The 54,469-nt window shown below is 71.7% G+C and carries 60 protein-coding genes and 1 pseudogene (2 of these 61 only partly in view); 42 read left to right on the top strand and 19 right to left on the bottom strand.

All coding sequences use genetic code 11. The annotated features are described in order from the left end of the window. The 10 genes from AWQ70_RS00930 to alc all read left to right on the top strand — a co-directional run. Positions 1 to 818 carry the 3' portion of an FAD binding domain-containing protein gene (locus AWQ70_RS00930; protein WP_067169022.1) on the top strand. 58 nt of this gene lie to the left of the window's left edge, so only the last 818 of its 876 coding nucleotides appear in the window; its start codon lies off the left edge, out of view; the stop codon is at positions 816 to 818. Continuing rightward, complete coding sequence (locus AWQ70_RS00925; RefSeq protein ID WP_067169020.1) at positions 818 to 1,291, top strand: (2Fe-2S)-binding protein; 474 nt, start codon at positions 818 to 820, stop codon at positions 1,289 to 1,291. The genes AWQ70_RS00930 and AWQ70_RS00925 overlap by 1 nt, the downstream gene beginning before the upstream one ends. A gap of 58 nt (positions 1,292 to 1,349) precedes the next feature. After that, entirely contained in the window at positions 1,350 to 2,735 is a 1,386-nt protein-coding gene (locus tag AWQ70_RS00920; RefSeq protein WP_174552353.1) for an 8-oxoguanine deaminase, read from the top strand. Further along, positions 2,732 to 5,050, top strand: coding sequence for a xanthine dehydrogenase subunit D (pucD, locus tag AWQ70_RS00915; protein ID WP_084516397.1), 2,319 nt, complete (start codon positions 2,732 to 2,734; stop codon positions 5,048 to 5,050). Before AWQ70_RS00920 ends, pucD begins: the two co-directional genes overlap by 4 nt. A 146-nt stretch (positions 5,051 to 5,196) precedes the next feature. Then, entirely contained in the window at positions 5,197 to 6,627 is a 1,431-nt protein-coding gene (locus AWQ70_RS00910) for an NCS2 family permease (protein ID WP_067168765.1), read from the top strand. Between the two features lie 120 nt (positions 6,628 to 6,747). Continuing rightward, positions 6,748 to 7,128: an allophanate hydrolase-related protein gene (locus AWQ70_RS00905; RefSeq protein ID WP_067168764.1), complete on the top strand. Its 381-nt coding sequence runs from the start codon at positions 6,748 to 6,750 to the stop codon at positions 7,126 to 7,128. Beyond that, the gene (locus tag AWQ70_RS00900) at positions 7,125 to 7,958 is read left to right on the top strand and encodes a hydroxypyruvate isomerase family protein (protein WP_067168763.1); all 834 of its coding nucleotides are present in this window, start codon (positions 7,125 to 7,127) and stop codon (positions 7,956 to 7,958) included. The genes AWQ70_RS00905 and AWQ70_RS00900 overlap by 4 nt, the downstream gene beginning before the upstream one ends. A 13-nt stretch (positions 7,959 to 7,971) precedes the next feature. Beyond that, a complete protein-coding gene (locus AWQ70_RS00895) occupies positions 7,972 to 8,853 on the top strand; it encodes a 2-hydroxy-3-oxopropionate reductase (RefSeq protein ID WP_084516396.1) in 882 nt (293 codons plus the stop codon). After that, a complete protein-coding gene (gene gcl, locus AWQ70_RS00890; RefSeq protein ID WP_067168762.1) occupies positions 8,853 to 10,571 on the top strand; it encodes a glyoxylate carboligase in 1,719 nt (572 codons plus the stop codon). The genes AWQ70_RS00895 and gcl overlap by 1 nt, the downstream gene beginning before the upstream one ends. Before the next feature lie 71 nt (positions 10,572 to 10,642). Then, complete coding sequence (alc, locus tag AWQ70_RS00885; protein ID WP_067169011.1) at positions 10,643 to 11,596, top strand: allantoicase; 954 nt, start codon at positions 10,643 to 10,645, stop codon at positions 11,594 to 11,596. Between the two features lie 154 nt (positions 11,597 to 11,750). Here the strand turns inward: alc and AWQ70_RS00880 are convergent, their stop codons facing one another. Further along, on the bottom strand, positions 11,751 to 12,539 hold the full coding sequence (locus tag AWQ70_RS00880; protein WP_067168761.1) for a glucose 1-dehydrogenase: 789 nt from the start codon (positions 12,537 to 12,539) through the stop codon (positions 11,751 to 11,753). A gap of 41 nt (positions 12,540 to 12,580) precedes the next feature. Between AWQ70_RS00880 and AWQ70_RS00875 the strand changes: the two genes are divergently transcribed. Beyond that, positions 12,581 to 13,189 (top strand): PadR family transcriptional regulator, encoded by a 609-nt coding sequence (locus AWQ70_RS00875; RefSeq protein ID WP_067168759.1) that lies wholly within the window; start codon positions 12,581 to 12,583, stop codon positions 13,187 to 13,189. Positions 13,190 to 13,359: 170 nt separating this feature from the next. Here AWQ70_RS00875 and AWQ70_RS00870 read toward each other — a convergent pair whose 3' ends face one another. The 4 genes from AWQ70_RS00870 to AWQ70_RS00855 all read right to left on the bottom strand — a co-directional run bounded on the left by AWQ70_RS00870 (position 13,360) and on the right by AWQ70_RS00855 (position 16,455). Then, positions 13,360 to 13,935, bottom strand: coding sequence for a PadR family transcriptional regulator (locus AWQ70_RS00870; RefSeq protein ID WP_067168757.1), 576 nt, complete (start codon positions 13,933 to 13,935; stop codon positions 13,360 to 13,362). Positions 13,936 to 13,961: 26 nt separating this feature from the next. Beyond that, positions 13,962 to 14,330 (bottom strand): nuclear transport factor 2 family protein, encoded by a 369-nt coding sequence (locus AWQ70_RS00865; RefSeq protein ID WP_157529826.1) that lies wholly within the window; start codon positions 14,328 to 14,330, stop codon positions 13,962 to 13,964. A gap of 291 nt (positions 14,331 to 14,621) precedes the next feature. Further along, complete coding sequence (locus tag AWQ70_RS00860; RefSeq protein WP_067168753.1) at positions 14,622 to 15,542, bottom strand: tyrosine-protein phosphatase; 921 nt, start codon at positions 15,540 to 15,542, stop codon at positions 14,622 to 14,624. Between the two features lie 94 nt (positions 15,543 to 15,636). Continuing rightward, complete coding sequence (locus AWQ70_RS00855) at positions 15,637 to 16,455, bottom strand: IclR family transcriptional regulator (protein WP_067168751.1); 819 nt, start codon at positions 16,453 to 16,455, stop codon at positions 15,637 to 15,639. A 176-nt stretch (positions 16,456 to 16,631) separates the two neighbouring features. Between AWQ70_RS00855 and hsaA the strand changes: the two genes are divergently transcribed. The 14 genes and pseudogenes from hsaA to AWQ70_RS00790 all read left to right on the top strand — a co-directional run bounded on the left by hsaA (position 16,632) and on the right by AWQ70_RS00790 (position 28,362). After that, the gene (gene hsaA, locus AWQ70_RS00850; protein WP_067168748.1) at positions 16,632 to 17,801 is read left to right on the top strand and encodes a 3-hydroxy-9,10-secoandrosta-1,3,5(10)-triene-9,17-dione monooxygenase oxygenase subunit; all 1,170 of its coding nucleotides are present in this window, start codon (positions 16,632 to 16,634) and stop codon (positions 17,799 to 17,801) included. 49 nt (positions 17,802 to 17,850) lie between these two features. After that, positions 17,851 to 18,735 (top strand): VOC family protein, encoded by an 885-nt coding sequence (locus tag AWQ70_RS00845; protein ID WP_067168746.1) that lies wholly within the window; start codon positions 17,851 to 17,853, stop codon positions 18,733 to 18,735. Further along, a complete protein-coding gene (locus tag AWQ70_RS00840) occupies positions 18,723 to 19,202 on the top strand; it encodes a flavin reductase family protein (protein ID WP_067168743.1) in 480 nt (159 codons plus the stop codon). Before AWQ70_RS00845 ends, AWQ70_RS00840 begins: the two co-directional genes overlap by 13 nt. An 18-nt stretch (positions 19,203 to 19,220) precedes the next feature. After that, positions 19,221 to 20,894, top strand: a complete 1,674-nt coding sequence (locus AWQ70_RS00835) for an FAD-dependent oxidoreductase (protein WP_067168741.1) — start codon at positions 19,221 to 19,223, stop codon at positions 20,892 to 20,894. Then, complete coding sequence (locus AWQ70_RS00830; protein WP_067168739.1) at positions 20,894 to 22,042, top strand: 3-ketosteroid-9-alpha-monooxygenase, oxygenase component; 1,149 nt, start codon at positions 20,894 to 20,896, stop codon at positions 22,040 to 22,042. The genes AWQ70_RS00835 and AWQ70_RS00830 overlap by 1 nt, the downstream gene beginning before the upstream one ends. A 2-nt stretch (positions 22,043 to 22,044) precedes the next feature. Then, a complete protein-coding gene (locus AWQ70_RS00825) occupies positions 22,045 to 22,299 on the top strand; it encodes a hypothetical protein (RefSeq protein ID WP_218004362.1) in 255 nt (84 codons plus the stop codon). Positions 22,300 to 22,308: 9 nt separating this feature from the next. Beyond that, positions 22,309 to 23,064, top strand: coding sequence for an SDR family NAD(P)-dependent oxidoreductase (locus tag AWQ70_RS00820; RefSeq protein WP_067168737.1), 756 nt, complete (start codon positions 22,309 to 22,311; stop codon positions 23,062 to 23,064). Positions 23,065 to 23,175: 111 nt separating this feature from the next. Next, a complete protein-coding gene (gene lipP1, locus AWQ70_RS00815) occupies positions 23,176 to 24,135 on the top strand; it encodes a LipP1 family hormone-sensitive lipase (protein WP_067168735.1) in 960 nt (319 codons plus the stop codon). Then, positions 24,132 to 25,775: a flavin-containing monooxygenase gene (locus AWQ70_RS00810; protein WP_067168733.1), complete on the top strand. Its 1,644-nt coding sequence runs from the start codon at positions 24,132 to 24,134 to the stop codon at positions 25,773 to 25,775. The genes lipP1 and AWQ70_RS00810 overlap by 4 nt, the downstream gene beginning before the upstream one ends. Next, complete coding sequence (locus AWQ70_RS00805; RefSeq protein WP_067168731.1) at positions 25,772 to 26,518, top strand: SDR family NAD(P)-dependent oxidoreductase; 747 nt, start codon at positions 25,772 to 25,774, stop codon at positions 26,516 to 26,518. The genes AWQ70_RS00810 and AWQ70_RS00805 overlap by 4 nt, the downstream gene beginning before the upstream one ends. Before the next feature lie 112 nt (positions 26,519 to 26,630). Next, a pseudogene (locus AWQ70_RS40915) lies at positions 26,631 to 26,753 on the top strand (ADP-ribosylation/crystallin J1); the annotation flags it as partial. A gap of 239 nt (positions 26,754 to 26,992) precedes the next feature. Beyond that, on the top strand, positions 26,993 to 27,388 hold the full coding sequence (locus tag AWQ70_RS00800) for an ArsR/SmtB family transcription factor (protein WP_067169005.1): 396 nt from the start codon (positions 26,993 to 26,995) through the stop codon (positions 27,386 to 27,388). Continuing rightward, entirely contained in the window at positions 27,321 to 27,803 is a 483-nt protein-coding gene (locus AWQ70_RS00795) for an SRPBCC family protein (RefSeq protein ID WP_067168728.1), read from the top strand. Before AWQ70_RS00800 ends, AWQ70_RS00795 begins: the two co-directional genes overlap by 68 nt. Next, a complete protein-coding gene (locus AWQ70_RS00790; RefSeq protein ID WP_067168727.1) occupies positions 27,790 to 28,362 on the top strand; it encodes a TIGR03086 family metal-binding protein in 573 nt (190 codons plus the stop codon). Before AWQ70_RS00795 ends, AWQ70_RS00790 begins: the two co-directional genes overlap by 14 nt. 7 nt (positions 28,363 to 28,369) lie before the next feature. Here AWQ70_RS00790 and AWQ70_RS00785 read toward each other — a convergent pair whose 3' ends face one another. Next, on the bottom strand, positions 28,370 to 28,900 hold the full coding sequence (locus AWQ70_RS00785) for a MarR family winged helix-turn-helix transcriptional regulator (RefSeq protein WP_067168725.1): 531 nt from the start codon (positions 28,898 to 28,900) through the stop codon (positions 28,370 to 28,372). Positions 28,901 to 29,048: 148 nt separating this feature from the next. Here AWQ70_RS00785 and AWQ70_RS00780 point away from each other — a divergent pair, with 148 nt between their 5' ends. The 3 genes from AWQ70_RS00780 to AWQ70_RS00770 all read left to right on the top strand — a co-directional run bounded on the left by AWQ70_RS00780 (position 29,049) and on the right by AWQ70_RS00770 (position 31,246). Then, a complete protein-coding gene (locus tag AWQ70_RS00780; RefSeq protein ID WP_067168723.1) occupies positions 29,049 to 29,819 on the top strand; it encodes a pirin family protein in 771 nt (256 codons plus the stop codon). 84 nt (positions 29,820 to 29,903) lie between these two features. Continuing rightward, complete coding sequence (locus tag AWQ70_RS00775; RefSeq protein ID WP_067168721.1) at positions 29,904 to 30,251, top strand: GNAT family N-acetyltransferase; 348 nt, start codon at positions 29,904 to 29,906, stop codon at positions 30,249 to 30,251. Beyond that, the gene (locus AWQ70_RS00770) at positions 30,248 to 31,246 is read left to right on the top strand and encodes a pirin family protein (protein WP_067168719.1); all 999 of its coding nucleotides are present in this window, start codon (positions 30,248 to 30,250) and stop codon (positions 31,244 to 31,246) included. The genes AWQ70_RS00775 and AWQ70_RS00770 overlap by 4 nt, the downstream gene beginning before the upstream one ends. Positions 31,247 to 31,312: 66 nt before the next feature. Here the strand turns inward: AWQ70_RS00770 and AWQ70_RS00765 are convergent, their stop codons facing one another. Both AWQ70_RS00765 and AWQ70_RS00760 read right to left on the bottom strand, forming a co-directional pair. Beyond that, positions 31,313 to 31,975 carry a response regulator gene (locus tag AWQ70_RS00765; protein WP_067168716.1) on the bottom strand — a complete coding sequence of 221 codons (663 nt, stop codon included), beginning with the start codon at positions 31,973 to 31,975 and terminating at the stop codon, positions 31,313 to 31,315. Next, positions 31,972 to 33,099: a sensor histidine kinase gene (locus tag AWQ70_RS00760; protein ID WP_067168713.1), complete on the bottom strand. Its 1,128-nt coding sequence runs from the start codon at positions 33,097 to 33,099 to the stop codon at positions 31,972 to 31,974. Before AWQ70_RS00760 ends, AWQ70_RS00765 begins: the two co-directional genes overlap by 4 nt. A 195-nt stretch (positions 33,100 to 33,294) precedes the next feature. On the opposite strand from AWQ70_RS00760, the gene AWQ70_RS00755 reads away from it, so the two are divergent. Next, complete coding sequence (locus AWQ70_RS00755; RefSeq protein WP_245646610.1) at positions 33,295 to 33,708, top strand: DUF6223 family protein; 414 nt, start codon at positions 33,295 to 33,297, stop codon at positions 33,706 to 33,708. 219 nt (positions 33,709 to 33,927) lie between these two features. Next, positions 33,928 to 34,941: a P1 family peptidase gene (locus AWQ70_RS00750; protein ID WP_067168711.1), complete on the top strand. Its 1,014-nt coding sequence runs from the start codon at positions 33,928 to 33,930 to the stop codon at positions 34,939 to 34,941. Positions 34,942 to 35,170: 229 nt separating this feature from the next. Here the strand turns inward: AWQ70_RS00750 and AWQ70_RS00745 are convergent, their stop codons facing one another. The 6 genes from AWQ70_RS00745 to AWQ70_RS00725 all read right to left on the bottom strand — a co-directional run bounded on the left by AWQ70_RS00745 (position 35,171) and on the right by AWQ70_RS00725 (position 41,199). Next, on the bottom strand, positions 35,171 to 36,241 hold the full coding sequence (locus AWQ70_RS00745) for an isocitrate/isopropylmalate family dehydrogenase (protein ID WP_067168709.1): 1,071 nt from the start codon (positions 36,239 to 36,241) through the stop codon (positions 35,171 to 35,173). Positions 36,242 to 36,287: 46 nt separating this feature from the next. Further along, positions 36,288 to 36,452, bottom strand: coding sequence for a hypothetical protein (locus AWQ70_RS38505; RefSeq protein WP_157529825.1), 165 nt, complete (start codon positions 36,450 to 36,452; stop codon positions 36,288 to 36,290). Positions 36,453 to 36,830: 378 nt separating this feature from the next. Continuing rightward, positions 36,831 to 37,496: a hypothetical protein gene (locus AWQ70_RS00740; RefSeq protein ID WP_067168707.1), complete on the bottom strand. Its 666-nt coding sequence runs from the start codon at positions 37,494 to 37,496 to the stop codon at positions 36,831 to 36,833. A gap of 421 nt (positions 37,497 to 37,917) precedes the next feature. Beyond that, positions 37,918 to 38,676, bottom strand: a complete 759-nt coding sequence (locus AWQ70_RS00735; RefSeq protein WP_067168705.1) for an SDR family NAD(P)-dependent oxidoreductase — start codon at positions 38,674 to 38,676, stop codon at positions 37,918 to 37,920. Then, positions 38,673 to 39,944, bottom strand: a complete 1,272-nt coding sequence (locus AWQ70_RS00730; RefSeq protein ID WP_245646608.1) for an MFS transporter — start codon at positions 39,942 to 39,944, stop codon at positions 38,673 to 38,675. The genes AWQ70_RS00735 and AWQ70_RS00730 overlap by 4 nt, the downstream gene beginning before the upstream one ends. A gap of 619 nt (positions 39,945 to 40,563) precedes the next feature. After that, entirely contained in the window at positions 40,564 to 41,199 is a 636-nt protein-coding gene (locus AWQ70_RS00725) for a TetR/AcrR family transcriptional regulator (protein ID WP_067168702.1), read from the bottom strand. A gap of 225 nt (positions 41,200 to 41,424) precedes the next feature. On the opposite strand from AWQ70_RS00725, the gene AWQ70_RS00720 reads away from it, so the two are divergent. From AWQ70_RS00720 to AWQ70_RS00705, 4 genes are all read left to right on the top strand, one after another. Continuing rightward, positions 41,425 to 41,799, top strand: a complete 375-nt coding sequence (locus AWQ70_RS00720; RefSeq protein WP_067168700.1) for a nitroreductase family deazaflavin-dependent oxidoreductase — start codon at positions 41,425 to 41,427, stop codon at positions 41,797 to 41,799. Positions 41,800 to 42,197: 398 nt separating this feature from the next. Then, a complete protein-coding gene (locus AWQ70_RS00715) occupies positions 42,198 to 42,731 on the top strand; it encodes a hypothetical protein (RefSeq protein ID WP_245646607.1) in 534 nt (177 codons plus the stop codon). Between the two features lie 204 nt (positions 42,732 to 42,935). Continuing rightward, positions 42,936 to 43,442: a hypothetical protein gene (locus tag AWQ70_RS40375; protein WP_218004360.1), complete on the top strand. Its 507-nt coding sequence runs from the start codon at positions 42,936 to 42,938 to the stop codon at positions 43,440 to 43,442. 156 nt (positions 43,443 to 43,598) lie between these two features. Next, a complete protein-coding gene (locus AWQ70_RS00705) occupies positions 43,599 to 44,345 on the top strand; it encodes a phosphotransferase family protein (RefSeq protein WP_067168696.1) in 747 nt (248 codons plus the stop codon). Positions 44,346 to 44,612: 267 nt separating this feature from the next. Here the strand turns inward: AWQ70_RS00705 and srmL are convergent, their stop codons facing one another. Further along, on the bottom strand, positions 44,613 to 45,809 hold the full coding sequence (gene srmL, locus AWQ70_RS00700) for a PheS-related mystery ligase SrmL (protein ID WP_084516393.1): 1,197 nt from the start codon (positions 45,807 to 45,809) through the stop codon (positions 44,613 to 44,615). Positions 45,810 to 46,017: 208 nt separating this feature from the next. Further along, entirely contained in the window at positions 46,018 to 46,401 is a 384-nt protein-coding gene (locus AWQ70_RS00695; RefSeq protein ID WP_067168692.1) for a hypothetical protein, read from the bottom strand. Between the two features lie 290 nt (positions 46,402 to 46,691). Between AWQ70_RS00695 and AWQ70_RS00690 the strand changes: the two genes are divergently transcribed. From AWQ70_RS00690 to AWQ70_RS41875, 6 genes are all read left to right on the top strand, one after another. Further along, positions 46,692 to 47,639: an alpha/beta fold hydrolase gene (locus AWQ70_RS00690; protein WP_084516391.1), complete on the top strand. Its 948-nt coding sequence runs from the start codon at positions 46,692 to 46,694 to the stop codon at positions 47,637 to 47,639. Positions 47,640 to 47,813: 174 nt separating this feature from the next. After that, positions 47,814 to 48,641, top strand: coding sequence for a 2OG-Fe(II) oxygenase (locus tag AWQ70_RS00685; protein ID WP_245646606.1), 828 nt, complete (start codon positions 47,814 to 47,816; stop codon positions 48,639 to 48,641). A gap of 105 nt (positions 48,642 to 48,746) precedes the next feature. Continuing rightward, positions 48,747 to 49,277, top strand: coding sequence for a hypothetical protein (locus AWQ70_RS00680; protein ID WP_067168688.1), 531 nt, complete (start codon positions 48,747 to 48,749; stop codon positions 49,275 to 49,277). 71 nt (positions 49,278 to 49,348) lie between these two features. Continuing rightward, positions 49,349 to 49,504 (top strand): hypothetical protein, encoded by a 156-nt coding sequence (locus AWQ70_RS38500; RefSeq protein WP_157529823.1) that lies wholly within the window; start codon positions 49,349 to 49,351, stop codon positions 49,502 to 49,504. A 329-nt stretch (positions 49,505 to 49,833) separates the two neighbouring features. Further along, entirely contained in the window at positions 49,834 to 50,310 is a 477-nt protein-coding gene (locus AWQ70_RS00675; protein ID WP_067168686.1) for a DUF8711 family protein, read from the top strand. A gap of 374 nt (positions 50,311 to 50,684) precedes the next feature. Beyond that, the gene (locus tag AWQ70_RS41875) at positions 50,685 to 50,819 is read left to right on the top strand and encodes a hypothetical protein (protein WP_281196810.1); all 135 of its coding nucleotides are present in this window, start codon (positions 50,685 to 50,687) and stop codon (positions 50,817 to 50,819) included. Between the two features lie 138 nt (positions 50,820 to 50,957). Here the strand turns inward: AWQ70_RS41875 and AWQ70_RS00665 are convergent, their stop codons facing one another. Then, a complete protein-coding gene (locus tag AWQ70_RS00665; RefSeq protein ID WP_067168681.1) occupies positions 50,958 to 51,374 on the bottom strand; it encodes an SRPBCC family protein in 417 nt (138 codons plus the stop codon). Between the two features lie 109 nt (positions 51,375 to 51,483). Between AWQ70_RS00665 and AWQ70_RS00660 the strand changes: the two genes are divergently transcribed. Then, positions 51,484 to 51,957 (top strand): MarR family winged helix-turn-helix transcriptional regulator, encoded by a 474-nt coding sequence (locus tag AWQ70_RS00660; RefSeq protein ID WP_067168679.1) that lies wholly within the window; start codon positions 51,484 to 51,486, stop codon positions 51,955 to 51,957. A 204-nt stretch (positions 51,958 to 52,161) separates the two neighbouring features. Here the strand turns inward: AWQ70_RS00660 and AWQ70_RS00655 are convergent, their stop codons facing one another. After that, a complete protein-coding gene (locus tag AWQ70_RS00655; protein ID WP_067168677.1) occupies positions 52,162 to 53,181 on the bottom strand; it encodes an aldo/keto reductase in 1,020 nt (339 codons plus the stop codon). Positions 53,182 to 53,334: 153 nt separating this feature from the next. On the opposite strand from AWQ70_RS00655, the gene AWQ70_RS00650 reads away from it, so the two are divergent. After that, entirely contained in the window at positions 53,335 to 53,919 is a 585-nt protein-coding gene (locus tag AWQ70_RS00650; protein ID WP_067168675.1) for a TetR/AcrR family transcriptional regulator, read from the top strand. A 95-nt stretch (positions 53,920 to 54,014) separates the two neighbouring features. Here the strand turns inward: AWQ70_RS00650 and AWQ70_RS00645 are convergent, their stop codons facing one another. After that, a protein-coding gene (locus AWQ70_RS00645) for a pyridoxamine 5'-phosphate oxidase family protein (protein WP_067168673.1) crosses the window boundary here: on the bottom strand, positions 54,015 to 54,469 show its 3' portion. The gene runs 34 nt beyond the window's last position; the window shows 455 of its 489 coding nt (coding positions 35-489); its start codon lies beyond the right edge, outside the window; it ends in the stop codon at positions 54,015 to 54,017.

Raw genomic sequence — 54,469 nt, 5'->3', positions numbered from 1 at the left:
CGGAGGCGGCGCCCATCCAGGGCGGCACCGACATGATGGTGGAACTCAACTTCGACGTCCACCGGCCCGCAGCGCTGCTCGACCTGAACCGGGTCGCCGAGCTCACCCGCTGGACCGCCGAGGCGGACGGGCGGCTGCGGATCGGCGCGGGCGTGCCGTACGCGCGGCTGATCGCCGAGCTCGGCGACCGGCTGCCCGGCCTGGCCCAGGCGGCCCGTACGGTCGGCTCGCCGCAGATCCGCAACCGCGGCACCGTGGGAGGCAACCTGGGCGCGGCCTCGCCCGCCGGGGACAGCCACCCGGCGCTGCTGGCCGGGGACGCGGTCATCGAGGTCGAGTCGGCCGCCCGCGGCGTGCGGATGATCCCGGCCGACGAGTTCTACCTCGGGGTCAAGCGGAACACGCTGCTGCCCGACGAGCTGATCCGCGCGTTCTGGATGAGCCCGGCGAGCGGCCCGCAGTACTTCTCCAAGGTCGGCACCCGCAACGCCATGGTGATCGCGGTCTGCTCGTTCGCGATCGCGCTCCATCCCGGCGAGCGGCGGGTCGGCGCCGCGATCGGCTCGGCCGCCCCGACCCCGCGCCGGGCCCGCGCCGCCGAGGAGTTCCTCGCCGCCGAGCTGGACTGGGACGCACCACTCGAACCCGCGGTGCTCAGGCGCTTCGGCGAGCTGGCCACGGAGGCCGCCTCGCCGATCGACGACGTACGCGGCACCGCCGGCTATCGCAGGCACGCCATCGGCGTGATGGCGCGCCGCACCCTGACCTGGGCCTGGAACGACCTCCGGGCCGGACGTACGGAGAGGAGGGCCGGGTGATGCGCGTCGGCTTCACCGTCAACGGCCGCGAGGAGACCGCCGACGACGTCTGGGAGGGCGAGAGCCTGCTCTACGTCCTGCGGGAGCGCATGGGCCTGCCCGGCTCCAAGAACGCCTGCGAGCAGGGCGAGTGCGGATCCTGCACGGTCCTCCTCGACGGGGTGCCCGTCTGCTCCTGCCTGGTCGCGGCCGGCCAGGCGGAGGGGCGGCGGGTCAGGACGGTCGAGGGACTCGCCGAGGGCGACCGGCAGGCCCCGATCCAGGAGGCGTTCGTCGAGTGCGGCGCCGTCCAGTGCGGCTTCTGCACCCCCGGCCTCCTGGTCCAGGCCCACGACCTGATCGAGCGGGTTCCCCGGCCGTCGGACGCCGACATCCGCGAGGCCCTCGCGGGCAACCTGTGCCGGTGCACCGGCTACGAGAAGATCCTGGCCGCCGTACGGCTCGCCGCGAACCGCAGGGCGGAGAACCCGTGAGCGGGCGGGCCGAGGACGCGGGCGCGCGTCGCCGCGACCGGTCGATGGAGGAGACCGCATGAATTCCATGGTGATCGAGAACGTCCACATCGCCCCGGTCGTGGGCGCGGAGATCCCCTCCGGCCACATCCACGTCGAAGGCGACAGGATCGCGGCGCTCGGCCCCGGCCCCGCCCCGGCGGTCCCGGGCGCCACCAGGGTCGACGGCACGGGCTGCCTGGCCACGCCCGGCCTGGTGAACACCCACCACCACCTCTACCAGTGGGCCTCGCAGGGGCTGGCCCAGGACGGCACGCTGTTCGAGTGGCTGGTGGCGCTCTACCCGCTGTGGGCGGCGATGGACGCCGAGGTCGTCAAGGGGGCGGCCGGAGCGGGCCTGGGCTACCTGGCCCTGTCCGGCTGCACCACGTCCAGCGACCACCACTACATCTTCCCGAAGGGCCGCGGCGACCTGCTCGCGGCGGAGGTCGAGGCGGCGCAGGAGCTGGGCATCCGCTTCCACCCCGTCAGGGGATCGATGGACAGGGGCGCCTCCCAGGGCGGCCTGCCGCCGGACGTCCTCGTCGAGAAGCTCGACGAGATCCTCGACGCGACGGCCGACGCGGTCGACACCTACCACGACCCCTCCTTCTCCTCGAAGCTGCGCGTGGCGGTCGGCCCCTGCTCGCCGTTCACGGTCAGCGCCGACCTGATGACCGAGGCGGCCTCGCTGGCCAGGTCCAAGAACGTGCGGCTGCACACCCATCTCGCCGAGTCCCTCGACGAGGAGGAGCACTGCCTGGCCCAGCTCGGGATGCGTCCCCTGGAGTACATGGAGAAGCTCGGCTGGCTCGGCCCGGACGTGTGGTTCGCCCACGCCGTCCACCTCAGCGACTCCGACATCGGGACGTTCGCCCGTACGCGGACCGGCACGGCGCACTGCCCCAGCTCCAACGGCCGCCTCGGCGCCGGCGTCGCCCGCGTGACCGAGCTGCTCCGCCGCGGCGCGAACGTCGGCCTCGGCGTGGACGGCAGCGCCTCCTCGGAGCTGACCTCGCTGTTCGGGGAGATGCGCCAGGCGCTGCTGTTCCAGCGGGCCAGGTACGGCCCGGCCGCCGTCACCGCGCGGCAGGCCCTGGAGATGGCCACCATCGGCGGGGCCGGGAACCTGGGCCGCCAGGAGGAGATCGGCTCGCTGGAGGCGGGCAAGCTCGCCGACATCGCCCTGTGGCGGCTCGACGGCTTCGCCGAGGCGGTCGCCGACCCGGTGTGCGCCCTGGTCTTCGGCGGCCGGCAGCCGCCGCTCGCCCTCCTCCTGGTGGGCGGCGAGACGATCGTCGAGGACGGCGAGCTGCGCACGGTCGCCCAGGACGAGCTGGCCCGCGCGGGCGGCGCGGCCCGTCGCCGTCTCGCCCGGCTCGCGGAGGAACAGGGCTTCGCCGCCGCCAAGGAGGTTCACGCATGAGCGTCGCACCGGCGCGGGCACCGCGCGACATCGCGGCCCCGGGCGGCGGGGGAGTGGGCGACAGCGCGCTCCGCCCCGACGGGGTGCTGAAGGTCAGAGGCGAGTTCGCCTACTCCTCCGACCTGTGGATCGACGGGATGTTGTGGGGCGCCACGCTGCGCAGCCCGCACCCCCGCGCGAAGATCCTGTCCATCGACACCTCCGAGGCGCTCGCCCACCCCGGCGTGTGGACCGTCCTCACCCACGAGGACGTCCCGGGGCGCAAGCACTTCGGCGTGGACCACACGTGGGACCAGCCGGTCCTCGCGTTCGACGAGGTACGCCACCAGGGCGAGCCGATCGCGCTCGTCGCGGCCGACCACCCGGAGACCGCGCGCCGGGCCCTGGAGAAGATCCGGATCGAGTACGAGGTCCTCGAACCGCTCACCGACGCCCGCCGGGCCGCGTTCGACCCGGCGTACCCGCGGGTCCAGCCGCGCGGCAACGTCGCCCGCCACCAGCCCGTACGGGTCGGGGACGTGGACGCGGCCAGGGAGCTGGCCGAGGTGGTGGTCTCCGGCGAGTTCCAGGTGGGGATGCAGGACCAGGCGTTCCTCGGCCCGGAGTCCGGCCTCGCCATCCCGGCCGAGGACGGCGGGGTGGACCTCTACGTCGCCACCCAGTGGATGCACAACGACCTCGAGCAGATCGGCCCCTGCCTCGGCCTGGCCGAGGACAAGATCCGCATGACGCTGTCCGGCGTCGGCGGCGCCTTCGGCGGCCGCGAGGACCTGTCGATGCAGATCCACGCCGCGATGCTCGCGCTCCGCACCGGCAAACCCGTCAAGATCGTCTACAACCGGTACGAGTCGTTCTTCGGCCACGTCCACCGCCACCCCGCCCAGATGCGCTACGAGTACGGCGCGACGAAGGACGGCCGCATCGTCTACGCCGACGTGGAGATCATCCTCGACGGCGGCGCGTACACGTCCTCGACGAAGAACGTGGTCGGCAACGCGGCGTCCCTCGCCGTGGGACCGTACGTGATCCCGAACGTCAGGATCGACGCCTACGGCGTCTACACCAACAACCCGCCCTGCGGCGCGATGCGCGGCTTCGGCGCGGTCCAGGCCTGCTTCGCGTTCGAGTCGATGATGGACAGGCTCGCCGACGCCTGCGGGCTCGACCCGGTCACGGTCCGCCAGGTCAACGCCGCCGCCGAGGGCAGCGCGCTGGCCACCGGCCAGATCATCTGGGCGCCGCTGCCGATGGCCGAGATGCTCCAGACGGCCCGCGAGCTGCCCATGCCCGCCCCGGCGGACACCGGCGACCTCCGCGACCTGCCGGGCGGCGTGTCGCAGACCACCCACGGCGAGGGGGTGCGGCGCGGCGTCGGATACGGCGTGGGCCTGAAGAACATCTGCTTCTCCGAAGGCTACGACGACTACTCCACCGCGCGCGTCCGGCTGGAGGTCATCGGCGGGGAGCCGGTCGCGATGGTCCACACGGCGGCCGCCGAGGTCGGCCAGGGACTGGTGACGCTGGAGGCCCAGATCGCCCGCACCGAACTGGGCGTGCGGCGGGTCGTCATCCAGCCGGCCGACAACCGGGTCGGCGACGCCGGGTCGAGCTCCGCGTCGCGCCAGTCCTACATGACCGGCGGCGCGGTCATGACCGCCTGCCAGGCCGTGCGTGAGGGCATGGCCGCCCTGGCCGCCGCCCGGTTCGGCCACGCCCGCGACGACCTGTCGTTCACCGGCGACAAGGTCGTCTCCGAGAGCGCCGGCGTCCTCGGGACCATCGCGGAGCTCCTCGGGGACGCCGTCATCGAGGAGACCCGCGAGTACCACCACCGGCCGACCACGGGCATGGACCCCGTGACCGGGAGAGGCGACTCGCACGCCCAGCTCGCCCTGTGCGTCCACCGGGCCGTGGTGGACGTCGACGTCGATCTGGGCCTGGTGAAGGTCGTCGAGCTGGCCGCCGTCCAGGACGTGGGAAGGATCCTCAACCGTGTCGCGTTGGAAGGGCAGATCCACGGTGGCAGCGCGCAGGGCCTCGGCCTCGCCGTGATGGAGGAGATCGTGGTGGAGAACGGCAGGGTGCGCAACCCCTCGTTCACCGACTACCTGATCCCCACGATCCTCGACATGCCTCCGATGCGCCTGGAGATCCTCGAGAACGCCGATCCGCGTGCCCCGTACGGGCTGCGCGGAGCGGGTGAGCCGTCCACGCTCTCCTCGACCCCCGCGATCGTCGCGGCCATCCGCGACGCCACGGGTCTCGCACTCACCCGAGTGCCGGTTCGTCCGGAACACATCACCGGAAGCAGTTGACCGACGGGGCATCGCCCCCGCCGCCCCCGCCCCCGCCCGTGGACGGGACGGACCCCACAACCGCACCCCCCTTCGAACCGCGCGGACCGCCGGGATCCGGCATCCGGCCGTCCGCAGGTCGACGACGCCCTTGGGAGGGCCCGACCATGACCCAGTTGCAGACCAGGCCGTCCGGCGAGGCCCCCGGGGCCTCCCGGAACCTGCTCGACCGCCTGTTCGACCTCACCGGCCGGGGAACGACGATCGCCAGGGAGGTCCGCGGCGGCGTCACCACGTTCGTGGCCGTCGCCTACATCGTCCTGCTCATCCCCATCATGCTCAGCGACGCCAAGGACGTGACCGGCGCGTCGCTCACGATCCCGCAGCTCACCACGGCGGTCGCCCTCTCTGCGGCGCTCACCACGATCCTGATGGGCGTGGTGGGGAACGCCCCCTTCGCCCTCGCCTCGGGGCTCGCCGTCGCCCCCGTGGTGGCGTTCCAGGCCGCCCCCTACATGACGTGGAACCAGGCCATGGGCCTGGTCGTGCTCGAAGGCGTGCTGATCGTGATCCTCGCGCTCACCGGCGTCCGGCAGCTCATCATGGACGCCATCCCCACGCCGCTCAAGCACGCCATCGGCGTCGGCATCGGCATGTTCATCGCGCTGATCGGCCTGGCGAAGGCCGGGTTCGTCACCCGCGGCGAGGGGACGCCGCTGACCATGGGGGACGGGGGGCACCTCAGCGGATGGCCCGTCGCCGTGTTCTGCGCCGGCCTCCTGCTGATGTTCGCGCTCTTCTCGCGGCGGATCCCCGGCGCGATCCTGATCAGCATCGTGGCGGCCACCGTGATCGCCGTGGCGATCAACGCGGTGGCGGTGATCGACCCCCAGGCGTGGGGCCTGATCGTCCCGAAGGTGCCCGACCAGATCGTGGCGGCGCCCGACTTCGGCCTGCTGTTCAAGGTGGACCTGTTCGGCGGCTTCGGCGCGGCCGGGGCGCTCACCGCGACCGCCGTGCTCTTCACCCTCGTGCTCTCCGGGTTCTTCGACGCCATGGGCACGATCCTCGGCGTCGGCGAGGAGGCCGGGCTCGCCAAGGACGGCAAGATCCGTGGGCTCGGCAAGATCCTCACGATCGACGGCCTCGGCGCCGTCATCGGAGGCGGCACGGGCGCCTCGGCGAACACGGTGGTGGTGGAGTCGGCGGCCGGCGTCGGGGAGGGCGCGCGCACCGGGCTCGCCTCCGTCGTGACGGGCGTGCTCTTCGCCGCCGCGATGTTCCTCACCCCGCTCGCCGCGGTGGTGCCCGCCCAGGCGGCGTCGGCCGCGCTGGTCCTCGTCGGAGCGCTGATGATGGCCGCCGTACGCAAGATCGCCTGGGACGACATGGACCTGGCGATCCCGGCGTTCCTCACCATCGCCCTGATGCCGTTCACCTACTCCATCACCAACGGCGTCGGCGCCGGCGTCATCGCGTACACGCTGATCAAGGCCGTGCGCGGCAGGTTCAGCGAGATCCACTGGCTGCTCTGGGTGATCAGCCTGGTGTTCGTCGGCTACTTCGGCATCGGCGCCATCGAGCAGCTCCTCGGCTGACCCCACCCCGTCACCCCGGCCGTACGCGCCGGGAACCCACACGAGGTACCGCGCCGCCGCCACGGCGGAACCACGGGCCCACCCGACCGGATCGACCCTGACCCTGGGAGGAGCCTGCCCATGGCCCTGATGTTCCTCAACGGCGGCGCGATGCGGGGCGGCCCGCTGCACCACCTGCTCGACGGCGCCCCGCTGGTGGCCGAGACCGTCACCGCTCCCAAGTACCGCTTCTACTCCGTGGCCGACCGGTGCCCCGGGCTCGCGCCGGTGTCGCACGGAGGCGCCGCCATCGGGGGCGAGCTCTACGACGTCCCGATGGACGTCCTGCGCGACCGGCTGATCCCCGCCGAACCCCCGGAACTGGAACTCGGCGTGATCGAGCTCGCCGACGGCACCTCCTCGTTCGCGATGCTCCTGCGCCGGGCTCCCAGCTCCCACGCCGAGCTGTACGACATCACCGAGTTCGGGAGCTGGAAGACCTACAAGGAGAAGAAGGCATGACGAGATTCGACGTCAACGGCTCGATCCTCTTCACCGGCCTGCCGCTGCTGGAGCGCCCGGCCGCGGTGAAGGCGGCCGGGTTCGACGGGGTCGAGTTCTGGTGGCCGTTCGCCGAGGCGGTGCCGGCGGACACGGAGGTGGACGCCTTCGTCCGCGCGATCAGGGACGCGGGCGTCCACCTCGCCGGCCTCAACTTCGCCGACGACATCGCGGCCGGAGGCCGCGGCCTCCTCTCCCGCCCCGCCGACAGCGCGCGCTTCCGCGACAACGTCGACGTCGCCGTGGGCATCGCCGGGGAGCTCGGCTGCACGGCCCTGAACGCGCTGTACGGCAACCGCGTGTACGGCCTGGACCCGGCGGAGCAGGACGAACTGGCCGCGGAGAACCTCGCGATCGCCGCGCGGGCCGCCGCCCGGATCGGCGCGGTGGTCCTCGTGGAGGCGCTCAACGTCCACGAGTCGCCCTCCTATCCGCTTGTCTCGGCCAAGGCCGCCGCCGAGGTCGCCGACCGGACAGGCGAGCCGAACGTGAAGATCCTGTGCGACCTGTACCACCTCGCCCGGATGGGGGAGGACCTGGACGCCGTGATCGGCGAGTACGCGACCAGGATCGGCCACGTGCAGATCGCCGACGTCCCCGGCCGCGGCCGTCCGGGCACGGGGACGCTCGATTTCGGCCATCTTTTCTCCGTCCTGGACCGGCACGGTTACGACGGCTGGATCGGCCTGGAGTACAAGGACGCCCTGCTGGACTTCGGCTGGATCGGGCGCCTGCCCGATCCGGGCGTACGACCCGGCGGGCCCGACGGCGACCGCACCCGCGAGTCCTAGGAGAGGAGAACGCGTGAGCACGATCGGTTTCATCGGGCTCGGCATCATGGGATCCCCCATGGCCGGGCACCTCGTCGGAGCAGGACACGACGTGACCGGCTTCGACCTCAGCGAGGACGCCCTCGCCCGGCTCCGGGCCGCCGGAGGGAACACCGCGGGCGGCGTCGCCGAGGCCGTCGCGGGCGCCGAGGTCGTCGCCACGATGCTCCCGGCCGACCCGCAGGTCGAGGCGGTCATGTTCGGCGAGGACGGCGTGCTCGCCAATGCCGAGCCGGGCGTTCTCGTGATCGACTTCTCCACGATCACGCCGCAGACCTCGCGGAAGGTCGCCCGCGAGGGGGCGGCCAGGGGCCTGCGCGTGCTGGACGCCCCGGTCTCCGGCGGCGAGAAGGGCGCGGTCGACGCGGTCCTGTCCATCATGGTGGGCGGCTCGCGGGAGGACTTCGACGCCGCCGCCCCGGTCTTCGCGGCCGTCGGCAAGACGTACGAGCTGGTCGGCCCCGCCGGGGCGGGGCAGGTCGTCAAGGCGGCCAACCAGCTCGTCGTCGGCGGCACGTACGCCCTCGTCGCCGAGGCCATCGTGCTGATGGAGGCGGCGGGAGTGGACGCCGCGGCGGGGCTCGACGTGCTCGCCGGGGGCCTGGCGGCCAGCCGCGTCCTCGACATCAAGCGCGCGTCGATGCTGGCCCGCGACTTCCGCCCGGGATTCCGCGTCGACCTGCACCACAAGGACATGGGCATCGTCCTCGACGCCGCCCGCGGCGCCGGCGTGGCCGTCCCCATGGGCGCCCTCGTCGCCCAGCTCATCGCCTCCGCCCGCGCCCAGGGCCACGGCGGCCTCGACCATTCCGCGCTGCTCAAGGTCGCGGAGAACCTCTCCGGGAGGGACCGCTGATGCCCAGGATCCCCGCGATGAACGCGGTCGTCGAAGTGCTGAAGTCCGAGGGCGTCGACGTCGCGTTCGGCTGCCCCGGCGCCGCGATCCTCCCGCTGTACAAGGCGATGGAGGAGGTCGGCGGCATCGAGCACCTGGTCGTCCGCCACGAGGAGGGCGCCACCCACATGGCCGACGGCTGGGCGCGCACCAACGGCAGGGTCGGCGTCGCGATCGGCACCTCCGGCCCGGCCGGCACCAACATGATCACCGGCCTGTACACCGCGCACGCGGACTCGATCCCGATCGTCTGCGTCACCGGCCAGGCGGCCACCGCGCTGCTCGACAAGGAGGGCTTCCAGGCGGTCGACATCGTCGCGATCGCCGAGCCTGTCACCAAGTGGGCGGTGCAGATCAAGGAGGCGGCCACGGCTCCGTGGATCTTCCGCGAGGCGTTCCGCGTCGCGCGCTCCGGGCGACCGGGGCCCGTCCTGATCGACATCCCGGTGGACGTGGCCCAGGAACTCATCGACTACGACCCGGCGCTCGACGCCCCGTTGCCGGTCGCGCCGGTCGAGCCGCACCCGCCGCGTGTGGAGAGGGCCCTGGACCTCCTGCTCGCCGCCGAGAGGCCGCTGATCCTCGCCGGCGGCGGCGTGATCATCGCCGAGGCGGCCGCCGAGCTGCGCGAACTCGCCGAGTATCTGAACATCCCGGTCCAGGTCACCCTCATGGGCAAGGGCGCGATCGACGAAACCCACGAGCTGTTCTGCGGCATCACCGGCGTGCAGACCTCGCAGCGCTACGGCAACGCCTCCTTCCTGGAGTCCGACCTGGTGCTGGCCGTCGGCGCCCGCTTCGGCGACCGGCACACCGGCCGGCTCGACGTCTACCGAGGTGAGCGCGCCTTCATCCACGTGGACGTGGAGCCGACCCAGATCGGCAGGGTCTTCGAGCCCGACCTGGGCGTCGTCTCCGACGCCAGGCTCTTCCTGCGCGCCATGATCGAGATGGCCCGGGAACGCGGCGCGGGCCGCGAGGCGGGCGCGTGGGTCGCCAGGATCCGGGAGCTCAAGGCGAGCCTGGGACGCCGCGAGGACTTCGACACGGTCCCCATCAAGGCCCCGCGCGTCTACAAGGAGATCAACGAGGTCTTCGGCGAGGACACCTACTTCGTCACCGCCATCGGCCTGTACCAGATCTGGGGCGGCCAGCACCAGAAGGCGTACAAGCCGCGGCACTACCAGATCTGCGGCCAGGCCGGCCCGCTGGGCTGGGAGATCCCGGCCGCGATCGGTGTCAGGAAGGCCCTCGAAAGCAGCGAGCCCGACGCCGAGGTCGTGGGCATCGTCGGCGACTACGGCTTCCAGTACATGGTGGAGGAGCTCGCCGTCGGCGCGCAGTACAACGTTCCGCTCATCCTGATCATGATCAACAACGAGTACCTGGGGCTCATCCGCCAGGCGTCGATCCCGTACGAGATGAACTACCAGGTCGACATCCACTACGACGAGTACGGCACCGACAACGTCAAGATCATGGAGGCGTACGGCTGCTCCGGCCGCCGGGTCGTCAGCCCGGGGGACATCCGCGAGGCGCTCGAATGGGCCAGGAAGGAGGCGCGGTCGACCGGCCGCCCGGTCCTCGTCGAGATCATGATCGAGCGGGAGGCGAACACCCCGCACGGCCCGGCCATCGACGCCGTCAAGGAGTTCGAGCCCCTCCCCGACGGGGCGTGACGATGGCCGCCCACGCTCCCCGGCGCCTCCCGGCAGGACCGGACCTCAGCACCCACGAGAAAGGCCGTCCCGTGCGCGAATTCACCGCTCTGCCCGACCTGGCCCTGCGCACCTTCGGCGGTGCGGTCATCGCGGCCAGCGACGAGTCCTTCGCCGAGCGGGAGAACCTGATCCGGCCCGGAGCCCCCGCCTTCCGGGCGCACACCTTCGGCCCCAAGGGGCAGGTCTACGACGGGTGGGAGACCCGGCGGCGGCGCGAGCCCGGCCACGACTGGGCCCTGATCCGGCTGGGCCTGCCCGGTGTGATCCGCGGCGTCGTGATCGACACCGCCTGGTTCACGGGCAACTACCCGCCCCACGCCTCCGTCGAGGCGACCGCCGTCGACGGCCATCCCACGATCGGCGAACTGGAGGCCGCGGACTGGGTGGAGATCGTCCCGAAGCAGGCACTCAAGGGAGACGCCGAGCACTTCTTCGAGGTGGCCGACGAGCGGCGCCGCACCCACGTCCGGCTGAACATGTTCCCCGACGGGGGGATCGCCCGGCTGCGCGTGCACGGCGAGGTCGAACCCGACCTGACCCCGTACGACGGTCTCAGCCTGGACCTGGCCGCGCTGGCGAACGGCGCGCTGGTCGTCGGCTGCTCCGACGAGTTCTACTCCTCGCCCAACAACGCCATCGCCCCCGGCCTCGCCCGGCACCAGGCCGAGGGCTGGGAGACCGCTCGCCGCCGCGACGGCGGGAACGACTGGCTGCTGATCCGCCTGGCGGGCGCCGGAGTCGTCGAGCTCGCCGAGATCGACACGACCAACCTCGTGCACAACGCCCCCGGCGCGGTCTCGATCAGCGGCACGGCGGACGGGGAGACCTGGTTCGAGCTGCTGCCCAGGACCCGGCTGCTGCCCGACACGCCGCACCGTTTCCGCATCGCCGGCGCGCCCGTGGCCACGCACGTCCGGATCGACGTCCATCCCGACGGCGGCCTCGCCCGCGTCCGCCTCCTCGGCCACCTCGCCGCGGACTGACCGCCGGCCCCGGGCCGTGCGTGGACCTCGCCGACGCGGCCCTCATCGGCCCCGGGGCGGCGTTCGCCCACAAGCCGGGGCAGTTCCTCACCGTCCGGATGCCGAGCGCCCACCTCCGCGGGATCGGCGTGCCGAGGCGCCGCCCGCCCTCGCGTCACGGGGCGTCCGAGGCGCCGGCGTCCGGCGTGGCCCGGGGCATCATGACGACCTCGCCGGCCGTCCAACCGCCGTCGACGGCCAGCTCCGCACCCGTCACGTAGGACGAGTCGTCCGAGATGAGGAAGGAGATCGCCTCGGCGATCTCCTCCGGTACGCCGACGCGGCCCAGCGCGGACAGCGGGAACATGCCCTCACCGAGGTGGGCGACGTCGTTCTTGGTGGTCATCGGGGTGTAGGTCATGCCGGGATGGACCGAGTTGACCCGGATGCGGTGGCGGCCGAGCTCGACCGACGCGATCTTCGTGAGCCCGCGCACACCCCACTTGGACGCGCCGTAGCCGGACGTGAAGGGCAGGGCCGTCAGACCGGCCGCCGACGAGATGTTGACGATCGAGCCGCCCCCGGCGGCCCGCATCGGGCCGACGACGGCCTTCAGCCCGAGGAAGACGCCGGTCAGGTTGACCTTGAGCACTCGCTCGAAGTGTTCGAGGCTCTCGTCCTCGATCAGTTGGTTGGAGGAGATCCCCGCGTTGTTGACCAGGCCGTCGATCCTGCCGTACGTCCGGGTCGCGGTGTCGACGACCGACGCCCAGCCGGCCTCGCTCGTCACGTCGTGCGGGACGAACAGCCCGCCGAGGGACTCGGCGGTCCCGCGGCCGTCCTCCTCCAGCACATCGGTGATCACCACCTTCGCGCCGTCCCGCGCCATGCGGGTGGCGGCGGCGGCTCCGATGCCGCGCGCGCCGCCGGTCACGATGACTACCTTGTCCTGCAGACCGGACATGTCTTCTCCTTGTTGTCAGGGGGGCTTATAGGCTGGTCGGCATGCAGCGATCCGACACGGAACCCGACACGGAATCCGGCACGGAACCCGGTGCGGTACGGCTGCCCGCGACCGCGTGGGCCGTGCTCGGTATCCTGTCCTTCGAGGGGGAGCTGACGGGCTACGAGATCCGTAAGTGGACGGGGTATCTGCTGCGGTTCTTCTACTGGAGCCCGGCGATGAGCCAGATCTACCAGGAGCTCAAGCGGCTGGAGCGGGTCGGCTACGCGACGTCCCGGCAGGTCACCGGTGGGGACGGCAGGGACAAGCGCGTGTACGTCATCAGCGAAGCGGGGACGCGGGCGCTCACGGACTGGGCCGAGAACGTTCCGGTCGAGCCCCCGGTGGTCAAGCACGGGACGGCGCTGCGGGTATGGCTCGGGCACCTCGCCACACCGGAACGGCTGCGGGAGGTGGTCGAGGCGCATCGCGACGACGCGGGCCGCATGCTCGACGAGGCCGAGTTCTCCCGCCGGACCGTGGCGGACGTGCCCGGGTGGGCGTACCAGGAGCTGGCCGCCCGCTGGGCCGTCCGCCACTACGCCAGCGAGCGCGATCTGGCCGAGCGGATGCTGGCCGACCTGGAAACGCTGGCCGCGCGGCGCCGCTGAGCGATCACGTCGGCGCGCGCACCGAACACCGCCGCGCCCGGCGCGGCTCCTTATGCTCTTTCATGGTGATCGAATCGGTCTCCTCGTTCACTCGGCGATCCTTCCGCTCGCGTCGCGCGGCGGCGCCTCGATGACGTGCGAGCGCGGGTCCTCCTCGTCCGCGCGGCCGGTCACTTCCCGCGCGTCAGCTCGTCGATGTCGTCGAGCATCTGCTGGGCGAGATCACGCTCGGCCGCGTAGTAACGCTCCGACCAGCGCAGCACCAGCTCGGGGTAGGCCCACAGGGGTTCCGTCGCCGCGCCGCCCGCGTCGGCCTCGGCCTGCGCGCGCATCTTCTCGGCGTAGTCGCGGTGCCGCCGGAGCACGTCGCGCAACCGGTCGGGCGCCACGAGGTGGCCCAGCCAGACCCGCAGCATCACGCCGTGCTTGAGGATCGGCGGCTCGACCGGCGCCTCCTCCACCCAGCGGGCCGCCGCGGCGCGCCCGGCCTCGGTGATCGCGTAGACCCGCTTGCCCCGGGTGGTGCCGGTCGCCTCCACCCGGGAGACCACGTAGCCGGCCTTCTCCAAGCGCTTGAGCTCGCCGTAGATCTGGCTGTAGGAGGGGCTCCAGTAGAAGAACCTGAGGCTCCAGTCGGCCCACTTCTTCAGGTCGTAGCCCGAGAGCTCCTGGTCGAAGGAGAGCATGCCGAGCACCGCCCAGCTCGTCGCCGGCAGGTTCGGCAGCGCCTCCCCGTCTTCGCTCACCGGGTCAGGATAGCCACGCCGCCCGGCTACGGTCGCTCCACGTCATCCGGTCCCCAGAGGGCCTCCATGCGCGCGATCTTGCCGTGCTCGTCGAACGTCATGACGTCGATCACCCGGATCCGCATGGGCCCGGCCTCCGTCGTGAGCTCGACGGTGAACGCCATCGCGGCGCGGTCGCCGTGCGACCCGCGGATCGGGGCGTCCAGCGTGAGCCTGGCCCCGGTCTTGACGCCGTCCTCGTAGAACGCGCGGATCGCCTCCCGGCCCTCGCGCGGGGGCGTGCCGTACGGGTCGGCGACGATCGCGTCGTCGGCGAAGAGCGCGACGATCGCCGCCGCGTCCCCGGCGTTCCAGGCGGTGACGTACTCCTGGAGCGCTTCCTTCGGGGTGGCCATGTCCGGTTCCTCCTCGGTCTTCATGGGGCAGGCCGGTGCCGGCGGCCTCGCGGTGCGAGTACGGCGGCCCGCCGTCGATGTCGGTGACGCCGTACCCCATGGCCGGCTCGGCCATCACGAACGAGTGGCGCCGCGCGCGGGGAGGCCCGGGGAGGCGGGAACCGGGCGAGCCGCCGTTCGAGGCCGTCGAGCGATGCGGTCATGGGGCGAGGCTATGACGGGACAATGTGGGGCGACTTCCGCCTTCCCGGTCATCGGGAGGATTTCGGACGGTCGCGACGATCAGCGAGTTCAACGGGTCAGCAGGTTCTTGCGGAGCTGAGCGAGAGTCCCGCCCTTGACGCCGAGGCCGACCCGCACGTACGCCGTGAGGCTGCCGTAGTCGCGGCGGACCTGGTCGAGCGCGGCGTCCAGGTAGTCGTCGCGCACCTCCTGGATCGGGATCATCAGGTCGGGGTCCTCCATCATGCCGGAGGCCTTGAGGCCCGCCCTGGTCTTCGCGTCGGCCTCGCGGCGGTAGTCGTTCGACAGGAGGAAGTCCCGCCTGGCCGTCCCCTCCGGCACGCCCAGCTCGATCAGCAGCAGGTAGCTCAGCCAGCCGGTGCGGTCCTTGCCGCTGGTGCAGTGGAACAGCAGCGGGGCCGCCGGCCGCTCGGCCAGATCGCGCAGGGTCGCGGCGAACTGCGCGCGCGACTTCGGATCGGTGACGAACGAGCGGTAGACCGTGCGCATCAGCTCCTCGGCGCGCCCGCCGCCGAGGAGCTCCTGCTGGCGCCGCGGGTCCCCGGTGGCGATCGCGCCTCGCGTCGCGGCGTTCAGGCCGGCGTCGTCGACCGGCCGGGACGTGACGGGGAGCCCGGCCGGCAGCCGGTCCGCGCCGTCCGTCTCCACCTCCAGGGGCGTGCGGAAATCGATCACTCGGGAGACGCCGAGCCCGGCGACGGCGGTCAGGTCGGCGTCGGTGAGCTTCTGCAGCGAGTCGGCCCGGTAGACCAGGCCCGGCCGTACCTTCTCGCCCGACCGGGTCCGGTGGCCGCCGAGGTCGCGGACGTTGACGGCGCCCTGGAGCAGGCTGAGCGGCCGCGTGGCCTGCTGTGCGTCCTGCGTGGCGGCGGCCGCCTGGACGGGGGCCGCCGGGGAGACGGGGGTGAGGGGGAGGACGGCGAGGGCGAGCAGGCACGACGCGGTACGCGCCGAAAGACGGCTGTACATGGGCTCTCCCGGATCTGGGGATGGGGGGAGGCCCGACTGTAAGACAGGTCACGTCGCGTCAGGGTCACGCTTCCCGGCTATCGGGAAATCCGGCTCACACGGCCTGGACCGAGGCATGCGCGCTCATGGCGCGGCGCCGCCGGGGCGGAGAGGAGAACAGGGTCTGCCAGACGGCTCGCACCGTCGTGAGCAGCGGCGGAATCAGCCGTTGCGTGTTCATCGCGCCGGGGGCGCCGCTGAGGGAGATCGCCGCGACCGGGCGTCCCGTGGTGTCGCGCAAGGGGGCGGCGACGCAGAAGATGCCGCGGTAGTTCTCCTCGCGGTCGAAGGCCACCCCGCGATCCCTGACACGTGCCAGTTCCTGCCGCAGGAGTTGCGGACGGGTGATGGTGTTCGCCGTACGGGGCGGCATCCCCTCCGCGATCACCTGGGCCACCGTGCCCTCGCAGGAGAAGGCGAGCAGCGCCTTGCCCGCGCCCGTGCAGTAGGCGGGCTGCCGTCCGCCCAGCCGGGACGGGATCCGCCCGTTCGACGCGCCGCCGAGCCGCTCCAGGTAGACGATCTCGTGCCCGTCCAGGATGGCCAGGTGCACCATCGCGCCGGTGCTCTCGTGCAGGGCGTCCAGATGCGGCCGGCAGACCTCGCGCAGCCGGTTCTGGTGCGCGGCGAGCCCGCCGAGCTCGATCAGGCCGAGACCCAGCCGGTAGCGGGACCCCGCCCGCTCCAGCGCGCGGAGCTGTACGAGCTGGTCGAGGATGCGGTGCACGGACGACCGGGGCAGACCCGTACGCCGCACGACGTCGGTCAGCGACAGCTCCGGGTCGAGGCCGCTGAACGAGTAGAGGATGCGGGCCGCTCTGGCCAGCATGGAGGATTCCAGCTCCGGTGAGGTGGCCGAGGCCGGTGCGCCCATGGATCTTCCTCCTGGTGACGGTAGAGGCGGCGGCTGGGGACGTCGCGACGTGGGAGAACGCGCGTGGTTTCCCGTTCATCGGGAAACCACTATTTCGAATTGGAACACCTCGCATAGCGTGCTCGCAACCCCGCCGTATGAGGATGATCACGGGGCGTAGCGACAAGGGAGCGAGAATGACCGAGCTGGAGGTTCTCGAGGCCGTGCGCGGCCTCGTCCCCGCGATCAGGGAGCGGGCCGGCGAGGCGGAGGAGGCCCGCCGGATCCCGGACTCCACGATGAAGGAGCTGGCGGAGACCGGCTTCTTCCGGCTCCTCCAGCCGAAGCGGTACGGCGGCTTCGAAGCCGACCCCGTGACGTTCTACACGGCGGTGATGGAGATCGCCGCCGCCTGCGGATCCACCGGATGGGTCGCGTCGGTCGTCGGCGTGCACCCGTGGCAGCTCGGGCTGTTCCCCGTCCAGGCGCAGGACGACGTCTGGGGCGCGGACCCGCACGCGCGGATCTCCTCCTCCTACGCCCCCACCGGCACGATCACGCCCGTCGAGGGCGGCTTCCGGGTCAGCGGCAGGTGGAGCTTCTCCTCCGGCTGCGACCACGCCGGCTGGGTGTTCCTCGGCGGCCTGATCCCGGGACCGGACGGCGTCCCGGTCGGCATGCGGACCTTCCTGCTGCCCCGGTCCGACTACCGCATCGTGGACGTGTGGAACGTCATCGGCCTGAGCGGCACCGGAAGCAACGACATCGTGGTCGAGGACGCCTTCGTGCCGGAGCACCGCACCCTCAGCTTCGCCGACACATCCGCCTGCCACTGCCCGGGTAACGAGGTCAACACCGCACCGCTGTACCGGCTGCCGTTCGCCGCGGTCTTCAGCACCACCATCAGCGCGCCCGTCGTGGGCATCGCCCAGGGCACGCTGGACGCGTACCTGAAGGTCACCAGGGATCGCGTCCGCGTCTCCTACGGCGGGCAGAAGGTGGCCGAGGACCCGCACGCCCAGGTCCGCATCGCCACCGCGGCGAGCGAGATCGACGCCGCCTGGGCGCTCATGGAGCGCAACATCGGCGAGATGCTCCGGACCGTCGAGAGCGGGCGGGAACTCCCCGTCGACCTGCGGCTGCGCACCCGCCGTGACCAGGTCCTGGCGACCCAGCGGGCGATCAAGGCCGTGGACCTGCTGTTCGAGAACGCCGGCGGGCGCGCCCTCGCGCACGGGAACGTGGTCCAGCGCGGCTGGAGGGACGCCCACGCGGGCCGCGTCCACGCCGTCAACGACCCGGAGCGCGCACTGACCATGTACGGCCAGGGCGCACTCGGCCTCGAGGTCACCGACGTGATGATGTGACGGCCTCCGTCACGTCGAAGGAACTTCACCCCCACCTGGAGCAAATGTCATGATCCACTCCCTTGGTTACCTGCGCTTCGAGACGGCGAAGCTCGACGAGTGGCGGACCTTCGGCACCGAGGTGCTCGGCCTCGTCGCCACCACCGGTCCGCGCGACGACGCACTCTACCTGCGGATGGACGAGCACGCCGCCCGCTTCGCGTTCCTGCCCGGCGAGACCGACCGGCTGCTCGCGGCCGGCTGGGAGCTGCCCAACCGGGCCGCCTTCCGCGAGCTCGTCGCGAGGATCGAGGCCGCGGGCCACGCGGTCAAGCCCGGCACGCCCGAGGAGGCCGCGGACCGCCGGGTCGAGGAGCTGGCCCACGTGGACGACCCGAACGGCAACCACCTGGAGCTCTACTACGGCCCGGCGCTGGACCACAGCCCGGTGGTCACCCCGCACGCGCAGCGGTTCGTCACCGGAAACCTCGGGCTCGGCCACGTCGTGCTGTCCGCCGCCGACATCGAGGCGTCCTACGCCTTCTACACCGAGGTGCTCGGCTTCCGGCACCGCGACTCGCTCCGCTTCCCCGCCGCGACGTTCGGCGGCCCGGAGGGGCAGATGAACTGGGTCCGCTTCCTCGGCTGCAACCCCCGCCACCACAGCGTCGCGCTGTGCGAGGCCCCGATGCCGGCCGCGATCTTCCACTTCATGCTGGAGCTGGAGACCCTCGACGACGTCGGCCGCGGCCTGGACCGGTTCAACGCGCGGCAGATCCCCGTGGCCCAGTCGCTGGGCCGGCACACCAACGACAAGATGGTCTCCTTCTACGCGGCCACCCCCGGCGGGTTCCAGGTGGAGTACGGCACCGACGCGATCCTGGTCGACGACGCCACCTGGTCGGTCAAGGAGATCACGGAGGACGCCTACTGGGGCCACGCGTGGAACGGCTGACCGCCCGCTTCAAGGATGTACTCGGCCGGTTCGCCTCCGGCGTCACGGTGATCACCTCGATCGACGGCGAGGGGCCGGCCGGCTTCTCCTGCCAGTCGTTCTCCTCGCTCTCGCTGGACCCGCCGCTGGTGCTGTTCTGCGTGTCGAAGAGCTCGACGAGCTGGCCCAGGATCGCGGCGACCGGCCGGTTCGCCGTCAACATCCTCGCCGCCGACCAGCAGGACGTGTGCCGGGCGTTCGCCGTCAGCGGCGCGGACAAGTTCGCCGCGGTCGACTGGACGCGCTCGCCGTACGGGACAGCCCACCTGGAGGGGGCGCTGGCCACCGTCGACTGCCACGTCGCCGACGTCCACGACGCCGGCGACCACCTGATCGTGATCGGCGCGGTGCGCGAGCTGCGCGACGGCCGCGACCATCCGCCTCTCCTCTTCTTCCGCGGCGCGTACGCGCAGGCGGCCGTCCGATAGTCAACAGCGGAGAACCCCATGGCATGGGATCACGAGTACGACGTGGTGGTGGTGGGCTCCGGCGCCGGAGGTCTCACCGCCGCCCTCACCGCCCGCCTGCACGGGTTGTCGGCCCTGGTCATCGAGAAGACCGGCAGGTTCGGCGGATCGACCGCCCTGTCCGGCGGGGCCATCTGGGTGCCGAACAACCTCTACCTGGAGCAGGCGGGCGAGCGGGACACCGTCGAGAACGCCCGCGCCTACCTCGACGCCACGGTCGGCGACCGGGTGCCGGCCGTACGCAAGGACGCCTACCTGCGGCGCGGCCCCGAGATGTTGCGGTTCCTGCACGACCGGACCCGGTGGGTGCGCTTCGAGTACACCCCCGGCTACTCCGACTACTACCCGGAGTACCCCGGAGGCCGGTCGCAGGGCCGGTCGGTGGAGCCGAGCATCGTGGACGGCCGGCTGCTGGGCCCGGAGTTCGCGCGCATGCGCCGGGCCGGTCTGCCGACCTACGGCATGACCATGACCTCGGCCGACTTCGGCAAGATCAACATGATGACGCGGACCTGGGTGGGCAAGCGCACCTCGATGAAGGTGGCCATGCGCGGGGTCAAGGCGCTGCTGACCGGGCAGCGGCTCCTGTCGCTCGGGGAGGCCCTGGTGGCCAGGCTCCGCCTGGCGCTGGCCGAGGCGGGCGGCGAGTTGTGGTTGTCCACCCCGTTCCGCGATCTGGTCGTCGAGGACGGCCGCGTCACCGGGGTGCGCGCGCTCCGCGAAGGCCGGGAGATCGCCATCAGGGCCCGGCACGGCGTCGTGTTCGCGGCCGGCGGCTTCTCCCACGACCAGTCACTGCGGGAGAAGTACCTGCCGTCGCCCACCAGCACCGAATGGACCCACGCCGCCGAGGGCCAGACCGGTGACACGCTGCGCGCCGGGCTGGAGGCGGGCGCGGCGGTCGACCTCATGGACAAGGTGTGGGGCGCCCCCTCGGTGCCGCGTCCGGACGGGACGCTGTTCTTCCTGGTCAACGACAGGGCGATCCCTTCGATGATCATCGTGGACGGCGACGGGGAGCGCTACGTCAGGGAGTCCCTGCCGTACCACGAGTTCGTGGACAAGATGTACGAGCACGGCGAGCCGGCGACGAACTCCTGGATGATCATCGACAGCCGGACCCGCTCGCGCTACATCTTCGTCGGGCTCTTCCCCGGCCAGCCGTTCCCCAGGTCCTGGCGGGAGAGCGGCCTGCTGAAATCCGGCCGCACACCGGGCGAGCTGGCCGAGCGCATCGGCGTGCCCCGCGAACGGCTCGAGGCGACCTTCGAGCGCTTCAACCGCTTCGCGCGGGCCGGCAAGGACGAGGACTTCGGCCGCGGCGACAGCGCGTACGACAACTACTACGGCGACCCCACGCTGCCCAACCCCAACCTGGCGCCGCTGGAGAAGGGCCCGTTCTACGCCCTTCCGGTCCTCCCCGGCGACATCGGCACCAAGGGCGGCCTGGTCACGGACGCCGACGCCCGGGTGCTGCGCGAGGACGGCACCGCCATCGAGGGCCTGTACGCCACCGGCAACTGCTCGGCGGCGGTCACCGGCGAAACCTACCCGGGGCCCGGTGCCACCATCGGTCCCGCCATGACCTTCGGTTACGTCGCGGCCACGCACATGGCGGGCCGTGAAACGACTCCGACCCGAGGAGACAAGTGATGGACGCACGCGTCATCGAGGCGGCCCCGCCGCCGGCACGTTTCGCTCGAGGCTGGCACTGCCTGGGCCTGGCCGACTCCTTCAAGGACGGCAGGCCGCACGCCGTCGAGGCGTTCGGCACCAAGCTCGTGGTCTTCCAGGGGGAGGACGGCGCGCTGAACGTCCTCGACGCGTACTGCCGGCACATGGGTGGCGACCTGTCCCAGGGCACCGTCAAGGGCGACGCCGTCGCCTGCCCGTTCCACGACTGGCGCTGGGCCGGGGACGGCAGGTGCGCGGGCATCCCGTACGCCAAGCGGGTGCCGCGCGCCGCGCGGACCAGGGCCTGGCGCGCGATGGAGCAGAACCGGCAGCTCTTCGTCTGGAACGACCCGCAGGGCAACCCGCCGCCGCCCGACGTCGTCATCCCGCGCATCGAGGGCGCCTACAGCGACGAGTGGAGCGCCTGGACCTGGGACGGCATCCTCGTCGAGGGCTCGCACTGCCGTGAGATCGTCGACAACGTCGTGGACATGGCGCATTTCTTCTACATCCACTACGCGCTGCCCACGTACTTCAAGAACGTCTTCGAGGGGCACGTCGCCACCCAGTACTTCGACGGCATCTCCCGGGACGACGCCCACCTGGGCTTCGTGCCCGGCGCCCCGACCCGGATCACGCAGAAGTCCGAGGCGGCCTACTACGGCCCCTCGTACATGATCGACTACCTGTGGAACATCGCCGAGGGCGTGCAGACCGAGACGGTGCTCATCAACTGCCACTACCCGGTCACCCGCGACAGCTTCATGCTCCAGTGGGGGGTGATCGTCAAGAAGTTCCCCGGCATGGACGACGCGGCGGCCGACGCGATGGCCCGGCAGGTCGGCGACGCCGTCAAGTTGGGCTTCATGCAGGACGTGGAGATCTGGCGGAACAAGGCCCCCATCGACAACCCGCTGCTGTGCGACCAGGACGGCCCCGTCTACCAGCTCCGCCGCTGGTACGAGCAGTTCTACGTGGACGTCGAGGACGTCACCCCCGAGATGACCAACCGGTTCGAGTTCGAGATCGACACCGCGCGGGCGGTCGAGACCTGGAAGAAGGAGGTCGAGGAGAACGTCGCCAATGGCGTCTCCTACTCCGTGCTCCCGGCCTCCATGCGGAGCTGACGATGATGCGACCGGTCGACTGCCGGGTGTGCGGGACGCGGGTCCTGGTCGAGAAGAACAGCCTTCCGCACACCTCCGTCCAGTGGACGACCGACGCCGGAGCCACCTGCGGGGAGTTCGCCCCGCGGGTGGCCTCCGGGGAGTACGGCGCGCTGATCACCCACTGCGGGGCACTGCGCGACGCGATCGACGAGGCGGTACGGGACGGCCGGATCGAGGTTCCCCCCGACGACGGCCCGGCCCGATCAACCGAATGAGAGGCGTACATGGGAAGGCTTGACGACAAGGTCGCGCTCATCACCGGCGGGGCCAGGGGCATCGGCGAGGCGCACGTGCGGCGCTTCCGCCAGGAGGGCGCCCAGGTGGTCTTCGGCGACCTGCTGGAGGACCGGGGCGAGGCGCTGGCCGAGGAGACCGGCGCGACGTTCGTCCACATGGACGTGACCAGCGAGGACGACTGGGCCCGCGCCGTACGGACCGCGGTCGAGAGGTACGGCCGGCTCGACGTGCTGGTCAACAACGCGGGCATCCTGCGCCACCGGCTGATCGGCGACATGACGCTGGAGGAGCTGCGCCGCGTCCTCGACGTCAACCTCGTCGGCCCGTGGCTCGGCATGAAGGCGGTGATCGAACCGATGAAGGCCGCCGGCGGCGGCTCGATCATCAACACCTCGTCCATCGAGGGGTACGCCGCGGCGGCCGGCCTGTCGGCGTACTCCGCCAGCAAGTTCGGCGTGCGCGGCATCACCAAGGCGGGCGCCCAGGAACTGGGCAGGCACGGCATCCGCGTGAACTCCATCCACCCGGGCGGCATCGCCACCGAGCTCGCCCTGGACCCCGAGGTCGCCGAGGGGGTCGCCGTCGACGGCGACGCCTTCTTCAAGGCGCTGCCGATCCCGCGCTGGGGCGTGCCGGACGACGTGGCGGGCGCCGCCGTCTACCTCGCCTCGGACGAGGCGGCGTACTGCTCGGGCACCGAGATCCTCGTGGACGGCGGCCTGCTGTCCGGCCCCGGATACTGATCGATTCCAATGCCGGGGTATTCACCGTGAACACCCCGTCGCCGACGAGGCCGGCCCCAGGAACAACCGGGGCATCGAGGGCCTCGCCTTCGCGATACGTAGGAGGGCAGGGTGCTCGACACAGAGGTGTCGGAACTCTTGAGGGTGCTGGACCAGGGGTTCCCGCCGGTCCACCGGATGACGGGAGCGGAGGCGCGGGCGGCGGTGGCGGCCCGGCGGCCGCCCGTCGACAACCTCGACGACGTCCGCGCCGCGGAGGACCGCACCATCGACACCGATGACGGTCCGCTGCGCGTACGGGTCTACCACCCGCACGACCACGGTGGCGACACGCCGCCACCGCTGATCGTCTTCTTCCACGGCGGCGGGTTCGTCTTCTGCGACATCGAGAGCCACGACGGGTTCTGCCGCCGGATGGCGAAGGGGGCCCGGGCGGTCGTCGTCTCGGTCGACTACCGGCTGGCCCCCGAGCACCCGGCGCCCGCCGCCGCTCGCGACGCGTACTCCGCGGTGAAGTGGGCGGCGGAGAACGCGGCCGGCCTCGGCGCCGATCCGGACCGCATCGTGACGGCCGGCGACAGCGCGGGCGGCAACCTGGCGGCGGTCGCCTGCCTCATGGCCCGGGACCTCGGCGGCCCGCCGATCGCGGCCCAGGTCCTCGTCTATCCGGTCATCGAGCCGTCGTTCGACTCCGGCAGCTACCAGCGGTACGCCACCGATCACTTCAACACCAGGGCCGCGATGCGGTGGTACTGGCGGCAGTACCTCGGAGGCGAGGCGGTGCCGGAGCCCGCGCACCACGTCGCGCCGCTGCGGGCGCCCGACCACACGACCCTGCCGCCGGCCATCGTGGTCACCGCCGGGCTGGACCCGCTGTGCGACGAGGGGCACGACTACGCGGCGGCGCTCGCCCGCTCCGGCGTCCCGGTCGTCCACCGCCACTATCCCGGTCTGTTCCACGGCTTCCTGACGATCGCCGCCCTCGGGCCGGCCGTCGCCGCCCGGGACATCCTCTGGGCCGACCTCGCCTCGGTCCTCGCCGGTACGACCCCTAGGAAGGACCCCGCATGAAGAACGGCACCACCGTCGTCCCGTCCGGGACGTACGACGTCCTCGTCGTCGGAGCCGGGTTCGCCGGCCTGTACGCGGTGCACCGGGCGCTCGGCGCGGGCTTCAGGGCGATCGGCGTGGAGGCGGCTCCCGGCGTCGGCGGCACCTGGTACTGGAACCGCTACCCGGGCGCCCGCTGCGACGTGGAGAGCATCGACTACTCGTACTCCTTCGACGAGGAACTGCAGGACTCCTGGGTCTGGAGCGAGCGCTACGCGACCCAGCCGGAGATCCTGGCCTACCTCGAGCACGTCGCCGACCGGTTCGGGCTGCGACCCCACTTCCGGTTCGACCGGCGCGTGGAGAGCGCGCGGTTCGACGAGGGCGACGCCACCTGGACGGTGACCACCGACGCCGGCGAGGCGTACCGGGCGAGGTTCGTGGTGCTCGCCACCGGAAGCCTGTCGGCGCCGAACAAACCGCCCATCCCCGGCGCCGACCGCTTCGCGGGCGAGGTGCTGTTCACCGCGCAGTGGCCGCGGGAGAAGGTCTCGTTCGCGGGCAAGCGCGTCGGCATCATCGGGACGGGATCGTCGGGCATCCAGTCCATCCCGATCATCGCCGAGGAGGCCGCCTCGCTCACGGTCTTCCAGCGGTCGCCCAACTACAGCGTGCCCGCGTTCAACCGCCCGCTGACCGAGGACGAACAGGTGCGCGTCCGCGCGGAGTATCCCGAGCGGCGCAGGAGGTCCGCCTACAGCGGCGCGGGAACCCCGCACGAGACCTATCCCAAAACGGTGTTCGAGATCGACGAGGCCGAGCGCCTGGCCGCGTTCGAGGCGCGGTGGAAGGAGGGCGGCGTCCTCTTCGGGAAGACCTTCCCGGACCAGACCGTCGACGAGGCCGTCAACAAGATGGCGCGCGACTTCGCCGAGGCCAAGATCCGGGCGATCGTCGCCGACCAGCGGACCGCCGACGACCTGATCCCCGTCGACCACCCGATCGGCACCAAGCGGATCTGCACCGACAGCGGCTACTACGCGACCTTCAACCGCGAGAACGTGACGCTGGTGAACCTGCGCCGCGAGCCCATCGTCTCGATCACGGAAAGGGGGATCGAGACCGGCGGCTCGTCGTACGAGCTCGACACGCTCATCTACGCCACCGGGTTCGACGCGATGACCGGCGCGGTCACGCGGATCGACATCCGGGGCGCCCGCGGGGCCCGCATCGGGGACGCGTGGGGGGAGGGCCCGGTCACGTACCTCGGGATGGCGATCCCCGGGTTCCCGAACCTGTTCACCGTCAACGGGCCCGGCAGCCCTTCGGTGCTCGCCAACATGGTCCTCACGGCCGAACAGCAGGTCGACTGGGTGGTCGACCTGCTCGCCGACTGCCGGAGCCGGGGCGTCACCGAGGTCGAGGCGCGGGCCGACTCCGCCGCCAAATGGACCGGGCACGTGGACGAGGTGGCGCACAGGACGCTGTTCCCCAAGGCCGACTCCTGGTACGTGGGCGCGAACATCGAGGGCAAGCGCCGGGTCTTCATGCCGTACATCGGCGGGTTCGGCGCCTACCGCAGGACCTGCGAACAGGTGCGGGCCGGCGGCTACGAAGGCTTCGTGCTCACCGCGCGGAGCGGAGAGGGAGCGTCCCGATGACCGACCGGACCAGGACCGATCAGCCCGTCGTCACCCTGACCGGGAAGGTCGCGCTCATCACCGGGGCCGCCCGCGGGCAGGGAGCGGCCGAGGCGTCCCTGTTCGTACGGCTCGGCGCGACGGTCGTGCTGACCGACATGAACGAGGCGGAGGGCGTGGCACTCGCCCGCGAACTGGGCCCGGCCGCCTCGTTCGCGCCGCTGGACGTCACCGACGGCGCCGCCTGGTCGAGGGTCGTGGCGGAGGCCGTTGCCGCCCACGGGCGGATCGACGTCCTGGTCAACAACGCGGGCGTGTACCGCAAGGCCCCGCTGGAGGAGTGGACCGAGGAGGAGCTGCGCGGCCTGTTCGACGTCAACCTGCTCGGCCCGATCCTCGGCATGCGGGCCGTCGCGCCGGCGATGCCCGCGACCGGGGGCTCCATCGTCAACGTGTCGTCGATCTCCGGCATGCGCGGCCACGGCGGGGCGCTGCCGTACGCCTCGTCGAAGTGGGGCCTGCGGGGCGCGAGCCGGTCGGCCGCCAGGGAGTACGCCCCGCGCAACATCCGCGTCAACTGCGTCTGCCCCGGCGCCGTGGACACCCCCATGATCGACGCCGCCACCCTTGACCTGTCACATCTGCCGATGCCGCGCGCCGGGACCGTCGACGAGATCGCCGCCATGGTCGCGTTCCTCGCCAGCGACGCCGGCGCGTACTGCACGGGGGCCGACTTCGTCGTCGACGGCGGCGCCACCGCCTGACGCGCACACCATCCCCGCCGCCACCTGACCCTCGAAGGCGAGTGGCACGGCGTCCCGGACGAGTTGCCGGCCCCCGCGCTGACCGATTTCTTCGGCGGTTGAGAGGACGGCGGCAGGCGGCAGGGACATCCTCGAACTGTGGGTCCCCGCCGAGGAGTTGGCAGAGTTCAACGCGCACATCGTCGGGCTGATCGAAGTCGTGCGCGAGTTCCGGCGTGACGGCGCCGGACGATGACGGGCGACGGTCTCGTCCCGGTGTGGACGGGGGCGCTGCCGCGCGGCGCGACCGGAGTTTGGCACGCGTCGGACCCAGCTGATCGCGATGATATGGACCGTGGCTTCACAGCGGACGGTGAATCCGTCGCACTCGGTGGCCACGGCGTGAAGCGGCGGCACTTTCAACCACGGGGTTGACGACGGGTGGCCTGCGGTCTACCGTCCTTTCAACCATCGAGTTGAAACTGAGGGATGAGGATGATCACGGACGGGCTGTCCCGAGTCTTCGCCGCCCTCGCGGATCCGACCCGGCTCGATATGGTCGCCCGGCTCTCGGAGGGCGACGCGACCGTGAGCCAGTTGGCCGAGCCGTACCGGATGACGCTGCAGGCCGTCTACAAGCACTTGCGGGTGCTCGAGGACGCCGGGCTCGTCAGCCGACCGCGAGGGCCGCAGCCCCGGTCGGTGCGTCTGGAGGTCCACGCCTTCGACCTGATGGACACCTGGATCGAGCGCCACCGGGGGCGCGTCGAGCGGCGCTACGGTCGCCTTGACGCCGTCCTGGCGGAGATGGAGGGAGACGAGCATGAAAAGGATCACGGAGACGGTCATCGAAGCCGACCCGAGGCTGCCGGTGATCCGGATGGCTCGTGACTTCGCGGCGACGCCCGAGCGGCTGTTCCGCGCCCACACCGATCCCGTGTTGTTCGCCCGATGGGTGGGGCCCGACGCCACGACCACCAGGATCGAGCACTGGGACGCGCGTACCGGCGGCAGTTGGCGGTACGTCTCGGCGCACGACGGCACGGAGTACGGGTTCCACGGCTGCTTCCACGAGGTACGGCCGGACCGCATCGTGCAGATCTTCACGTTCGAGGGCGATCCCGACGGAGTCGCGCTGGAGACGTTGTGGTTCGACGACCTGGGCGACGGCCGTACGCGGCTGCGGACGCAGTCGCTGGTCGACAGCTTCGAAAGCCGTGACGCGTGGCTGCGCAGCGGCATGGAGGTCGGTGTCGACGAGGGTTACGCGAAGCTGGAGAGGATGCTCACCGATGGCGCTGCCTGACCGCCCGGCCGAGCGGCACCGGCAGGTCGCCGGGCTGTTCACCGACCGGGTCCGCGGCACCCGGTCCTGGGACGCGCCGTCCCCGGTCGCCGGCTGGGCCGCCCGCGACGTCGTGCGTCACCTGACCGAATGGTTTCCCGGGTTTCTCGCCTCCGGCGCCGGCATCGAGCTGTCCCGCGGGCCGTCGGCGGACGAGGACCCGGTCGCCGCGTGGCAGGTTCACTGCGAGGGTGTGCAGGCGGTGCTGGACGATCCGGAGACGGCGCACCGGGAGCTCACCAACCCGCACACCGGCAGCCTGCCCCTGGAAGCCGCGATCGACCGGTTCTATACCGCCGACGTGTTCATGCACACCTGGGATCTCTCCAGGGCCACCGGCCAGGACGACCGGCTGGATCCCGACTTCTGTGCTCGGCTCCTCGCGGAGATGGAGCGGATCGAGCCGGTTCTCCGCTCCTCCGGCCAGTTCGGCGTTCGGGTCGAGGTGCCCGGCGGCGCGGATGTCCAGGCCAAGCTGCTCGGTTTCATCGGCCGGGACCCGTTCTGGCCGGGGCGCTGAGCCGGAGTCAGCCGGCGTCGTCGCCGGGTTCACCGTCCGCGTCGTCGAGGCGGCCGAGGATCCGGGTGGCCAGCCGTTCGAGCAGTGCGACCTCCTCGCGGCTCAGCCCGTCGAAGAAGAAGCGCCGCACCACGCCGACGTGGCCGGGCGCGGCGGCGGTGATGGCCTGGCGCCCCTTCTCGGTGAGCACCACGAACGCGCCCCGCCCGTCATCGGAGCACTCCTCGCGCTCGACCAGGCCGCGGCGCCGCATCCGGGTCAGGTGGTGCGACAGGCGGCTCTGCTCCCACTGCAACGCCCATTGCAGCTCGTACGGCCGCAGCCGCGCCTCGGGGGTGTCGGTGAGGTGGACGAGCACCTCGTAGTCGGCGAGCGACAGGCCCGACTCGATCTGGAGCTGCCGGTTGAGCGTCGCCGCCAGCCGGCCCTGCATGCGCAGGTAGGCCCGCCAGGCACGCTGCTCGTCGGCGTCCAGCCAGGGGGCGTCGTGCCCGGGGACCGCCCGCTCGGAGGGGCCGGGCCGGGAGGGACGTTCCATGCGTCCACTCTAGCCAGGCGGATGACACGTCATGCGGTTGTGAAATAAATGACGCGTCATGTATGTTGCGGGCGGATGTAGATGACGGATCATCTACAGTGCCGGACCCGCATCCGGCACTTCGGGCGATACTCCGGAAGGGGATCCCATGACCAGGATCGCGCCGACCCCGCGAGTGGACGTCCGCCGCGCGAACGAGCGGTTCACCACCGCCACCACGTGGCTGGACTCCCAGCACTCCTTCTCCTTCGGCCGCCAGTACGACCCGGGCAACACCCACCACGGCGTGCTGCTGGTCAACAACGACGACCGCGTCCTCCCCGGCACCGGGTTCGACACCCACCCCCACCAGGACATGGAGATCGTCACCTGGGTCATGGAGGGTTCCCTGGTCCACCAGGACTCGACCGGCCACTCCGGTGTGATCTATCCCGGCCTGGCGCAGCGGATGAGCGCGGGCACCGGCATCCTGCACTCGGAGAAGAACGACTCCTGGCGGCTGCGCGGCGGCGCCGCGCACGACGAGCCGGTGCACTTCGTCCAGATGTGGGTCGTCCCCGACGAGCCCGGGATCACACCCGGGTACGAGCAGCTCGAAATCGAGAACGAGCTGCTGTCCGGCGGCCTGGTGCCGGTGGCGTCCGGGATGGACAAGCACGACGGCGCCTCCGCCATTCGGATCAAGAACCGGTACGCCGCGCTCTACGCGGCCCGGCTGCGGCCCGATCAGAGCGTCGAGCTGCCCGAGGCCCCGTTCCTGCACCTGTTCGTGCCGCGCGGCACGGTCACCCTCGAAGGCGCGGGCACGCTCGGCCCCGGCGACGCCGTGCGGTTCACCGCCACCGGCGGGCAGCGCGTCACCGCCGTCGAGCCCGCCGAGATCCTGGTGTGGGAGATGCACGCCAGGATCGCCGCCTGATCCACCCGCCCCGCAGAAGTCGATTCCGCACCGCCCGGGCTATCGTTGGGCGGTCCGGGCGTCCGCCGAAGGAGCCGAGCACACATGGAGCACACCGAACCACGGGTCGCCGACAACCCCGAAGCCGGCCGGTTCGAGATCACGGTGGAGGGGAAGCTCGCGGGCTTCGCCGAATACCGGCGCCGCGGGTCGCGGATCTCGTTCACCCACACCGAGGTCGACCCGGCGTACGGCGGGCGCGGTCTCGGCTCGGCACTCGTCCGGGGCGCGCTGGACGCGTCCCGGGACGCCGGGCTGTCGGTCCTGCCGTACTGCCCGTTCGTCCGCGACTACATCGCCCGGCACCCCGGCTATCTCGACCTGGTGCCGGCCGAGCGGCGGGACGGCTTCTCCCTGCCCGCCGGGGACGCCGACGCCGGGGAGCCCGCATGACCGCCGAGCGCACGCCCGAGACGTACGAGTGCGCGGCGGCGACGGGGACCGAGCCGGAGAGCGTGCTCCTGCCCGGCCACGACGTCCCGCTCGGCCGCTACACCACGGTGCGCAGGCTGCTGCCGCAGTGGCCGCGCCGCATGGTGGGCGCCTGGTGCTTCGTCGACCACTTCGGGCCGGACGACGTACGCGGGCGACCGGGGATGCAGGTGCCGCCGCACCCGCACACGGGGCTGCAGACCGTCACCTGGCTGGTCGAAGGCGAGATCCTGCACCGCGACAGCCTGGGCAACGCGCAGACGATCGTGCCCGGACAGCTCAACCTGATGACGGCGGGCCACGGCATCGCGCACTCCGAGCAGTCCCCGCCGGAGCATCCGGCGGTCATGCACGGCCTGCAGCTCTGGGTGGCGCTGCCCGAGGAGGCCAGGCACGGCGAGCCCCGGTTCGAGCATCACGCCGCGCTGCCGTCGCTGCGCGACGGCGACGTCACGGTCACCGTCGTGGTGGGGGAACTCGGGCCGGCGCGCTCACCCGCCCTGGTCCACACGCCCCTGCTGGGCGCCGAAGTGGTGTTCCACGGCCCCGGCCGGCACCGGCTGCCGGTCGATCCGGCGTTCGAGACCGCCGTGCTCGTCATGTCCGGCGCGGCGCGCGTCGCGGACGTGCCGCTGTCCCCGGGCGCCCTGCTGTATCTCGGGCAGGGCCGCTCCGACCTGGTGCTGGAGGCCGACGCGCCCGCGCGGCTGTTCCTGCTCGGCGGCGAGCCGTTCGAGGAGCCGCTGGTCATGTGGTGGAACTTCGTCGGGCGCTCGCACGAGGAGATCGTGCGGGCGCGCGCCGACTGGATGCGGGACGCCGGTTTCGACGCGGACGGCGGCCACCCCACCCGCTTCGGCACGGTCGGCTCCTGCGACGAGGGCCCCCTTCCCGCGCCCGAGATGCCCACCGTACGGCTGAAGGCCCGCGACCGGCACGGCCGCGTCCACACCTGACCCGGCGGGGCGGCGGCGCGCTCAATCCGCGGCTGGTCGAGCCGGACCCCGTGAGACACGGACGCGTCAAACTCGGCGCGGTTCGACCAGGCCGGACTCGTAGGCGAGGACCACGAGGTGGGCGCGGTCACGGGCATGGAGTTTGACCATGGCCCGGTTGACGTGGGTCTTCGCGGTCAACGGGCTGATCACCATGCGGTCGGCGATCTGGTCGTTGGACAGGCCGTGTGCGACCAGGACGACGGCTTCGCGTTCGCGGTTGGTCAGCTCCTTCAGCGCCGCGCCGGCGCCCGGGTGGGGCGGCTGGGTGACGTAGCGGTTGATCAGCTTGCGAGTGATCGACGGCGCGAGCAGGGCGTCGCCGCGTGCGGCGACCCGGACGGCGTGGAGGAGGTCCTCCGGCAGGATGTCCTTGACGAGGAACCCGGCGGCGCCGGCACGCAGCGCGTTGAAGACGTACTCGTCGAGGCCGTAGTTCGTCAGGATGACGACGTGCACCCGGTCCAGGGCCGGGTCCGCCGCGATGCGCCGGGTCGCCTCGATGCCGTCGACGACCGGCATCTGGATGTCGATGAGCACGATGTCGGGCAGGTGCCGCCTGGCGAGCGCCAGGCCCTCCGCGCCGTCGGCGGCCTCGGCCACCACCTCGATGTCGTCCTCGAGGTCGAGGAGCGCGCGGAACCCGCTGCGGATGAGCGGCTGATCGTCGACCAGCAGGACACGGATCACGGCGTTCGGTCCACGGGAAGCTCGGCCTGGACGGTGAAGCCACCCCCGTCGCGCGGTGCGGCGCGCAGGCGGCCGCCGAGCGCGGTGACGCGTTCGTGCATCCCGAGCAGTCCGATGCCGGGCGTCGGGGCGGTGCCCTGCGCCGCCTCGCCGTCGTCGTCGACGCGTACGGCGAGGGCGTCCGGACGGTAGTCGATCCGGACCGAGGCCCTGGTGGCGGCGGCGTGGCGGGCGACGTTGGTGAGCGACTCCTGAACGATGCGATAGGCGGTCCGGTCCACCGCGGCCGGCACGTCGCACCGTTCTCCTTCGATCGTCAGCATCGTGTCGAGTCCGCTCGTACGGGCCCGCTTCACCAGTTCCGGTACATGGTCGAGACCGGGCGGCGGGGCCGTGTCGTCGTCGCGCAGCGCCTCCAAGGTCGCCCGCAGCTCCCGCATCGCCTCCCGACCGGCCTCCTGGATCGCCAGCAGGGCCTCCGGCACCTGCTCGCCGCGCTTGCGGGCCACGTGGACGGCGACCTCGGCCTGCACCTTGATGACCGAGATCTGGTGGGTGAGCGAATCGTGCAGCTCCCGTGCGATGTGCAGCCGCTCCTCGTCGGCGCGGCGCCGCGCGGTCTCCTCCCGGGTGCGCTCGGCTTCGTCCGCCCGCCGCTCGGCCTGCCGCAGCGCTTCACCCGCGGCGCCGGCGGCGATCAGCCAGGCGATTTCGAGGGCGCCCCGGGCCTGCGCGAACGCCTCGCCCGTGTCGTGCAGGCCCGAGGCCATGGCCGCGAACGGGAGCGAGGCCAGCATGGCCGCGCTCCCCGCGACCGTGACGACGCGGTGTCCCGCCCGCACGGCCGCGTACACCGCGAACAGGTACGCGACGGCGGGCACGTCGAAACCGGCCGCCTGGTAACCCGCCGCGCACAGCCCGGTGACGGCCAGGACGGGAACCGGAGCCCGGCGGCGCGCGACCAGCGCCAGGCCGCCGACCGTCAGAAGCGCGTAGCCGAGCAGGTCGAGGGACGCGGCGGAGTGCGGCTTGGACAGCCCGGTGACCAGCAGCGTCGCTGCCACGCCGACGGCGATCGCCCAGTCGATGACGCCCGCCCGGACACCGGGCCGTCCTGTGCTCATGCGCGCACCTTAGCCGGATGTCCGCGCGGGCGACTCCTGCGCACGGACGATCGGCCGCTACCGCGTCCGCGGTACCTTCGCGGCTCCTGCGGCTTCCGCGGCAGTGCGAATTGTCCGCGTCCACAGGACGACCGGCGCCGGGTCCGGCGGACATGATCAGGTGACGTCCAGTCGTGGGAGAAGAAGGAGCACCTCATGTCCGTCCGTCACCTGCTCGCCGCCGCGGCCGCCCCGCTCGGAGGTTTCGGGCTCGCCACACCGGTGGTCGCGCAGGTCCTGGCGCCGTCGGCCGACGCCTACACCCTGACCTCCGGGCGTCTCTGGTCCTTGGTGGCCGCGCTGCTGGGGCTGGTCGGCGTGGTCGCCGGCGGGCTGGCTCTGGCCCGCTCCGCCGGTCGTATCGGCGCCGGCAGCGGGAGAAGGGGGGCCTTCGTGGCCCTGGTGGCGGGGCCGGTCAGCATGATCATCGGCGGGTGGGTCGTGGCCGCCGCCGAAGGCGGTCCCGGCACCGGCTACGGAATAGTCGGGGGCTGGGTCGATTTGGTCGTGGGGCTGGTCGCCACGGTCCTCGGCGGGCTCGCTCTGACCCGCTCCCGCCGCGCCGGCTGACCGCCGCGGATCACCGATCGGGACCGGCAGCCCGGGCCTTCCGGCACAGGTGCGGGGTCACGACCCGGCCGCGCCTCCTCCGGGGCACGCGCGCGGGTGCCGTGGACCGGCCCCGCTCCTGTACGACGACTTCCGTGATCGGGCGGGATCGTGGTAGATCGTTCAGGGCCCGTTCGCCGGGCCCGACCGAACATCCCGCGCCACGAGAGGGTTGACCACATGCAGCAACGACGCCTGCGGGACTTCGGGCACGTGGTCGGTCGTCTGGAACCGGGGCCGCTCAACGCCATCACCGACGTGGTGGGCATCCTCGTGGGACAGACCACCGTCATCGACGAGGACGAGGGCGTCTACTCCGGTGTCACCGCAATCGTGCCGACCGCTTTGACGGACGGCCGCGCCCGTGCCGTCCCCGCCGCGCTGCACGTGGGCAACGGCTACGGGAAGTTCGTGGGCGCCACGCAGGTCATGGAGCTCGGCGAGCTGGAGACGCCCATCCTGCTGACCGCCACCCTGTCCACGTTCCGGGTGGCCGACAGCCTGCTGACCTGGCTCATCGACCGCAGCCGCGAGCCGATCGTCTCGGTCAACCCGGTGGTCGGCGAGGTCAACAACGGCTGGCTGTCGACGGGAGACCCGCGCCCGGTCACCCCTGAGCACGTCTTCGCCGCCCTTGACGGGGCGTCCGGCGGGCCGGTGGCGATGGGCAACGTCGGCGGCGGCACCGGCGCCTGCGCGCTCGGCTTCAAGGCGGGCATCGGTACGGCGTCCCGCCGGGTGTCCCTGCGCGACCGCGAGGCGACGGCCGGCGTGCTGGTCCAGGCGAACATGGGCGGAGACCTGCGGCTCCTGGGCCGCACGGTCACTCCGGAGAGCCTGGGTCTGGGGCGAGCGGGGTCTTCCCGCGAGCGCGGCTCCTGCGTCGTCGTGGTCGCCCTCGACGTGCCGTGCGGCGCGCTGCAACTGTCCCGCATCGCGGCCAGGAGCGTCTTCGCCCTTGGCAGGGTCGGCGCCTCGTACAGCCACGGCAGCGGCGACTACGGGCTCGCCTTCTCCGCCGAGCCCTCCGACGCGCCCAGAACGCTGAGCCCGGCCGAACTGGACGCCGTCTTCGCCGCCGTCCTTGACGCGGTGGAGGAAGCGGTCGTCGACGCTCTGCTGGCCGCACGCACCGTCCGCGCGCCGAACGGCCGCGAAGCCGTCGCCCTCCCGCACCAGGTGGTCCGAACCTGAGCCATCTGGCGCCCCTCGGCGGCATCGGACCGCGTGCCACGGCCGGTGCCTCCCCGTGCCCGCCGGCTCTGCCGTCGAGTTCCTCGGTCAGCTCGGCGAACTGCTCGGCGAACTGCTCGGCGAACTTCGCGGCGCACTGAGGGCGCCGGGTTCGCCGGCGGACACCCAGCGGTTGCTCGCGAGGGCGTCGTCCGGCCGGGGGAGCGGACCGCGACCGTGGTGGCGGACGTCACGGCTCCGCCACCAGGACCGGCCGCCCCTCCGGCTCCAGCACGTCGAGCAGCGCGTCCACCACGGCGGTGGTCGAGTGCCGCCCGCCGACGTCCGGGGTGCCGATGTCGCGACGGCGGAGAGTCTCCAGGCCGTGCTCCACCATCCGCACCGCCCCGGCGCAGCCCCCGTGCCGCTCGGCGATCACCGCCGCCGCCCGTATGGTCGCCACCGGGTTGACCGCGTCCTTGCCCTCCAGGTCGTCGGCCGAGCCGTGCGCCGTCTGGTACTCGACCAGACCGGCCACCTCGAAGTGCAGGTAGACGTTCTCGGTACAGAGGTTCTCCCGGCGCTCGGCGCCGAAGCGGTCCAGCAGGACCGCGTGCATGATGTCGGCCCACTCGTCGCCCGCGATGATCACGGTGCGGGGGCGCGGGCCACGCTCGATCAGATCGCGGCTCACCGCGTCCGGCCGGCACAGGCGGATCTCGACCCCGTGCCGCGCGGCGCTCTCGGCCACCCACTCGTCCAGAGCGCCGTCGAGCAGATGGAACCTGTAGGCCATGACGATCTCGTCGATGTCGCCGTCCGGCCACTCCTGCCGCGCGCGCCGCACCGCGAACGCGACGACCTTCTCGGTGATCTCCCGGCTGAACGCCATGGTGCGGATGAGCGCGCCGGGAACGTGGGTGTTCTCCCCGGTGGAGAAGCCCTGGGCCTCGTCGCGGACCAGCAGCAGCGACGCGTCCGGGGCGCTGATGACGTCGACCTTCACCGCCTGCAGCCGCCGGCGCACCAGGGAGAGCGACTGGGCGTTGATCGCCGTACGGAATATGGCCGGGACGCCGAGAGCGGCCTGCCTGCGGCAGAACTCCGCGTAATGGTCGGCGTCCTCACGGGTGAGCTCGCGGATCCGCTCGATCCCCGCATCGGCCTTCAGCGACGAATACGAGTGGTAAACCCTTTCCGACCGGGTGATACCGATTTGGACTGAATGAACGTCGGCGATCCGGTGCAATACACGCTCGAAGATGGCCGCGAGTTCGGGGCCCGTCCCCCGGCCGACGGCGAGTCCGATGACTGGTTCCACCTGTGCTCCTTTGTCGAAGGCCGATGCCTCGGGGCGGCGTCCGCGATCAGCTCCGGGCCGGGACCGGGTGGTCGCCCGGGAGTCCCGCCTTCTCCGGGCCGTAGTGGTCCTTGACGCCCGCGGCCCGGACCGAGACCTCGAGACCGCCGGTGCCGCCGGCGTCGAGCAGGGTGAAGACGAGCTTTACTCGATCGAGGGCCGCCTGCTGCATCTCGTGTCGCCTTTCTTTGGGCGCGGCAGAAAGGGAATCCGCAATCAAGATTCCGAGGGGAAACTACCATGCCGGAAAATTACTCGCGCGTTCGTGGCGTTATCGGCGTTCGGGGCGGATGAATACGACCAATGGGGCGAACGGAATCGCTGCCGTAAAGCCTGGATATTTCCGTGATTCGTGGCCCCTCCGGCTGCCCCCCGAAAGGCGATGCGAAATGCGGCGAATTTCGTGATTTACGAATTGTCTCGCCGGTCGTGTGAGCACCGGCCGACCTGCGGCCGCCGGACGACGAACCCACCCTCCGGGGCCGCTTCCGGGAGACGCCCTCGCGTCATGGGAGGTCTGCCGCAGGACCGTCGTCGCTCCGCGGCCGGATCAGACCCCCGTGTTCCAGGCGGCGCGGAGGGCGTGGATGTCGTCGGGGGTGCTCTCCCTGGCGATGTAGGGGATGTCCAGCGCGTACCGGCTCTGCGGAAGCCGATCGCGGACGACGGCGGCGTCCTTGAGGATCTGGCCGTACAGCGCGGCGCCGTCCATGCAGAAGACGTCGATGAGGACGACCCGGCCGTCCAGCGCGCGCCGGACGTTGCCCGCGTTCAGGTCGATGCCGTCCCACCAGGGGACGGTCTCCCGCCATTCGGCGTCGATCTCGGCCGCGGTGCGCCGCACCTCCGCCAGGGCCGCGTCGCCGTCGTCCTGCCGCCACTGCCGCACGACCTCGGCCGCCGTGCCCAGCGGGGCGAGGAACTCCAGCACGACCAGCGTTCCCCCGCCGTCGAGCGCGACCTCGACGGCGACCCGGGGGAGGTACGGGTTGCCCGGGCAGCGGCGGCACAGCTCCAGGAAGGCCGCGTAAGCAGGGTCGAACGGGCAGACCCGCGCGGCGAGGTGTCCGCTGGGAGAGCGCAGTCCCACAGCCCAGTCCCCGACGCCGCAGGGCGTCCAGCCCAGCAGCACCAACTCGGCCAGCGCCCGCCGGTGGCAGAGCGCCGCCCAGGGGCGGTCGCGCAGCGGCGTCAGGTCATCGTGATCGACCGTCATGCCCGCACCCTAGACGATCGATCCCCGATCGACCGGTTCGTACGGCTCGGTCCACGGGCGTGCACCCTCCCCATCCTGAAGTCGCCGTTGCCGTCGCATTGCGGCCGGTACGCGCCGACGACGGGGTGCTCGTAGGAGGCCGCCAGCTGGGTCAGGCATGTGCCGCATGAGGGCCGGCCCTGCCCGGGCGGCACCTCTGGTTCCCCCGATCTTCGTTCCGGTCACCGGGTTCACGCACCAGCTGTAGCCGGTGGAGCCGTGGTGCTGGATCACCGCGTAACAGCCCTTGCCGGTGCATTGCGTACGTACGCCCCGGGAGGAGCGGGCTGGCCCGCGCAACGACGTGCCGCCGGCCCGGGGGGCTCGCCGTCGGGCCGGCGGCGGCTCCGTCAGCCGCTCGTGCGGTTATGGCGCATGTGGCTCACGCGGAAGCGCCTCCGTCGATGACCAGGTCGTGTCCGACGGTGAAACCCGCTTCCGGTGAGGCGAGCCAGATCACCGCGGAGGCCGCTTCGGCGAGTGTGCCGACCCTGCCGATCGGCACTGCGTCCTTCATCCGTTCCGCGCGGGCGTCCTCGGTCTCTCCCGGGCGCAGGGACATGGCGGTGTCGACGGGGCCCGGGCTGATCGCGTTGACGCGGATGCCCTGTCCGATGCACTCCCGCGCCGCCGCTCGGCTCAGCGCGCTCACGGCCGCCTTCGACGCCGCGTAGGCGCCGAGGTACGGCAGCCGCATGTGCGCGCCCAAGTTGGAGGCCGTGTTGATGATGACGCCGCCGCCGTTGTCGCGCATGTGCGCGATCTGGTGCTTCATGCTGAGGAAGACGCCGGTCAGGTTCACCGAGATCAGGCGGTCCCAGGCCGCCTCGTCCATGTCCGCCAGCGGTCCGGTTTCCAGGACTCCCGCGTTGTTGAAGGCGATGTGCAGGCCGCCGTGCCGCTCCACGGTGGTCGCGACGAGCCGGGCGACGTCCGGGGAGGAGGAGACGTCCGCGGTGACCGCGTCGGCTCGGCCCCCTTCGGCCTCGATCAACTTCACGGTCTCCGCCAGGGGTTCGGCGTTGCGTCCGGCGACCACCACGGTCGCGCCTTCCCCGGCGAAGGCGAGCGCGGCGGCCCTGCCGATGCCGGAACCTCCACCGGTGATCAGGACTACCTTGCCGGTGAAACGTGCGGTCATTCCGATTCTCCTTCTCTCATCTTGTGGCGGCGCATGGACGCCGCGAACAGGGCGGTGACGAGCAGAGCGGCCGCCGCGACACGGAGCGCGAACGCATAGCCGCTCGACGGCTGATGGGAGTGGGCGCCGGCGAGGAAGACCAGCGCCGCGAGGCCGAGCGGAGGGCCGATCTCCATCGCGGTGTTCAGCAGTCCGCCGGCCAGGCCCGCCTGGTCCTCTCGCACGTCCCGCAGCACGGCTACGGTGGCGGCCGAGAACGTCAGGCCGGCTCCGAGGGGAAAGACGACCAGCCCGGCGTAGGGCGCGTCGAGGACGCTGAGCAGCGACAGGCCGACGGCCGCCGTCGCCAATCCGGTGGCCAGCACGCGCCGGATCGCCAGAGGGGCGATGAGCCATCCGGCCAGGGAGCCCGAAGCCAGAACTGCCGGGGCGGGCAGCAGGAAGGCGGCCGACGTCTGCAGCGTCGACAGGCCGCGCACCTCCTGCAGATAAAGGGAGAGCAGGTAGAACCCCGAGGCCATCGCCCCCGCGCACGCCGTCACGGCGATCAGGGGCAGGACGCGCCCGCTCAGGAAGGACAACGGCATCAACGGGGCCGGGGAGCGCCGCTCGACCGATCCGAACACGATGAGCAGCACGACGCCGCCGAAGGCCGTCCAGGCGGAGCGCTGCAGCCCGTAGATCAACATGGCCAGGCCGGCGGTCGTCAGCACCGCGCCGAGCCAGTCGATCCGACCCCGGACCGGCGGGTGGTCGGCGGGGAAGAGCCGGGCGGCCACGGACGCCGCGACGGCCGACACCGCCACGGGGACCAGGAACACCCAGCGCCACGGCACCCACGTGATCACCACGCCGGACAGCACGGTTCCCGCCGTCGCCCCGGCGCTGCTCAGCACGCCCCAGATCGCCATAGCCCGTCCTCGGCGATGCGGGTCGGGGAACACGACGGCCACCAGTGCCATCGCCGCCGGCGCCGTCAACGCCGCGCCGACTCCTTGGGCGAACCGGGCGACGAGCAGCGTCCCCGCCCACGGGGCCAGGCCGGCCGCCGCCGAGGCGAGGCCGAAGACGACCACGCCGGTGACGAACATCCTTCTCCGCCCGCGCGAGTCCGCCAGCCGTCCGCCGAGCAACAGCAGCCCGCCGAACGCCAGGCCGTAGGCGGAGGTCACGAGCACCATCCCCGCGTCGTCCAGACGCAGATCCCGCTGTACGGCGGGCAACGCCACGGTGATGACCGTGATCGCCGCGATGAGCGTGACCTGCACGGTCCCGAGCAGGGCGAAGGCCGTCAGCCCGGCACGCCTATCCAGAACGATCGTTCTGTTATCGGGGCCCACTGGACCGCTTCTCGTCAATCATGAGTACTTCCTCACTCCGGACGGCTGGAGTCTGTGCGGCGGCGTCGGGCGGACTTCCGCGCTCGGGACGCATGTGCCCGAGAACGCGCACACCTCGCTCCGGACGAGCTCGCAGGCCCGCCTCCGGGACAGCTTCGAGGCCGTCCGTGGAAGCGTGTCCGGATCGAACCGCTTTGTCCTTGCCGCGCCCCGAACCCTAGTGCTATCTAGATCGAACGGTCAAATATCGGCGACGACCTGACCGCCGTCTCAATCGGGCGCGCGACCGTCTGGCGGCGGCGAGGGCGATCACGATGCGCTCATGCCGTCCGAGGCGGCCGGTCCGGGCCGATGTGAGGGGGCCGGCGGCCAATCCTCGACGCGCTCGACACGGCGCTTTCCGACGCGGTCTAGGGGGGCGTATCGGGTTGTGATCAATCTGCGGGACTCGCCCTTGCCGGAGCCGCCCAAGGAACGGCTCCAGCCGCTCGGTCTCACCGTATGAGAACGCTTCGGTCGTGCTTCGCCGACAGAGGCGAGCCGCGTCTCACGTGGCGGTGTCGGGGCTCTGATTCCGGCGGGCTTCGAGCGCATCCAGGATGAGGTCCAGGCCGTAGCCGAACTCGCTCATGTGGTCGTAGCCCGGTCGCAGGGCGTGGTCGACGATCATCTCTGTGAGGTACGGGAACTCGCCCGCCGGCAGGTGCGCGAGGATGCCGCCGGCCACTTCCCCGACGTCGTCCGGCGTCGTCACCGGCAGGTTCGCCTCCTGGAGGACGAACCCGCCGATGTAGCTGTCGATGAGCGAGACGGCGTGCGCGGCCATCGGCAGCGTGAACCCCGCCTCCCGGAGGACCCCGAGGACGGCGTCGTGGTGGCGCAGCGTCGCCGGCCCCGGGTCGCGACGGGAGTCCATGAGGCCGAGAGCCCAGCTGTGCCGCGACAGGACCGCACGCGCGGAGGAAGCGCGCGCACGGATCGCGTCGCGCCAATCGTCGCAGTCGGCGCCGGGGAGCTCGATCGCCGCGAACACCATGTCGACCACGCCGTCGAGGATCGCGTCCTTGTTCGGTACGTGGTGGTACAGCGACATCGCCTCCACGCCCAGTTCCTGCGCCACCCGTCGCATCGTGATCGCCTCCACGCCGCCGCGGTCCGCGACCCGGATCGCGGCTTCCAGCACGCGGTCTCTGCTGAGCGGTTGCCGTGGCGTCGGCGATGGCGAGGGTGATGGCGAGGGTGACACGACGGCTCCAGGGTGCGGGCGGGTTGACAATCTTACATACGTAAGCCAGCCTTACGCTCGTAAGTCACCTTACGAGCGTAAGTCGTCCCGGAGTCGGCCGGGAGCTCGGCGAACGTCCGGCCCGCGACGCGCGCCCCGCCGGGGCGAGACAAGGAGATCCCGATGCCGATGCCCAGGTGGTGGGGGCACGTGAACAAGCGGGTGTTCAACCCCCGCGCCGTCGCGAGCGGGACGTGGCCGGTGCTGACGCACGTCGGGCGTGTTTCCGGAACGACGTACCGCACGCCGCTCGATGCGCATCCTGTCGACGGCGGCTACCTGTTCGTCCTGGTGTACGGATCGCGCTCGGACTGGGTGCGGAACGTCCTGGCGGCCGGCGGGGCGCGGCTCCGGGTCGACGGGAGGGAGGTGGAGCTCACCGCCCCACGCCTCATCGGGGAAGACGAGGCGTTCCGGGCTCTCGCCGACGAGGTGCCGCGCCCACCGCGGCTGCTCCGCATCACCGAGTTCCTCCGCATGGACCTGGCCGCAGGCTGACGATCGGCTGCCTCCCTGACGGCCGGTAGCGCACGAGACGGTCAGTCATCCACAAAATGTCCGGTGGGCCATGGTGCTGGGGCGGCTCGGACGCGGCAAAAGCGCGCTTACTCCACAACGAGCGCGGCAAACTCGCCATACGACGGCGCTCGGCCCCGATCGGCGACGGTCGGCGGGCCGTCCCACGGGCAGGCGTCGCACGAGGACCGCTGTCGGCTCCGGGCGTGAGGAGGGCGATGAGCGCATAGACCGGCGACGGCCCCGCATCCGGGGTCCCCGCGGGGACCCCTGGCCGGTGCGCCGCGGAATCCCGGGGTTATCCATAGGGGGACGAAGTGGCACGTGTACGGAGTAACCGATCCGCTGCCGTATACGCGGCGACGACTCTGCTGGCAGTCGTGCTGCTCGTCGGCTGCGGCGGCAGGAGCACCTCTCTCGCTTCCGAAGACGCGGTCGTCGCCAAGGCGACGGCGGCCGCCACGCCGCCGGGGGGCAACGAGCGCGAGTACACCTCCGCATGCCCGGCGGGCGGAAACGCCAAGCGGTTCGCCAAGACCCGCTTCGCGTTGCACGCGGGCCTCGCGTTGGGCGCCTTCCATCGCTATATCTACAAACCCCTGCGCAGCGGCGGCTTCCAGGCCGGAGCGGAGAAGCGGAAGCGCACCTTCGTCAAGGCGGCGGTGGCAGGCGCGTTCGCCCTGCATGAACTGAGGGTCGCCAAGGGCTTCGCCGTGGCCAATCCGACGCTGTGCAAGGCCGTCGAGTCCGTCAGCGGCCGGTTCGCCGGTCTCACCGACAAGCTGAAGAGCGGCACCGCCACACCAGCCGACCTCGACGCGGGCAAGGCCTCCATGGACGGCCTGCAGCGTGACGCCACGGAGACCGGCTACCCGTTCAAGGAGCAGAACGTCACCGTCCCCGGCACCGGCTGACCGGCCGCATCGCGCCCCGCGGCTCCCCGGGACGCGGCCCTTCGTACGGAGCGGTCGGTGTGGAGCAGCGTGCCTGTGATCACCCTCGTGCCCGGTGACGCCGGCACGCCTTGTCCCGGTTTCGGCAACCGAAGTTCCACCTCCGGTATCGCGGATGCGAAGGTCGCGCCGGAGGTGACGACCATGAAGAAACATCGCGATTCGATGATCACAGAGGAATCCGCCGCCGGTCCGAGCGCCGGGATCACCGCGGTCGGGGACCAGGTGGACGTGCCGGTGCTCGATGAGGGCGACCGGGAGCGGAACGGCGACGCGAGCAGCGGGCCCGTGGAGGAGATGTCCACCCATCAGGCGGCCCCGCGAGACACAGCCGACCCGGCGACGCGGTCATCCTCCGTCCTGCTCGCGGCGCTTGCTCGGCAGGCCCTGGTCGTCGTCCCGCTCGTCCTGCTCCTCGGGATCGCCGGTTTCGTCCTGAACCCGGGCATCTACGGGCGGGTGTTCACGATCGCCGCAGAGGCGCCGACGCTCGCCGGAGCCACGACGGTCTCCGCGTTCCAACTGGGCATCAGCATCGTCCCCGCGCTCGCGGGTGTCGCCCTCAACGCCGGCGCCGGCATCACCTCCGTCACGTGGATCGGCGCCGGACTGGCAGCGGTCACGGTGCCGGTCATCCTTCTCGATCGAGTGCTCTCACGTCAGCGCTCCTAAAGGCTGGGAGGGGCGCCTAACAAAAGTGGTGGACTTGACCTGGCCGGCGGTCGGTGTCGCGCACGAGGTCGCTTGCTAGCGGGACGCGGTCAGCCGCGCAATCGCACGCGACAAACCTGGTGACGTCGACGATCACCCCCGGGATACTGGTCGCCCATGGACGAGGTCAAAGTGGTCGTCGCCCATTCCGAGCGCGCGACCCTGCGCGTCGGCGACGTGTTCCTGAAGGTGGACGCCGATCAGGCGCGCATCGACGTCGAGGTCGAGGCGATGGCCCTGGCGCCGGTCCCGACCCCGAAGGTCCTGTGGCACAAGCCGCCGGTGCTCGCGATCGCCGCAGTACCGGGGACGGCGCTCGGCCGCCTCGGCGAGCCGTCGACCGCGTCCCCGGCGGCGTGGGCCGCGGCGGGCGCCGCCATCCGGAGGTTGCACGACGCGCCGTTGCCGCCCAGGCCCGGCCGGGCCGGCCGGGGCCTCGACGAGTTGGCGGCGGAACTCGACGGCGAGTGCGAGTGGCTCGTGACGAACGGCGTCCTGCCCGCCGACCTGGTCACCCGCAACCGCCAGGTCGCCGAGGCCGCGCTCCGGCCCTGGAGTCCGGCGTTCACGCACGGCGACCTGCAGATCGCTCACGTGTTCGTCGACGGCGACGAGGTCACGGGCATCATCGACTGGTCCGAGGCGGGCCAAGGTGACGCCCTGTTCGACCTCGCCATCTTGACGCTCGGACACGAGAAGCACCTCGGCGATGTCGTCGCCGGCTATGGCACCGACGTCGACCTCGACGTGATCCGCGCGTGGTGGTCGTTGCGAAGCCTGCTGGTGGTTCGCTGGCTGGTCGAGCACGGCTTCGACCCGTTCGCGCCGGGCTGTGAGATCGACGTGCTGAGATCCCGGCTGTGAGGCCGCGCGCGCCCGACTGCTATGAGAAAGTCCGAACGGAATGATCGATCCGTGCCCACAACTCATCCGGGATGCTCCACGGCGGCTGCTCGCCCTTCCTCACACAGGTGATCAACCTGTATATGATCACCGGAATTCTTAGATCATTTTGTTGGGGCTTCTAAGAGAGCCGGTCGTCGACATGACTGTCGGACGTGAAGCCCCTGAGAGGATCCTCCTCCCAGGGGCTTCGTGTTTCCGCCTCCTCATCCGGAGGCTCGCCGCAGGTCAGGCCGGCCGGGGGCCGGCCCATTGGTGCGTGGTCCCCTGGTGCACGGCCGCGTAGACCCGGTCGCGTATCGTGTTCGCCTCCTCGTCGGACAGGGTGCGGGCGGGGTCGCGCAGGACGATGCGCAGCAGCACGTTCTTCTGCCCGGGCAGTGCGCCGATGCGGCTGATCGCGGCCGGTGGCAGGTCCTCGACCGGTGTCTCGGAGACGACGCGGATCTCCTCGATCGCGTCGGTGCCGGGGCCGAGGGCGTCGCGCACCGCGCCGCCCAGGGTTTCGGCGTCGGTTTCGGCGTGGACGGCGACCGACAGGTCGCGGGAGATCGGCGGGTGCTTGGACACCGCCCGGTAGGGGGCGAGGTCGAGCATCTGCCCGGCGATGCGGGAGTCGGGCGCCGTCAGCAGGCGGATGTCGGGGATCTGTTTCCGCAGCATCAGCAGCCGGTCCAGCCCGAGCCCCATGGCGAGTCCGCTGACGGCGGGATCCAACCCGGCCCCGGCCAGGACGTGAGGGGCGGCGAGCCCGCACTCGCCGATCTCGATCCACTCCTCGCCGACCCGGACGTCCACCTGGCGCCCGTCCTCGGTGTACGGGTGCGACGCCGCGACGGTCCGGTACGGCGCCCCGGGGAGGGTCGAGCCCACGACGGCGGCGACCATCTCGTCGAGATCGCCGGTGCCCAGTCGCCGGCCCGTGGCGACGCGCCACAGGTCGAGTTGGTGCGGGGTGCCGGTGTGGATCCGGTCGACGACGTCACGCCGGTAGACCAGGCCGGGACAGGCGAGCAGGACGTCGCGCCAGCCGTAGCCGCCCTCGCCCGCGATCTCACCTGCCAGCTCGCGCAGCACGGGCGGGATCATGGCGCTGGTATGGCTGCGCAACATGCAGGTCTCGCTGGCGTAGCGGGTGTAGCGGGCGTCCCGGGTGACGGCGTCCGGCGGGTAGCCCAGCCGCTCGTAGTTGTCCTCGACGGGCACCAAGGGATGAGCCCGGACCAGCCGGACCTGGTTGTGCCAGCGGCTGTGGAGAGCCCGGACGAGGGTGTCGACGACGAGCTGGATGGCGTGCGGCCCCTGGCCCGGATCGCTGAGATCCCGGGTGGTCAACGCGCCCGCGAGTTCGCTCGCGTCGAGCACGTACGGCCGGGGCCGGGTGCGGTTCGGACGGGAGACGGCAGAGGACAAGGCAGAGGACATGGCGGTTCCGATCGGTTCGCGGTGGACAGGGGAGCTGCCCCCCGGCCGGCCCGCCGCCGGGAACCGATGCGGCCGCGTCAGGTCAGAGCACGCCGATTCGCCCCGGCGGCCGGCATCGCCGGCCGGGGGCGGATAAATCGCTGCACTCTCGACATGGCGGGGAGGTTAGCACTCGCCGCCACGCGACGGTCAACCGAAATTCCATCGGTCAGCCCGGCAAGGTGAGGAACGCGACGGCGTCGACGCCGTCCAACTTGGTGGGGTCCAGCGGGAAGTACCCCGGGCGGGCGGGGTCCGTACGGGCGTGCAGGCCCGTGCGGTCGGCGAGCGCGGCGGCCAGCGGGACCGCCGGGAAGAGCGCCAGGCCGGACGTGGCCCGCGCCAGGACGTGCTGCAGGCTGGACGCACCCCGTGTCCGCGGATCGGCGTCGCCGTCGAGGTCCGCGGCGTCGGCGAAGTCCGTCGCGACGAAGGCGTAGCGGTCCCCCAGGGCGGATGAGGCGGTGAGAGCGCCCGCGCTCCACCAGTGCAGGTCCAGTCCTGCCGCTTCCCAGTTCCAGGAGCTGCGGTGTCGGCTCGGGGTGCTCGTCATCTCGAGCGGGGCATCGAACCCGTCTTTTGAGACTTTTCGCCTGCGACATCGGTCAATGAACGGCAGAACCTTCAATCCGCGGAAATGGACAGAAAGAAGGCCGGGGCGGCGGCCGGTGTCGACCGCATCGGCGGACGGCGACAGTGGCCGTGACGGGCACACTCGTGCCGTCCGGCGCCGAAGTTCTGCACCCGGGGGTGTACGGCGTGTGCCGGCTGATCCTCCAGTAGCAGGCGACGATCCCCCGTTCGGACGGCGAGACGCCGAACGGTGATTCCTAGCATGCGAGCATGACCGGAAAGCGGGGACGACGATGGCCCCGGATCATCATGTGGGCCGCGATCGTGCTCGCGATCCTGGCGGGGACGGGCTTCGGGTACGAGACGATCGCGCGCGGCGGGGACGCGGACCGCTACCCGCCGCCGGGACGGCTGCTCGATGTCGGCGGCCATCGCCTGCACTTGTACTGCACCGGCTCCGGCGGCCCGACGGTCATCCTGGAGGCGGGCCTCGGGGAGTCCGGCGCGAGCTGGGCGGACGTCCAGTCGCGGGTCGCCGCGCACAACCGGGTGTGCGTCTACGACCGGGCCGGATACGCGTGGAGCGAGGAGGGGCCGGGGCCGCGAACCGCCGACCGCGCGGCGGGGGAGCTGCGCACGCTGCTCGCCGCCGCGGGGGAGGCCGGGCCGTACGTCCTGGTGGGGCACTCGTACGGCGCGGTCGTCGTGCGCATGTTCGCGCATCACTGGCCGGACCTGACCGCCGGCCTGGTGTTGGTCGACGCCATGGACGAGAGCGGCGCCGGGGAACTGCGGGTCGCGCGGCCCCTGCTCGCCGCCCAGTTCACGGCCTACGAGCTGGCCGGGCGGTTCGGGCTGCTCCGGCTGCTCGGCGGATCCGCCGTGGCCGCCCCGGGCGCACCCGAGATCACCGTCCGGGACGCGCCCGTCGTCTACGGCGCGGCCGGCATGGCCGCCGCACGTGCCGAGGGATTGTCGACCGTGGACAGCGCGGCGCAGGTCGCCGCGACGGTCCGCGCGGGCGTCTGGCGTGACCTGCCCGTCGTGGTGATCGTGGCGGGCGGCCAGTCCGCGGAGGCCGTCGAGCACCAGCGCCGCCTCGCCGCGCTGTCGACCCGTGGCCGTCTGGTGGTGGCCGCGACGTCCGAGCACTACGTGCAGTACGCCCAGCCGGACCTCGTCGCCGACGCCGTCCGCGCGGTCGCCGCCGGCCGTTGACCACGGGGCGGCGTCGCCCGGGATCCGCCGTCAGGGCGTACACCCTCCGCGGAGCCCGGGAGCGACGCGCCCGCCTGTGGGCCGCCACCGAAGGCTGAGCGCGACGTCCGAATACCGCCGGGGCCGGCGGCCGGTTCGGCGCTATACCTGGTGGAGAGCCGAAAGGACGGAACGTTGACCCTTCACACGAGCATGGACGGCCCGCTGGGCGAGCCACTGTGGATGGGAGAGGAGTCCACGAGCGGCCTCACCCAGACCTCGCCGGACTTTCCGGGGCAGAAGCGGCGTCCGGCGGGCTCGCCGCGCGAGCGCGTGGCGCATTGTGACTGGCCCGCCCTGGCGGCCGAGATGAACGAGTTCGGCTGCGCCCTGACCCGCCCGGTGCTGACCCCGGCCGAGTGCCGGGACATCGCCGACCTGTACGACGAAGCAGGGCTGTTCCGCTCGACCGTCGACATGGCCCGCTTCCGGTTCGGGTCCGGGCAGTACCGCTACTTCGACAACCCGTTCCCTGAGCTGGTGCAGCAGTTGAGGGAGGCGTTCTACCCGCGCCTGCTGCCGATCGCCCGGGACTGGGCGGCCAAGCTGGGGCGGCCCGCGCCGTGGCCGGACACGCTGGCCGAGTGGCTGCGGATGTGCCATGCGGCCGGGCAGACCAAACCGACCCCGATCCTGCTGCGCTACCAGCGGGGTGACTGGAACGCCCTGCACCGCGACCTGTACGGGGACCTCGTCTTCCCGCTGCAGGTCGTGATCGGCCTGGACGAGCCGGGTGGCGACTATTCCGGCGGAGAGTTCCTGCTGGTCGAACAACGGCCCCGCGCCCAGTCCCGGGGCACGGCGACCATGCTGGAGCAAGGCTGCGGGCTGATCTTCACCACACGGGACCGGCCGGTCCGCTCGGCGCGGGGCTGGTCGGCCTCCCCGGCACGGCACGGCGTCAGCACGGTGCGCTCCGGACGCCGGCACACCCTGGGCCTGGTCTTCCACGACGCCGCCTGAGACCCGAACGGGAGCGACCCGATGTACCGGCCGTGCGCGGTGTGCCCGCCGGACGAGCGCACCCGCTGGACGCTCGACGAACGACACGAAACGACAGGGGATGCCATGCCGGCTCCGACACGCTCACCGCTGATCGGCACCCGGCGGTTCCCCGTTGCCGCACCGGCCGGGCACACCGCCGCCGAAGTGGCCGCACTGGTCGACCTGCTCACCGGGCGGCGGCCCCGGACCGAGGTGGTCACGCTCGGCCACGGCCGCGACGCCGCCTCCACCGCGGCCGCCGAGGCGTTCGCTCGTGCCTGGCACGCCCGCGGCGGGCAGATCCTGGCGGTCGTCACCTGGCCGGAGGAGGCCGCCTCCTGGCTGCGCCCGGCCACCCGCTTCGTCGCGGGCGATCCCGATGCATGGGTGGTCGCGGGCGCCGCGCTGGGATGGGCGCAGATGAGCCGCCGCCTGCGGCACAGCACGGCCTGGGACCCGGCGCGGACCTTCGCGTTCGCCTCGATCGGCGGCATCGAGACCGTGCGGCTGGCCGGCCCCGGCACTCTGGACGGGCTGCGCGGCGCCCGCGCCGACGGCGGCACCTGGCGGATCGGCCGCCACTCCATCACCCACGTCGGGCCCGAAGCGTCATGACAACCGTGTCGACCCGACAGTGGCCGGTTTCATGAGGTCGGCTGTCGCCCACGAGAGCATGGTTCGTTCCGGTGGTGGTGGACAGCTGGCGTGATCGCGTGATTCCGTTCCGGGCTCTTCATGACGACGAGCGGTTCCAGGGGATGACGTTTCGACGCGTGCCGGGCGCAGCTAATCCGCATCCCCTGACGGAAGAACATTGGGCCGCCTTGATCTCCTATCTCTGATTCACAGCTGAGGACGGAAGCCGGATGGGGCCAGTGGCCTGCGCCCGCTTCCGTCGGGTCAGTTCGCTCCGAGCGGGTGGGCGAGGAGTCGAAGCGTGCGGTTGCGGGCGGCCGGTCGCCGCGCGGGCCGGCCGCACAGTTCGCCGGACGCAGCTTCACCGCCGCACCGGCCTACGCCGCCGTCGGCACCGGGACCGATCTCCGTGCTGACACGGATCACTCCCAGCCGCTCGCGAGCCACGCTAGGCGGTGAGAGGCCGTTGAAAGCGGGCCGCAAGGGGAGCGCGAGACAGTTCGTCATCCGTAATGAATCATCGGAAGGGCCACGAATGATCAACGTCAGGAAGACCCTCACAGCCGTCGCGGCGATCGTGCTCGTCTCGCTCACCGCGGCCTGCGGCAGCGGCGACGGCAGCGGCGGGAGCGGAGACGACAAGGCGGCCCGCGTCACCGAGGTCGCCGACGGCGGCGGCAGCGGCGGCGACGCCGCGGAAGGCGACTCGGGCGGCGGCGCGGGCGGCGGCGCGGACAACGCGGCGCTCTGCGCGGAGGCGGTCGCCGCGTCGGGCGACTTCATGACCAAGGTGATGGCGTCGGCCACCGACCCCACGGGCATCAACAAAGCGATCTCGGACCACGCCGGCACGCTCAAGAAGATCTCCGAGCGGGCCGACGGCGATCTGAAGACGGCCCTGACTGAGATGGTCGACGCGTTCTCCCAGCTCGACGTCGGCTCCGTCACGGCGGCCGATGTCGGCAAGAAGGCCGACGCGGCCAGCAAGAAGCTGCTCGCCGCCTGCTCCTGACGCCCTTCGGTACTCCGGGCCCCGCCTCGTCCGCGGCCGGCGCCGCTCCCAAGTGGCGGCGACGTGGTCGCGGACGGCGTCGGAGTCTCCGGCGGCACGGGGCGCAGGCGTGCATTTCGTACGATCAAGTGATGAAGGATCACGAGGCCGGGGGAGTCTCCACGCGCTGGCGAGTCGTGTCCGCCGGTGCAGTTCTGCTCGGGGACATGCTCCTTCTGCTGGTGGCGGGTTGGGCTCGAAACAGTGTTCACCTCCGGGGTGAGCTCTGCGACGGAGCCAGTGTGTGGTGCGACGGGCGGGGAGACCCGACTCCCGCCGAGTGGCTCGCGGAGATGAACTTCCGTTCCGCTGCCGCTTACACCTCATCGGCGGTCGTGGCCCTGATTCTGCTGGCGGCCGCCGTCGTCGCGTGGAGGCGTCGCCGACGGGACATCGCGTTGGTGCAGGTCTTACCACTCCTGCTGGTCGCCGCGTTCGTCGTCACCTGGACGCCGTACACGCCCGTGTGACGTCAGGCGAGACCAAGCACCGCGAGGTCTCCTCCGGTGGTGACCGCGAGAGGAGGCGGCGAGCGGGTACCCGTGCCGAAGTGCGGTGCGTGGCGGCGGGCACCCGGTCGCGGCGGCGGACGTTCTCCGCCCGGCGGTTCAGGTCGTGGCGAGGTGGGCGGCGAGGCCGTCCAGAAGGAAGTTGCTACCCTGTTCGGCCTGGTCGCGGTCCTGTGCGGTGTCGAAGTCCTGGGACAGGGTGATCTGGGTGCGATCGCCGTCGGCGGCGAACTCGGCGGTCATGAGGACGGGCTCGGCCTGGCCCGGGACGTTCATCCCCATCACCAGGCGCTTGCGGTCGACGACCTCGGCGTAGGTGCCGGACAGCGGGACGCGGGCGCCGCCGGGGATGACCATGACCGAGCTCCAGACGCCGCCGGTCCGCACGTCCAGGGCGACCTCTTCGGCGCTGGCCCACCGGCCGTAGATCTCGGGGGTGGTCCAGGCGGCCCAGACCTTGTCGATCGGGGCGTCGAGGGTGCGGGTGAGGGTGTAGGAAAAGCCGGCGTTGCTCATGACGCGTGCTCCTTCGCTCGCTCTTCCCCGCCGTGTGCGAGGTCGACTGCCTCCACGGTATAGTAACGATTAATGACCGTCAATGATCGTGACTAAATTTGGGGATGGGATGGCCGAGACACGGGAGCCGGACTTGGGAGTGCTGGTCGGGCAGCTGGGCCGCGCGCTGCAGGAGGAGTTGTTCGCCCGTCTGGCCGAGCAGGGGCATGAGCGGGTGGGACCGCGTCACGGGACGGTGCTCGCGGTGCTCCCGCCGGAGGGGGCGCGGGCGACCGAGCTGGCGTCGCGGTCGGGGCAGCACAAGCAGATCGTCGGCGTCATCGTGGACGAGCTGGAACGTCTGGGCTACGTCGCCCGGGTGCCGGACCCGCGGGATCGGCGTGCGAAACTCGTCGTCCCGACGCCGGCGGGACTGGACGAGGTCGCCAAGGCGCGGGCCATTCTCGCCGACATCGAGGAGCGTCACCGCCGGGAGCTGGGGGAGGACGCCTACCGCGCCTTCACGTCCGCGCTGCACCGGGTCGCCAAGGCGCAACGCGCATGGCGTGAGCACGTGTCCGAGGAGGACGCCGGCCCGCGGTGACCGGTCGCCCGCGCCGCCCGCACCGGCCTCGCCGGGCCCCGGCTTCCCGGTCTGCCGTCCCTGCGCGGAGAGGGCGGGTGTGCCCCACGTTCGCCTTCGGCGGGCGCCGGTGAGCCGGTGGGAGAACCCGGCTCGCCGGGCGCCGTCGCGACTCCCGTGGAGTCGGGAGCCGCGGGAGAGGATGCGGAGCTGTCCCTCGGGCGGTCAGCGACGCCGCAGCGACGGGTCGAGCAGTGCGGGCGGAGTGTCGAACTTCTCGTGTGGGGCGAGGTCGGTGCCGGGGGCGACGATCGTGTCGATCGCGTCGAGCACGTCGGCGGAGAGCACGGTGTCGGCGGCCGCGAGTTGCGAGTGCAGGTGGTCCAGCGTGCGGGGACCGATGATCGCGCTGGTCACGGCGGGGTGCGCGGTCACGAATCCGAGCGCGAGCTGGATCATCGTCAGGCCGGCCTCGTCGGCGACGCCGGCCAACCGCTCGACGGCGTCGAGCCTGGCCCGGTTGGACGGAACGGCGGTGTCGAAGCGCTCCGGCATGAACGTCGAGCGGTGGGTGGCGATCTCCCGGCCCTCACGGATCGCTCCCGACAGCCAGCCCGAGGCCAACGGGCTCCACACCAGCACGCCGAGCCCGTACTCCTCGGTCACGGGGAGCACGTGGCTCTCGATCCCGCGTTGCAGGATCGAGTAGCTGGGCTGCTCGGTGACGTACCGGCTCAGGTGATGCTCGCGGGCGGCCCACTGCGCCTGCACGATGCGGTACGCGGGGAAGGTCGAGGAGCCGAAGTAGCGGATCTTCCCCGCGCGCTGGAGGTCGGTCAGAGCCGACAACGTCTCCTCGTCGCCGGTGCTCGGGTCCCACCGGTGGATCTGGTAGAGATCGACGTGGTCCACGCCGAGGCGGCGCAGGCTGTCGTCCAGCGCGGTGACCAGCCAGCGGCGCGAGCTGCCCCGATGGTTGCGCTCGTCGCCCATGGGCATGGTCGCCTTCGTGGCCAGCACGATGTCGTCGCGGCGGCCGGCGATGGCTTTGCCGACCATCTCTTCCGACACACCGCCGCTGTACATGTCTGCGGTGTCGATGAGGTTGATCCCGCCATCGAGGGCGGCGTCGACGATGGCGGTGGCCTCGTCCTGGGTGGTGCGTCCGATCGCGCCGAAGTTCATCGCGCCGAGCGCGAGGGAGCTGACCTGCACACCGGTGCGGCCCAAGGTGCGGTACTGCATGACTGTCTCCTCCGTTGCGGGTGAAGTGCGGTGGCGACGCGTGGTTGGTCGCCGGTCCCCTGCTCTGGCATCATGGACAAACGGGACCGTGTCCCGTTTGAAGATACGGAACATTGTCCCGTTTAGCAATCTCGATGGTGGGGGGAAGGCGCGGTGAACGACGGCGACCGTGGCGCGGGGCATGCGGCCCGGCCCAAACGGGCGGACGCCCGGCGCAACAAGGAGACTCTGCTCGACGCGGCGGCCGCGATCTTCGTGACGTCGGGCGTGGACGCGCCGGTACGCGAAATCGCGGCCAAGGCCGGCGTCGGGACGGCCACGATCTACCGCCACTTCCCGACGCGGGCGGATCTCGTCATCGCGGTCTACCGGCACCAGGTCGAGGCCTGCGCCGAGGCCGGTCCGGCGCTGCTGGCGACCAGCGCGACTCCTTACGCCGCGCTGGGGCGATGGATCGACCTCTTCGTCGACTTCCTGGTCACCAAGCACGGACTCGCCGCCGCGCTGCGGTCCGACGACGCCGGCTTCGACGCGCTGCACGCCTACTTCCTCGACCGCCTCGTGCCCGTGTGCGCCGAGTTGCTCGACGCCGCGGCCGGTTCCGGCGAGATCCGGTCCGGCCTGGAGGCGTACGAGCTCATGCGCGGTGTCGGGAACCTCTGCATGGACAACGATTCCCGCTACGACGCGCGTCGACTGGTCGAGATCCTCATCGCGGGACTCCGCCGGCCGCACTGACGATCGCCGGGTACCGGATCGCGGCCGGGCACCCCGGCCGCGATCCGTACCCGGCGACGCGACCGGGTCATGGGCGGTGACGGCCCGGCGCCCCGTCAGCGTTTCCCGGGGGCATACCAGATCCTGCCGCGCAGGTCGGTTCCCCTGATCACCTGGACGCGCCACGGCTCCAGCCTCAGGAGGTGCAACTTCGGATCGCCGGGCCCGCCGCGCCAGAAGGCGCCCAGGTCGTACCCGGCCCCCTTCGGGCTCGTACGCCGGTAGAGCTCCCACACGTGGCGCTTGGCCTCGAGGTCGTCGACCCAGGTGGCGACGGCGTCGATGCTCACCGCGTTCTGGCGCGGCGTCCAGTAGGAGAACGTGGTGTGCGGGTTGCCCGCCAGATGAGCGGCCTTGACCGGTGTCCTGTAGGTGGCGAGCCAGCCGAGCGGGCCGTCGTCGAGGGTCTCCCAGACCGGGATCAACACTCGCGCGCGGGGCCGTCCCTTCGTGTCGACGGTGGTCATGGTGGCGTACACGATGTCGCCGATGTAGGTCTCGAACTGGCTCT

The organism is Microtetraspora niveoalba (genome assembly GCF_001570405.1).
Classification (GTDB): domain Bacteria; phylum Actinomycetota; class Actinomycetes; order Streptosporangiales; family Streptosporangiaceae; genus Microtetraspora; species Microtetraspora niveoalba.
The sequence above is the reverse complement of the archived record's forward strand: the minus strand, read 5'-3'. Positions and strand labels throughout refer to the sequence as shown.

Excerpts from the sequence above, each read along its gene's own strand:
- AWQ70_RS00925 (WP_067169020.1), top strand. The coding sequence starts at position 818 with ATGCGCGTCGGCTTCACCGTCAACGGCCGCGAGGAGACCGCCGACGAC.
- AWQ70_RS00920 (WP_174552353.1), top strand. The coding sequence starts at position 1,350 with ATGAATTCCATGGTGATCGAGAACGTCCACATCGCCCCGGTCGTGGGC.
- pucD (WP_084516397.1), top strand. The coding sequence starts at position 2,732 with ATGAGCGTCGCACCGGCGCGGGCACCGCGCGACATCGCGGCCCCGGGC.
- AWQ70_RS00910 (WP_067168765.1), top strand. The coding sequence starts at position 5,197 with ATGACCCAGTTGCAGACCAGGCCGTCCGGCGAGGCCCCCGGGGCCTCC.
- AWQ70_RS00905 (WP_067168764.1), top strand. The coding sequence starts at position 6,748 with ATGGCCCTGATGTTCCTCAACGGCGGCGCGATGCGGGGCGGCCCGCTG.
- AWQ70_RS00900 (WP_067168763.1), top strand. The coding sequence starts at position 7,125 with ATGACGAGATTCGACGTCAACGGCTCGATCCTCTTCACCGGCCTGCCG.
- gcl (WP_067168762.1), top strand. The coding sequence starts at position 8,853 with ATGCCCAGGATCCCCGCGATGAACGCGGTCGTCGAAGTGCTGAAGTCC.
- AWQ70_RS00880 (WP_067168761.1), bottom strand. The coding sequence starts at position 12,539 with ATGTCCGGTCTGCAGGACAAGGTAGTCATCGTGACCGGCGGCGCGCGC.
- AWQ70_RS00875 (WP_067168759.1), top strand. The coding sequence starts at position 12,581 with ATGCAGCGATCCGACACGGAACCCGACACGGAATCCGGCACGGAACCC.
- AWQ70_RS00865 (WP_157529826.1), bottom strand. The coding sequence starts at position 14,330 with ATGGCCACCCCGAAGGAAGCGCTCCAGGAGTACGTCACCGCCTGGAAC.
- AWQ70_RS00860 (WP_067168753.1), bottom strand. The coding sequence starts at position 15,542 with ATGTACAGCCGTCTTTCGGCGCGTACCGCGTCGTGCCTGCTCGCCCTC.
- AWQ70_RS00855 (WP_067168751.1), bottom strand. The coding sequence starts at position 16,455 with ATGGGCGCACCGGCCTCGGCCACCTCACCGGAGCTGGAATCCTCCATG.
- hsaA (WP_067168748.1), top strand. The coding sequence starts at position 16,632 with ATGACCGAGCTGGAGGTTCTCGAGGCCGTGCGCGGCCTCGTCCCCGCG.
- AWQ70_RS00845 (WP_067168746.1), top strand. The coding sequence starts at position 17,851 with ATGATCCACTCCCTTGGTTACCTGCGCTTCGAGACGGCGAAGCTCGAC.
- AWQ70_RS00835 (WP_067168741.1), top strand. The coding sequence starts at position 19,221 with ATGGCATGGGATCACGAGTACGACGTGGTGGTGGTGGGCTCCGGCGCC.
- AWQ70_RS00830 (WP_067168739.1), top strand. The coding sequence starts at position 20,894 with ATGGACGCACGCGTCATCGAGGCGGCCCCGCCGCCGGCACGTTTCGCT.
- AWQ70_RS00825 (WP_218004362.1), top strand. The coding sequence starts at position 22,045 with ATGATGCGACCGGTCGACTGCCGGGTGTGCGGGACGCGGGTCCTGGTC.
- AWQ70_RS00820 (WP_067168737.1), top strand. The coding sequence starts at position 22,309 with ATGGGAAGGCTTGACGACAAGGTCGCGCTCATCACCGGCGGGGCCAGG.
- AWQ70_RS00810 (WP_067168733.1), top strand. The coding sequence starts at position 24,132 with ATGAAGAACGGCACCACCGTCGTCCCGTCCGGGACGTACGACGTCCTC.
- AWQ70_RS00805 (WP_067168731.1), top strand. The coding sequence starts at position 25,772 with ATGACCGACCGGACCAGGACCGATCAGCCCGTCGTCACCCTGACCGGG.
- AWQ70_RS00800 (WP_067169005.1), top strand. The coding sequence starts at position 26,993 with ATGATCACGGACGGGCTGTCCCGAGTCTTCGCCGCCCTCGCGGATCCG.
- AWQ70_RS00795 (WP_067168728.1), top strand. The coding sequence starts at position 27,321 with ATGAAAAGGATCACGGAGACGGTCATCGAAGCCGACCCGAGGCTGCCG.
- AWQ70_RS00790 (WP_067168727.1), top strand. The coding sequence starts at position 27,790 with ATGGCGCTGCCTGACCGCCCGGCCGAGCGGCACCGGCAGGTCGCCGGG.
- AWQ70_RS00785 (WP_067168725.1), bottom strand. The coding sequence starts at position 28,900 with ATGGAACGTCCCTCCCGGCCCGGCCCCTCCGAGCGGGCGGTCCCCGGG.
- AWQ70_RS00780 (WP_067168723.1), top strand. The coding sequence starts at position 29,049 with ATGACCAGGATCGCGCCGACCCCGCGAGTGGACGTCCGCCGCGCGAAC.
- AWQ70_RS00775 (WP_067168721.1), top strand. The coding sequence starts at position 29,904 with ATGGAGCACACCGAACCACGGGTCGCCGACAACCCCGAAGCCGGCCGG.
- AWQ70_RS00770 (WP_067168719.1), top strand. The coding sequence starts at position 30,248 with ATGACCGCCGAGCGCACGCCCGAGACGTACGAGTGCGCGGCGGCGACG.
- AWQ70_RS00760 (WP_067168713.1), bottom strand. The coding sequence starts at position 33,099 with ATGAGCACAGGACGGCCCGGTGTCCGGGCGGGCGTCATCGACTGGGCG.
- AWQ70_RS00755 (WP_245646610.1), top strand. The coding sequence starts at position 33,295 with ATGTCCGTCCGTCACCTGCTCGCCGCCGCGGCCGCCCCGCTCGGAGGT.
- AWQ70_RS00750 (WP_067168711.1), top strand. The coding sequence starts at position 33,928 with ATGCAGCAACGACGCCTGCGGGACTTCGGGCACGTGGTCGGTCGTCTG.
- AWQ70_RS38505 (WP_157529825.1), bottom strand. The coding sequence starts at position 36,452 with ATGCAGCAGGCGGCCCTCGATCGAGTAAAGCTCGTCTTCACCCTGCTC.
- AWQ70_RS00740 (WP_067168707.1), bottom strand. The coding sequence starts at position 37,496 with ATGACGGTCGATCACGATGACCTGACGCCGCTGCGCGACCGCCCCTGG.
- AWQ70_RS00735 (WP_067168705.1), bottom strand. The coding sequence starts at position 38,676 with ATGACCGCACGTTTCACCGGCAAGGTAGTCCTGATCACCGGTGGAGGT.
- AWQ70_RS00720 (WP_067168700.1), top strand. The coding sequence starts at position 41,425 with ATGCCGATGCCCAGGTGGTGGGGGCACGTGAACAAGCGGGTGTTCAAC.
- AWQ70_RS40375 (WP_218004360.1), top strand. The coding sequence starts at position 42,936 with ATGATCACAGAGGAATCCGCCGCCGGTCCGAGCGCCGGGATCACCGCG.
- AWQ70_RS00705 (WP_067168696.1), top strand. The coding sequence starts at position 43,599 with ATGGACGAGGTCAAAGTGGTCGTCGCCCATTCCGAGCGCGCGACCCTG.
- srmL (WP_084516393.1), bottom strand. The coding sequence starts at position 45,809 with ATGTCCTCTGCCTTGTCCTCTGCCGTCTCCCGTCCGAACCGCACCCGG.
- AWQ70_RS00695 (WP_067168692.1), bottom strand. The coding sequence starts at position 46,401 with ATGACGAGCACCCCGAGCCGACACCGCAGCTCCTGGAACTGGGAAGCG.
- AWQ70_RS00690 (WP_084516391.1), top strand. The coding sequence starts at position 46,692 with ATGACCGGAAAGCGGGGACGACGATGGCCCCGGATCATCATGTGGGCC.
- AWQ70_RS00680 (WP_067168688.1), top strand. The coding sequence starts at position 48,747 with ATGCCGGCTCCGACACGCTCACCGCTGATCGGCACCCGGCGGTTCCCC.
- AWQ70_RS00675 (WP_067168686.1), top strand. The coding sequence starts at position 49,834 with ATGATCAACGTCAGGAAGACCCTCACAGCCGTCGCGGCGATCGTGCTC.
- AWQ70_RS00665 (WP_067168681.1), bottom strand. The coding sequence starts at position 51,374 with ATGAGCAACGCCGGCTTTTCCTACACCCTCACCCGCACCCTCGACGCC.
- AWQ70_RS00660 (WP_067168679.1), top strand. The coding sequence starts at position 51,484 with ATGGCCGAGACACGGGAGCCGGACTTGGGAGTGCTGGTCGGGCAGCTG.
- AWQ70_RS00655 (WP_067168677.1), bottom strand. The coding sequence starts at position 53,181 with ATGCAGTACCGCACCTTGGGCCGCACCGGTGTGCAGGTCAGCTCCCTC.